This window comes from Micromonospora sonneratiae (genome assembly GCF_042679305.1).
Classification (GTDB): domain Bacteria; phylum Actinomycetota; class Actinomycetes; order Mycobacteriales; family Micromonosporaceae; genus Micromonospora_H; species Micromonospora_H sonneratiae.
Map to the genome: position 1 here is coordinate 57,672 of NZ_JBHTMP010000011.1, position 57,671 is coordinate 115,342.

Annotated in this window: 39 protein-coding genes and 2 pseudogenes (1 of these 41 only partly in view); 30 read left to right on the forward strand and 11 right to left on the reverse strand. The window is 66.5% G+C overall.

Annotated features, from left to right (window positions below; all coding sequences use genetic code 11):
* Positions 1-531: 531 nt before the first annotated feature.
* Positions 532-777: a hypothetical protein gene (locus ACFQ4H_RS09625; RefSeq protein WP_377569358.1), complete on the forward strand. Its 246-nt coding sequence runs from the start codon at positions 532-534 to the stop codon at positions 775-777.
* 75 nt (positions 778-852) lie between these two features.
* Here the strand turns inward: ACFQ4H_RS09625 and ACFQ4H_RS09630 are convergent, their stop codons facing one another.
* Complete coding sequence (locus tag ACFQ4H_RS09630; RefSeq protein WP_377569360.1) at positions 853-4,362, reverse strand: M28 family peptidase; 3,510 nt, start codon at positions 4,360-4,362, stop codon at positions 853-855.
* A 200-nt stretch (positions 4,363-4,562) separates the two neighbouring features.
* Between ACFQ4H_RS09630 and ACFQ4H_RS09635 the strand changes: the two genes are divergently transcribed.
* The 3 genes and pseudogenes from ACFQ4H_RS09635 (at position 4,563) to ACFQ4H_RS09645 (ending at position 9,426) form a co-directional block, all read left to right on the forward strand.
* Complete coding sequence (locus ACFQ4H_RS09635; protein WP_377569361.1) at positions 4,563-7,271, forward strand: helix-turn-helix transcriptional regulator; 2,709 nt, start codon at positions 4,563-4,565, stop codon at positions 7,269-7,271.
* Positions 7,268-8,302 (forward strand): annotated as a pseudogene (locus ACFQ4H_RS09640) (tyrosine-type recombinase/integrase). Before ACFQ4H_RS09635 ends, ACFQ4H_RS09640 begins: the two are co-directional and overlap by 4 nt.
* A 593-nt stretch (positions 8,303-8,895) precedes the next feature.
* Positions 8,896-9,426: an AAA family ATPase gene (locus ACFQ4H_RS09645; protein ID WP_377569363.1), complete on the forward strand. Its 531-nt coding sequence runs from the start codon at positions 8,896-8,898 to the stop codon at positions 9,424-9,426.
* Positions 9,427-10,077: 651 nt separating this feature from the next.
* Here the strand turns inward: ACFQ4H_RS09645 and ACFQ4H_RS09650 are convergent.
* A complete protein-coding gene (locus tag ACFQ4H_RS09650) occupies positions 10,078-10,803 on the reverse strand; it encodes a hypothetical protein (RefSeq protein WP_377569364.1) in 726 nt (241 codons plus the stop codon).
* The gene (locus ACFQ4H_RS09655) at positions 10,782-10,934 is read right to left on the reverse strand and encodes a hypothetical protein (protein ID WP_377569366.1); all 153 of its coding nucleotides are present in this window, start codon (positions 10,932-10,934) and stop codon (positions 10,782-10,784) included. The genes ACFQ4H_RS09650 and ACFQ4H_RS09655 overlap by 22 nt, the downstream gene beginning before the upstream one ends.
* A gap of 225 nt (positions 10,935-11,159) precedes the next feature.
* Between ACFQ4H_RS09655 and ACFQ4H_RS09660 the strand changes: the two genes are divergently transcribed.
* Positions 11,160-11,531, forward strand: a complete 372-nt coding sequence (locus ACFQ4H_RS09660) for a hypothetical protein (RefSeq protein WP_377569368.1) — start codon at positions 11,160-11,162, stop codon at positions 11,529-11,531.
* Positions 11,532-11,536: 5 nt separating this feature from the next.
* Here ACFQ4H_RS09660 and ACFQ4H_RS09665 read toward each other — a convergent pair whose 3' ends face one another.
* Positions 11,537-12,415, reverse strand: a complete 879-nt coding sequence (locus ACFQ4H_RS09665) for an IS5 family transposase (RefSeq protein ID WP_377569370.1) — start codon at positions 12,413-12,415, stop codon at positions 11,537-11,539.
* 151 nt (positions 12,416-12,566) lie between these two features.
* Between ACFQ4H_RS09665 and ACFQ4H_RS09670 the strand changes: the two genes are divergently transcribed.
* The 6 genes and pseudogenes from ACFQ4H_RS09670 to ACFQ4H_RS09695 all read left to right on the forward strand — a co-directional run bounded on the left by ACFQ4H_RS09670 (position 12,567) and on the right by ACFQ4H_RS09695 (position 15,167).
* Positions 12,567-12,752, forward strand: a complete 186-nt coding sequence (locus ACFQ4H_RS09670) for a hypothetical protein (RefSeq protein ID WP_377569371.1) — start codon at positions 12,567-12,569, stop codon at positions 12,750-12,752.
* Positions 12,742-13,017, forward strand: coding sequence for a transposase (locus tag ACFQ4H_RS09675; RefSeq protein WP_377569372.1), 276 nt, complete (start codon positions 12,742-12,744; stop codon positions 13,015-13,017). The genes ACFQ4H_RS09670 and ACFQ4H_RS09675 overlap by 11 nt, the downstream gene beginning before the upstream one ends.
* Positions 13,014-13,199 carry a hypothetical protein gene (locus ACFQ4H_RS09680; RefSeq protein ID WP_377569374.1) on the forward strand — a complete coding sequence of 62 codons (186 nt, stop codon included), beginning with the start codon at positions 13,014-13,016 and terminating at the stop codon, positions 13,197-13,199. The genes ACFQ4H_RS09675 and ACFQ4H_RS09680 overlap by 4 nt, the downstream gene beginning before the upstream one ends.
* 139 nt (positions 13,200-13,338) lie before the next feature.
* On the forward strand, positions 13,339-13,584 hold the full coding sequence (locus tag ACFQ4H_RS09685; protein WP_377569490.1) for a hypothetical protein: 246 nt from the start codon (positions 13,339-13,341) through the stop codon (positions 13,582-13,584).
* A pseudogene (locus tag ACFQ4H_RS09690) lies at positions 13,488-13,715 on the forward strand (IS701 family transposase); the annotation flags it as partial. The gene ACFQ4H_RS09685 and the pseudogene ACFQ4H_RS09690, both read left to right, overlap by 97 nt.
* A gap of 300 nt (positions 13,716-14,015) precedes the next feature.
* Positions 14,016-15,167 carry an alpha/beta hydrolase family protein gene (locus ACFQ4H_RS09695; RefSeq protein ID WP_377569375.1) on the forward strand — a complete coding sequence of 384 codons (1,152 nt, stop codon included), beginning with the start codon at positions 14,016-14,018 and terminating at the stop codon, positions 15,165-15,167.
* A 70-nt stretch (positions 15,168-15,237) separates the two neighbouring features.
* Here the strand turns inward: ACFQ4H_RS09695 and ACFQ4H_RS09700 are convergent, their stop codons facing one another.
* On the reverse strand, positions 15,238-15,354 hold the full coding sequence (locus ACFQ4H_RS09700) for a hypothetical protein (RefSeq protein WP_377569377.1): 117 nt from the start codon (positions 15,352-15,354) through the stop codon (positions 15,238-15,240).
* Positions 15,355-15,822: 468 nt separating this feature from the next.
* Here ACFQ4H_RS09700 and ACFQ4H_RS09705 point away from each other — a divergent pair, with 468 nt between their 5' ends.
* A complete protein-coding gene (locus tag ACFQ4H_RS09705; protein WP_377569378.1) occupies positions 15,823-16,092 on the forward strand; it encodes an integrase core domain-containing protein in 270 nt (89 codons plus the stop codon).
* A gap of 78 nt (positions 16,093-16,170) precedes the next feature.
* Entirely contained in the window at positions 16,171-16,326 is a 156-nt protein-coding gene (locus ACFQ4H_RS09710; RefSeq protein WP_377569380.1) for a hypothetical protein, read from the forward strand.
* A gap of 176 nt (positions 16,327-16,502) precedes the next feature.
* Here ACFQ4H_RS09710 and ACFQ4H_RS09715 read toward each other — a convergent pair whose 3' ends face one another.
* Positions 16,503-16,910: a transposase gene (locus ACFQ4H_RS09715; RefSeq protein WP_377569382.1), complete on the reverse strand. Its 408-nt coding sequence runs from the start codon at positions 16,908-16,910 to the stop codon at positions 16,503-16,505.
* Positions 16,911-17,316: 406 nt separating this feature from the next.
* Here ACFQ4H_RS09715 and ACFQ4H_RS09720 point away from each other — a divergent pair, with 406 nt between their 5' ends.
* Positions 17,317-17,487 carry a hypothetical protein gene (locus ACFQ4H_RS09720; protein ID WP_377569384.1) on the forward strand — a complete coding sequence of 57 codons (171 nt, stop codon included), beginning with the start codon at positions 17,317-17,319 and terminating at the stop codon, positions 17,485-17,487.
* A gap of 309 nt (positions 17,488-17,796) precedes the next feature.
* Here the strand turns inward: ACFQ4H_RS09720 and ACFQ4H_RS09725 are convergent, their stop codons facing one another.
* From ACFQ4H_RS09725 to ACFQ4H_RS09740, 4 genes are all read right to left on the reverse strand, one after another.
* Positions 17,797-18,420 carry a hypothetical protein gene (locus ACFQ4H_RS09725; RefSeq protein WP_377569386.1) on the reverse strand — a complete coding sequence of 208 codons (624 nt, stop codon included), beginning with the start codon at positions 18,418-18,420 and terminating at the stop codon, positions 17,797-17,799.
* 14 nt (positions 18,421-18,434) lie between these two features.
* Positions 18,435-24,740 carry an RHS repeat-associated core domain-containing protein gene (locus ACFQ4H_RS09730; protein ID WP_377569388.1) on the reverse strand — a complete coding sequence of 2,102 codons (6,306 nt, stop codon included), beginning with the start codon at positions 24,738-24,740 and terminating at the stop codon, positions 18,435-18,437.
* Between the two features lie 64 nt (positions 24,741-24,804).
* Positions 24,805-28,512: a LamG-like jellyroll fold domain-containing protein gene (locus ACFQ4H_RS09735; protein WP_377569389.1), complete on the reverse strand. Its 3,708-nt coding sequence runs from the start codon at positions 28,510-28,512 to the stop codon at positions 24,805-24,807.
* Positions 28,513-28,520: 8 nt separating this feature from the next.
* Positions 28,521-31,616, reverse strand: a complete 3,096-nt coding sequence (locus tag ACFQ4H_RS09740; protein WP_377569391.1) for a hypothetical protein — start codon at positions 31,614-31,616, stop codon at positions 28,521-28,523.
* Positions 31,617-33,202: 1,586 nt separating this feature from the next.
* Here ACFQ4H_RS09740 and ACFQ4H_RS09745 point away from each other — a divergent pair.
* From ACFQ4H_RS09745 to ACFQ4H_RS09795, 11 genes are all read left to right on the forward strand, one after another.
* On the forward strand, positions 33,203-33,733 hold the full coding sequence (locus ACFQ4H_RS09745) for an AAA family ATPase (protein ID WP_377569393.1): 531 nt from the start codon (positions 33,203-33,205) through the stop codon (positions 33,731-33,733).
* A gap of 755 nt (positions 33,734-34,488) precedes the next feature.
* A complete protein-coding gene (locus ACFQ4H_RS09750) occupies positions 34,489-37,446 on the forward strand; it encodes an ATP-binding protein (RefSeq protein WP_377569395.1) in 2,958 nt (985 codons plus the stop codon).
* The gene (locus ACFQ4H_RS09755; RefSeq protein WP_377569397.1) at positions 37,443-38,633 is read left to right on the forward strand and encodes a response regulator; all 1,191 of its coding nucleotides are present in this window, start codon (positions 37,443-37,445) and stop codon (positions 38,631-38,633) included. The genes ACFQ4H_RS09750 and ACFQ4H_RS09755 overlap by 4 nt, the downstream gene beginning before the upstream one ends.
* Before the next feature lie 654 nt (positions 38,634-39,287).
* Positions 39,288-39,968 (forward strand): hypothetical protein, encoded by a 681-nt coding sequence (locus ACFQ4H_RS09760; RefSeq protein ID WP_377569399.1) that lies wholly within the window; start codon positions 39,288-39,290, stop codon positions 39,966-39,968.
* Between the two features lie 78 nt (positions 39,969-40,046).
* Positions 40,047-41,021 (forward strand): DUF4268 domain-containing protein, encoded by a 975-nt coding sequence (locus tag ACFQ4H_RS09765; protein WP_377569401.1) that lies wholly within the window; start codon positions 40,047-40,049, stop codon positions 41,019-41,021.
* Positions 41,022-41,062: 41 nt separating this feature from the next.
* Positions 41,063-41,329, forward strand: coding sequence for a hypothetical protein (locus tag ACFQ4H_RS09770; RefSeq protein WP_377569402.1), 267 nt, complete (start codon positions 41,063-41,065; stop codon positions 41,327-41,329).
* A gap of 577 nt (positions 41,330-41,906) precedes the next feature.
* Positions 41,907-42,740: an IS256 family transposase gene (locus tag ACFQ4H_RS09775; RefSeq protein ID WP_377569404.1), complete on the forward strand. Its 834-nt coding sequence runs from the start codon at positions 41,907-41,909 to the stop codon at positions 42,738-42,740.
* A 302-nt stretch (positions 42,741-43,042) separates the two neighbouring features.
* Positions 43,043-43,471 carry a hypothetical protein gene (locus tag ACFQ4H_RS09780; protein ID WP_377569406.1) on the forward strand — a complete coding sequence of 143 codons (429 nt, stop codon included), beginning with the start codon at positions 43,043-43,045 and terminating at the stop codon, positions 43,469-43,471.
* A gap of 68 nt (positions 43,472-43,539) precedes the next feature.
* Positions 43,540-44,184, forward strand: a complete 645-nt coding sequence (locus ACFQ4H_RS09785; protein WP_377569408.1) for a hypothetical protein — start codon at positions 43,540-43,542, stop codon at positions 44,182-44,184.
* A 210-nt stretch (positions 44,185-44,394) separates the two neighbouring features.
* Positions 44,395-44,604, forward strand: a complete 210-nt coding sequence (locus ACFQ4H_RS09790) for a hypothetical protein (protein ID WP_377569409.1) — start codon at positions 44,395-44,397, stop codon at positions 44,602-44,604.
* A gap of 100 nt (positions 44,605-44,704) precedes the next feature.
* A complete protein-coding gene (locus ACFQ4H_RS09795; RefSeq protein WP_377569411.1) occupies positions 44,705-45,625 on the forward strand; it encodes a hypothetical protein in 921 nt (306 codons plus the stop codon).
* A 153-nt stretch (positions 45,626-45,778) separates the two neighbouring features.
* Here ACFQ4H_RS09795 and ACFQ4H_RS09800 read toward each other — a convergent pair whose 3' ends face one another.
* The gene (locus ACFQ4H_RS09800; RefSeq protein ID WP_377569413.1) at positions 45,779-46,129 is read right to left on the reverse strand and encodes an integrase core domain-containing protein; all 351 of its coding nucleotides are present in this window, start codon (positions 46,127-46,129) and stop codon (positions 45,779-45,781) included.
* Positions 46,130-46,604: 475 nt separating this feature from the next.
* Between ACFQ4H_RS09800 and ACFQ4H_RS09805 the strand changes: the two genes are divergently transcribed.
* From ACFQ4H_RS09805 to ltrA, 5 genes are all read left to right on the forward strand, one after another.
* The gene (locus tag ACFQ4H_RS09805) at positions 46,605-48,143 is read left to right on the forward strand and encodes a PD-(D/E)XK nuclease family protein (protein WP_377569415.1); all 1,539 of its coding nucleotides are present in this window, start codon (positions 46,605-46,607) and stop codon (positions 48,141-48,143) included.
* Positions 48,127-49,272, forward strand: a complete 1,146-nt coding sequence (locus ACFQ4H_RS09810; protein WP_377569417.1) for a pPIWI_RE_Y domain-containing protein — start codon at positions 48,127-48,129, stop codon at positions 49,270-49,272. The genes ACFQ4H_RS09805 and ACFQ4H_RS09810 overlap by 17 nt, the downstream gene beginning before the upstream one ends.
* Positions 49,265-52,774, forward strand: coding sequence for a pPIWI_RE_Z domain-containing protein (locus ACFQ4H_RS09815; RefSeq protein ID WP_377569419.1), 3,510 nt, complete (start codon positions 49,265-49,267; stop codon positions 52,772-52,774). The genes ACFQ4H_RS09810 and ACFQ4H_RS09815 overlap by 8 nt, the downstream gene beginning before the upstream one ends.
* Positions 52,775-52,810: 36 nt before the next feature.
* Positions 52,811-55,693, forward strand: coding sequence for a pPIWI_RE module domain-containing protein (locus tag ACFQ4H_RS09820; protein ID WP_377569421.1), 2,883 nt, complete (start codon positions 52,811-52,813; stop codon positions 55,691-55,693).
* 910 nt (positions 55,694-56,603) lie between these two features.
* A protein-coding gene (gene ltrA / locus ACFQ4H_RS09825) for a group II intron reverse transcriptase/maturase (RefSeq protein WP_377569423.1) crosses the window boundary here: on the forward strand, positions 56,604-57,671 show its 5' portion. Its footprint extends 195 nt past the window's final position; the window shows 1,068 of its 1,263 coding nt (coding positions 1-1,068); it begins with the start codon at positions 56,604-56,606; its stop codon lies beyond the right edge, outside the window.

Sequence of the window (57,671 nt, forward strand, 5' to 3'; positions counted from 1 at the left end):
TCCGTGACACCGGTCAGTCTCGGCTACTACGGGACTCCGACTGCCGTCGGCGAAGCGCTGGACTCGAAGTGCACCTGGCTGCAACGACGGCGGATCGGCTACGTCCTCGCCGTGCCCCGCAACCAACGCACCCCACCGGGGCAGGCAACTGGCGCCCCGATCTCCTGGCCACCGCCGCACAGACGAAAAAGGGGGCTCCAGATCCGACGATGGCCTCATCCCTCTCACCCTCGGCGAGGTCCGCCGTCTACTGGCACACCTGACCACCACTATCCGACCCTCCGACCACATTCATCGATGGTCGCAATGGTGACGCCGACACCAGTACCTCGCCAAACAAGCCCACTACCAGCGAAGACACCGAATCAACCAGCTACGACTGGAGTACTGACGCCGCTACCGCCCCACGGTCACGACCAAGACTCACATCCACAGCATCGACCGGTCATGATTCAGCGCGAACCCCAACCAAAGGCCCGCAGCCGGATGTAAGCCATAGATCACCCGAAAGCCTGCGGACCGCCCTCTGACATGAGGAAGCTGACCGACATCGCCTGCCTGCTGTACGCACGGATCATCGAACTGGCCGTCGAGCACCACGACCAGCACATGCGGTCCGCTCCGGCCGACGACACAGCGGCCATCCTGACGATCAAGACGGCGGTCGACGTCGCCAGGGCGAAGTGCGTGCTGCGCGACACCCGGCTGGTCCTGGCCTACCTCGACCTGCTCGCCGTGGCTGGACTGGCCGGGGTCGCGTGGTGGATCCTCACCTGAGGTCAGGTCCGACTGCGGAACAAGGGCACAGGACGGGCGGCAGGGTGGGGCGTTCGCCCCACCCTGCCGTTGAACTCAGCCGACCTGCAGGGTCACGTCGTCCAGCACGAAGCTGGTCTGCAGGTAGGCGTCCTCGGTGCCGGTGAAGGTCAGCGTGACCGTCTGGCCGGCGTACGCGCCGAGGTTGACGGTGCGCTGCGTGTAGCCCGCCGCCGCGTTCACGTTGGACAGGGTCACCAGGGTGGTGCCGCCAGCCTTGATGGTGAACACGTCGTAGGCGACCGCCCCGTACTCGTTCGTGTCGATGTGCAGCCAGTAGGTCAGTACCGCACTGGTGCAGCCCGACGGGATGGTGACGGTCTGGCTGATGGCCTCGGTCGCGGTGTAGCCGTATCCGCCGAGCCACGCGTACCGGGTGCCGCTGCGCGGCACCTGCCCGATAGAGGTACCGATCGCGCCGGTGGAGCCGGTCCACGGCGAGGTGCCGCTCTCGAACCCGCCGTTGAGGACCAGCTGGGCGGCGGTGCAGCCGCCCGGCCCGCCGGGCACGGTCAGCGTGTACGTGGTGCTGTGCGACACCGAACCCGTGCCGGTGATGGTGATGGTGTAGGTGCCGCCGGCCACCGACGAGCCGACCGCGATGGTGGCGGTCGACGAGCTGCCGGAGGTCACCGACGACGGGCTGAACGAGACCGTTACGCCCGTGGGGGCGCCGCTGGCGGTCAGGTTCACCGTCTGGGCGCTGCCCGAGGTGGTGGCGGTGCCGACGGTGGTCGTGGTGCTGGACCCCGCGTTCACGGTGCCCGACGCGGGGCTGGCCGAGATCGAGAAGTCGTTGGTCGGCGTCGAGGTGCCGACCGCCCGGTTCCACAGCGTGTAGGCGATGCCGTCGGCAGCCCGGTTCAGCGCGGTGGCGTCGATGTTGCTGAGAGTGTCGCACGAGGAGTGGTAGCAGGAGTCGTACGCCTGACCGGCGGTGCCGCCCCACTTCGACGCCTGGGCCGAGGTCTTGGTGGCGCTGGCGCCCATCGCGTAACCGGAGGTCGGGATGCCCGCGTTCTGGAACGAGTAGTCGTCGGAGCGACCCTGGCCCTCGACGTTCTCCTCCGGCTGCAGGCTGAGGCTGTCCCAGTACGCCTTCATCGGCTGCGACGCGGTCGAGCTGATGTTGTTGATGAAGTAGCCGCCGTTCTTCGACCCGATCATGTCGAAGTTGTAGTAGGCCTTGATCGCGGTCCGCTGGGTGCTGGTGAGGGAGTTGACGTAGAACTTCGAGCCGTTGAGGCCCTGCTCCTCGTCGGTCCACCAGCCGAAGCGGACCTTGTTCAGCATGGTCGGGTTCTGCGCGGCGAGCGCGAGGGCGACCTCGAGCAGCGCCGCCGAGCCGGAGCCGTTGTCGTTGATGCCGGGACCGGCCGAGACGCTGTCCAGGTGGGCGCCGAACATGTAGACGTTGCTGGCGTTGCCGCCGGGCCACTCGGCGATCAGGTTCGGGCCGGCGCCGCTGGTGCAGCCCGAGGTGCAGGGCTGCTCGGTGACGGTGAAGCCGGCGGTCTGCAGCTTGCCCTTGACGTAGGCCACCGACTGCAGGTAGCCCTGGCCGGTCGAGCGGCGGTTGCCGCCGTTGTTGGTGGCGATGGTGTTGAGCTGGGTCAGGTGCGCCTGCACGTTGGACACGCTGATGTCCGGGGCGGTGCCGCCGGGGGTGCCGCCGTTGACCGTCAGCGTGTACTGGGCCGTGTGGGTGACCGACCCGGTGCCGGTCACGGTGATGGTGTACGTGCCCGCAGCCGCACTGGACGTGGTCGCCACCGTCATCGTGGAGCTGTTGCCCGACGTCACCGACGTCGGGCTGAACGACACGGTGACCCCCGACGGGGCACCCGAGGAGGTCAGCGACACGGTCTGGGCGCTGCCGGAGACGGTCGCGGTGTTGACCGTCGCGGTGACCGAGGAGCCCGCGTTGACGCTGCCCGAGGTGGGGCTGACCGAGACGGAGAAGTCGGTGCTGGAACCGGTGCAGGTCGGGTCACCGGTCTGGGCCGGGACCGCGACCGCGTTCCACGCGTCCTTGGTCCGATTGAACAGGACGCACGAGGAGTCCAGGTTCTTCGCGGCGGTCAGGGTCGCGGTGCGGTACTTCTTGTGGGTCATGCCGGAGGTCTTCAGCAGCATGCCGCCGTAGAAGATCTTTCCGGCGGACTGGATGCCCACGCCGGTGACCGACGACGGGCCGCCCGAGCAGATGGGGCTGTTCGGCTTGCCGCCGCCCGGCGCGCTGCCCTCGGCGAGCAGGTAGAACCAGTGGTTGAGCGGACCTGCGGCCGCGTGTACCTCGGTGTTGGGAATCGACGAGGAGTAGCAGTTCGGGTGGCCATCGACCAGCGAAGGGTTGTACATGTTGCGGATCGGGCCGCTGCCGACGAGGTCGATCTCCTCACCGACCAGGTAGTCGGGTTCGTCGTAGGCGCTGGACTGGTTGGCGTATGCCTCGGTCAGGGCGCCGAAGATGTCGCCGGTGGCTTCGCCGAGGCCGGCTTCGGAGCTGGTGCCGCCGGGGGTGTTCTGGTCGAGGCCGTGGCCGAACTCGTGACCCACCACATCCATCGACGAGATCCAGTTGCCTGCCGAGTTCTTGCCGATCGTGATCGTCGAGCCGTCCCAGTAGGCGTTCTGCTCGTTCAGGCCGACCTTGATCGGCCAGCTGCCACCGTTGCCGTTGTGCCCGTTGCGGCCCAGCCAGGCCGACAGCATGTCCCATTCCTTCTGCGCCGAGTACAGTGCGTCGACGCAGCCGGTCTCCTTGCTGGTGCCCACCCCGTTGCCCCAGCTGTCGTCCGCGCCGGAGAAGACGGTACTGGTGCTGTAGTCCTGGCAGTTCAGGCCGGTGCGCGTGGTGTCGCGCAGGTAGTACGTGCTGCCCGACTGCGACGTGGTGATCGACAACGGGCTGGGCCCGTTCCACTTGCCGGTGCCGGAACCCGCCGCGGCGTCCTCCTGCTTGGCCAGCACCTGGCCGTTACGCGCGTCCACGAAGACATGCAGGTGGCTGGGCGCCGAGGCGGTGCGCCCGGCGACGACGACCTCCCACGCGAGTCGTGCGGTGCTGTCCTTGACGTGCACCACCAGGGTGCGCGACTCGACCCGGTCGACCTTGGTGAGCAGGCTCTTGGCGGTCTGCTCGGCGCGGTCGGCGGCGACCGTCGGCACGACGGAGACGTTGATCTTCGTCTTGGTGGCGGCCGAGATCGCCCGGATGGCGCCCCGGCCGTCGGCGAGCACGGCGGCGTCGCCGCCGACCACCGGCAGGCCCCGGTAGGTGCGCTCGTAGGCGATGGAGAACAGCCCGTCGACCCACGGGATCACCATGCGCCGGTCGTACTGCTCGAAGGGGCCTTTCGCCAGCGCGTCGTGACCGCCGTCGGCAGCGCGGTCGGCTGCAGAGATCGCCAGCGACAGCGGGCTCTGCGCAACCGTGGGTGTAGGGGGCGGGGTGGCTGCGGTCGACTGGGTGGCCACCCCGGTCACGGTGCCCAGGGTAAGCGCAACCGCGACAGCGGCCGCCATGGCAGTTCTTCGATACATCGCAATCCTCCCGCCGAGCTGGGTTGAGGGGTGTGGCAGCAGGGCCCGTGTTGATGGGATCTCCGGCAACCGGTGACAGCTCGGCTTTGGCGATGACACTAGGAACGGCGGAGGCTGGCCGAAATCAGGGCAACCCCTTGCTCTGGTGCGCGAAGGACCGTCGGGCGCACTATGATCCGGTGCCAGATTCTGCGACGGCAGTGAATGCGCATCAGGGGGCCACCGGCACCGTGCTGCCAGTGGTGCCAGCCGACGTGTACGGCGCCCGTCGGGTGGTGCTGTTCGGTCCGCCCGGGATCGGCAAGACCGCTGCGGCCGGTGTACTCGGGCAGCAGCTGGGCATGCCTGTCCTAAGGCTGGCTCCGAGCCCACAGGACGCCCAGGTCCCCTACACCGGACTGCTCGAACTCGCACTGGCCCTCCAACCGCTGCCGGCCGCGCGGGAACTCGCGACCGGAATCGACAAGGCCGTCGGAGTGCCGGGCTCTGCCGATCCCGCCGGGACCGCTCTACGGCTGCGCCGGTTGACCGCCACCCTGCTGCTGGACACCCCGCCTCTGACACTGGTGGTGGACAACGCCCAGTGGCTGGATACGGCCAGCGCGGCCGTCTTGCGTTGGGCACTGCGCCTGGCTCCCGACCTTCCCGTCATAGCCGCAGAGCGAATCTGGCGCCCGGGGAGCGAAGGCCACTGGTGCGGCGAGGACCCCTGTGCGGTACGCATCCCGGCGCTGACACCCGATCAGGTCGCAACCCTGCTGTCGCCGTACCGGCTAACCCCCTACGAGGTCACGCAGACCCACATCCGCAGCGGAGGGAACCCGGCCCTAGCCCTCGCATTCGCCGGGGCCCGCAGCCGCGCCACCGACCTGCCGGCCGCTCAGGGTCTCGTAGACGACCTGGTCCTGCCGCCGGCCGCCCGCCGACTGGTGAACGAATGGCTGGGCACTGTGTCGGCCGAAGTTCAGGAACTGTTGACGGTCGCCGCACTCGACGACCGGCCCGACCGCGAACTGCTGAGCCGCCTCGCCGGCCCGCCCGCCGAAAACCTTCTCGCAGAGGCCGAGGCAGCCGGACTGATCAACATCGGGCAGGTCGACGGGAAGATCCGGTTCGCCGCCGCCGCGATCGGTGCCGAACTCGCGGCCCGACCGCCGGTCGCCACACGCAGGCTCCTGCACGCCCGCCTGGCCGAAGCCAGCCGCGACAGCATCCGCCGCGACCGTCACACCACGCTGGCGGCCGACACCAACGACCCGCAGTCGGCCGACTGCGCCGAACTCGCCGCCGCCCGCGCCCGGCTGCGCGGAGAACCCGCACTAGCGGCCGAGCTCTCCCTGCTCGCCGCCGAACGTACCCCGGAGACCGACGCCGACCTGCTCACCGAACGGGCGCTGACCGCCGTACGCGACGCCGCCCACAACGGCGACCTGCCCCGCGGCCAGGCTGCCGTCCGCCTCGTCCTGAACCACGACAGCAGCCCCGCCAACCGCGTCAACGCCCTCATCGCCCTGATCGACTCAGGCGGACAGCACCTGTACAACGGCGACAAGCTGTTCGCCGACGCACTTCACGAAGCGGCCGGACATCCGGACCTGACCGCGCAGATCCTCGTCCGCCAGGCGATCTGGGCCAACGTCAACGGCGATCCCGACCGGGCGTGCGCCCAGGCTGCCCGGGCCGCCAGCCTCGCCCGGAGCGCTGGCGACACCGCCACCACCGCCATGGCCCTCACGATGCAGGCCCGCATCCAACGCATCCTCGGCCGCCCCCAAGCCGAGACCACGCTCGGCCACGCCCTGTCCCTGCCACGCAGCACTCACATCCCCGTCAACGCCAGGCCCGAACAGCTCTCCGCCCGGCACGCCATCTTCGACGACCGTCTGGACGAAGCCCGCAGCGCACTGCTGCCTCTGCTCGTCGAAGCCGAGCGGACCGGAGACGCCGAAGCCACCGTGGATGTCCTGCGCAGCCTCGCCGAAGTCGAGATCCGCGCCGGACGGTGCGGACTGGCCCTCGACTACGCCGGCCGCGCCCTGTCGCTTACCGACAGAGCCGCCTTGGACCCCGCACCAACGTGCTACACCTCCGCCCTGGTCGAGGGCACCGCCTCGTGCACCGACTCCGCCCTCGCTCACGCACGCCGCGGGGCGGACACCTCCCGCCGGGAGGACAACAAAGTCTTCCTCTCCCGAAACCTCTTCGTCCTCGGACATCTTCTCCTGGTCACCGGGCGTCCGAAAGAAGCCCTGGAGGCGCTGGAAGAGGTCCGTACGCTTGAGAAGCGCCAGCAGGTCCGCGACCCGTCCGTCCTGCGCTGGCACGCCGACCTCGCCCAAGCCCTCATCTCCCTCGGCTACCTCGACCAAGCCCGCAAACTGCTGACCGATACCCGTCGCACCGCGACTGATCTAGATAGAAGCTGCGTCCTCCCCGTGCTCGACCGCTCCCAGGCACTCCTGGAAGCCACCCTGGGCAACTACGATGCGGCCGCCGACCTCCTCACCGCAGCAGCCGACCACCTCCGCCACCTGCCCATCGAACACGGTCGAACCCTCCTGGCCCTCAGCCACACCGAACGACGCGGACGCCGACGCGCCAGCGCCCGCACCGCGGCGCAGAGCGCCGCCGACCTCTTCAGCACGCACCAGGCACACCCCTGGATCGAAGCCGCCACCCGCACCCTCCACCGGCTAGAACCCGTTCCCGCAGGTACGGTCCCGCGCCTGACCTCCGCTGAACAGTTGTGCGCTGAGCTAGCCGCCAGCGGAGCGAGTAACCGCGACATCGCCGCCGCCCTCACCATCAGCGTCAAAACGGTCGAAGCAACCCTCACCCGCGTCTACCGGAAACTCGGCCTCCAGTCACGCATCCAACTCGCGCGCACTGTTGTCCCGGCGCGTAAGTGAACTTCCTTAATACTCCAACGTCAGGCGGTGTCGACCCGCTGGCAGCAACCAAGCGGCTGGCTGAGTACGGCGACAGCGTGATGACGCTGGCACTACGCGGCTTGGAACGAAAGACGCTCGATCCGTACCTGGCTGGATGGCGAAAGCGCGTTGTGCCGAGGCGCGGTCACATCCCCGTCCGCATGATTACCAACGGCGCGGTTGACCGGGCCGTTCACGGATGGATCGCGGACGAACACAGCCGATCAACCGTGAAGAACAGTCTCGCCGTACTGGTCCGGGTCATGGAGCAGGCTGTTAGAGACGGCGTCATCCCGCGAACCCGGCACAGGTCACCGGATGGCAGCGCGAATACCAACAAGCCAAGGACGAATTGGACGGCCCACGCACACTCGCACTGCCCAGTTGGGAGGCTCTGACCACACTCGCCGCCGCACTGGTCGAGCGGTCCGCGAATGGCTTCACCGGATGGGCCGACGTGGTCATATTCACCGCCTGCACGGCCGCACGAATCGGCGAGGTCTCCGGCATCCGAGCCGAGGACATCGGCCGATATACGTGAATGTGGACCGTACGACGACAACCCACACCCGGCCCCGGTGGCCTGATCGACAAGGGCACCAAGGGTAAACGTGCCCGTACGGTGCCACTGATCGAGGAGGTACGGCCGATCGTGGCCCGCCGGCCTGGACGCCATCACCAAACCGGACTCACGGCTGTTCACCGGTCCACGCGGTGGCCGGATCAGTACCGCCGTTCTCCGCGACGCGACCCACTGGGATGAGGTGGTAACCAAGCTCGGCTACGAGCACCTACGCCGGCACGACCTACGGCACACCGGGCTCACCTGGATGGCCGACGCTGGCGTACCCGTGCATGTCCTACGGGAGATCGCCGGACACGGGTCGCTCACCACAACCCAGCGGTACCTACACCCCGACCGGCAGTCGATAACCGACGCCGGAACGGCGCTGAGCGCCCACTTGAAGGCTCGCCGGTCCCCAGGTGGTCCCCAGCTACGCGCGGTCTAGATCGCAGCACCCCTACTGTTCCAACACATGAAGAAGGCCGTTGACCAGGGCATACGCCCCGGTCAACGGCCTTCTTTCGTTCTGTCGGGCTGGCCGGATTTGAACCGACGACCCCTTGTTACCAACCGTAGCCAAATTTAGCTTGTCACTGCTTGCCAATAATGGGCGCTGAGCTGCACAGACATGGTCAGACGCTCGCCACTTCTTGTCACTCTTCGTCAACGCTTCGCCGGGGTTTTCGGGGGGTAAACGGGGGGCTTGTGCACAGAGCGGCGATAGGTCTTACCGCCGGCCGCTTCCCTACGGCCGGAACCAACGCTCCCCAAGAAGAGGATCTGCGCTGGCCGCCACAATCCGGTTTCCTGAGGCAGGAGGCTCGTCCCACACCAGCGCAGCATCAGCGGTACGCCAACACCCCCTGCAGCCGCTCGGAAACAACTTCTCCAAGATCCTCACCGACCGGCCATGACCAGGCTTGTGGGCCCCCTCGCCGGATGACGGACGGACCGCGACGATCGGCAGACCAAGTGGCGCGGGCGTGTATGGGTCGGCGCGGACGCCGTCGGGTTGCTCGCGGGCGTTGAATGGGTTCCGTGATCGTATGGCTCAACGGCACCCACGGCGCAGGCAAGACGACAACCAGCGTGCTCGTACAGCAACTCATCCCGGACTCCCGGGTATTCGACGCCGAAAAGGTCGGCGAGACACTCATGGACATCACCCCGGGACTACCCGCCACAGACAACTTCCAGCACTGGCCACCGTGGCGGCAACTCGTCGTCGAGACCGCCCGCCGCGTCCTCGACTACACCGGCGGCACCCTCGTGGTGCCCATGACTGTCCTGATCGAGCCGTACTGGCGCGAGATCAGCACAGGTCTCGCCCATCACGGCATCCCGGTAAGGCACTTCGTACTCCATGCCGACCAGGACATCCTCCGCGCACGCATAGAGGGGGAACACCCCGTCCCGTCCCCGTTCCGCCTCAAGTACCTCCAGCCCTACGCCGAGGCGGCCCGCACGTGGCTGCACGCCGAAGCCGAGGTCGTCAACACCACACACCTCACACCCACCCAAGCCGCCCTCCAGATCGCCCTCCAAAACTCAGCCAGCGACGGAGGGTAAGAGCCCTCGCCGAGCTGAGCCGTCCGATCGTGACCGCCGAGGTCCATGACCTCCGTCCGACGCACCTCGGAAGTCGCGGCGAGCTACGACTTGCCGCCGGACGTCGCACTGACTGCTGGGATTCGACCCTTTCCGCAACCAAGAAGGGGTCTTCGCACTGCTCCCATTCTGCTCCCAGAGTGCGGGTGCGTCTGGCTCCAGCAGCATCGCAACTCGCCTACTGCCAGCACCCCGACCTGCGACAATGCAAGGCAACGTCACTTGACCAAGGACATCTGGCCTCTTCCGTGTCAACGAACGGTCCGCAGCGCTCTGCCAGCACGAACGTAGCGGGCTGCAGGTCAGGGCGAGACGATAAGAGCAGCTCAACCCGCTTAAGGGCGGTTCAGCGCCGTTGAGAGCAAGCGGCTGCTCCCAACCTGCTCCCACCGCCGACCCTCAGAAGGAACGGTTGCCAGGAAGCTCCGGCTTGGCCCTCCTCCGACATCAAATCCGGCTCGGCCGAAGGGAACCCTTCCGTCACCACCGGAAGCGAGCCGGAGCCGAATGTGAGCCAGAGCCGTTCGGATGACAGACCCGGGCAGGCGGCCAGCTCCGGTGGCTGACCTGAGCGGTCCCCGACCCATGCACCGGAATCGGGGACCGCCACGGTCAACGGCCGGCGAGCGCCTTCGCCGCCACCGCCGCCACCTGGGGCAGCAGCTCCCGCGCGTCGGCCTGCCCCAAGGTACGCACCCGGACCTTCGAGACAATCTCCGCCCGGGCCAGGTACACCGTGCACGCCTGGTCGACCTCGTCGGGCGGACCGCCGAGCCGCTCGCAGAACGCCCACTGCGCGTCCACGCCCGGCAGGGCGGGCAGGACCAGCTCCCCGGTCAACCTCGGCGTACCTTCACGCGAGTTGTACGTCCTGCAGGTGGTCCGTCTCTGCACCTCGGCGACCACCTGGGTCCCCGGGATGACCTGCTCGTCGCGGACGAAGGGCCTCGTGTACTGCGTGACGTAGGTCCACGCGGGCGTGTCCTGGCCCGACTCCCACTCCCGCCAGTAGCCCAGCCCGAGCCACTCGAACAGGGTCTCGGGATCACCGCAGGGAGACAGCCCGTCGGTGGCGGCCGTCTCCTCGCCGACCCGCAGCCCCAGGCCGAGCAGCCCGTCCGGTGCGATGGTCCTCGGCTCCATCCCCTCGGCCGGGCCGCTGTAGGTGTACCCACTGGGCGCGGGCGAGGGGCTGAACGAGGTCTCGGGGCCGGCCGGCGATGCCGCCCGACCCGGCTGCCGGCCGGCGGTGGACTGGCAACCGGCCAACCCGGCCACCAGTGCCGCCGCCACAACGACCAGGTGGATACGCCGGGTCACCGGCACGACGTCGAACATCTGTTGCCCTCACTCTGGGTCCGACCGGATGCCGGCGGCCCCTGCACCGTCGGCGGAGTGGAGTCGCCGAGCGAGAACGTGATCTCGCGGGTGATGCTGCCGCGCAGCGTGTAGCTCTTGGCCAGGCCCACCACCGACAGCCTACCGACAGTGCTCGTCGGGGATACCCATGAAGAAGGCGCCCTTGTTGAAGTTCCACCGGTCCGGAACCCACCCCGCCTCCTCGGAAGCGGTGATCCGCTGGCCCCCATTGCCGGCACGCTTAACCGCGTCACCCGAGGCGGACCCGCCCTACATCCCACAACCCCTGGCCCAGGCCTCAGAACCAGTCCTCCTCCGACTACTCGGCCGGTCTGATGATGTTGACCAGCTATCGTCCCCCCGTGTCTCAGACTGATGCCGCCATCGCGACGGACCTGGCCCTCGCCGGCCTGGAGTTCATCGAGCGAATCACGACAGAAGTCCACTTTCCGCTACCAGCGCCCGACCAAGGACCCGCATCCTGCCGCGTCGAGCATGGACGCTTCGATTCCGCGCCGGACGAAATCGTAGACGTCAACGACCCCGACATGCCGGCAAAGGTCAACGCCGGCTGGTGGCGCATGGCCAACGAGTTTGAGCTCTTCGACGAACGGCGAGAGTTCCTCCTCGGAGTCAACTACAGCGACCCTGACGCTGTCGGCGACGAGTACCGCTGGGTACGGGTTCGACTAAGGCGTGTTTCATAAGCCGGTCAGAGCCACTCGGTGATGATGGTGATGGTCAGGACGGCTTGGAAGCGGACCGCCAGCTTGTCGTATCGAGTGGCGACTCCACGGTGGCGTTTGAGCCTGTTGATGCCGTTCTCGACGGCGTGGCGTAGCCGGTATAGGTCCGTGTCGAACGCGGGTGGGCGGCCGCCCTTGGAGCCTTTGGCCTTGCGGTAGGCGTCCTGGTCCTTCTTACTGGGGATGCAGGCCTTGATCCCGCGTGAGCGCAGATGGCTGCGGTTGCCGCGGCTGGTGTAGGCCTTGTCTGCCAGGACCAGGTCGGGGCAGGTGCGGGGCCGGCCCACGCCCAGACGGGTCACGCGGATACGGCGCAGGACGGGGATGAACTGTGGGCTGTCACCACGATGCCCGGCGGTCACGATCAGGGAAAGGACCTTCTGTCCCTGCTCGCAGGCCAGATGAGTCTTGGTGGTCAGCCCGCCCCTCGATCGACCCAGCGCGTGGTCGGCCGGCTCGTCGTGCACGCCGCCGGGCGGCTCCTTCTGCAGATGCCCGTCCTTGCGGGCGCCTGCGGCGTGCTGGTGGGCGCGACTGGTCATCGAGTCCACGCTCACCGTCCAAGCGATCCGGCCCTGCGCGTCGCCGGCCGCCTGCAACGCGGACAGGATTTTGTCCCAGGTCCCGTCACGCTGCCAACGGCGGAACAGGCCGTAGACGGTGGGCCAGGGCGCGTACTCGGCCGGGACGTCCCGCCATGGGGCACCGATCCGGATCCGCCACCGGATCCCGTCGATGAGCTGTCGTTTCTCCCACTTCGGCGGACGACCTGTCGTCGGCGCGGCAGGCAGCAGAGGAGCCAGAACAGCCCACTGCCTGTCGGTCAGGTCATGCCGTCTCGTCACCGCTACGCTTGGCACGAGGTCTCCGGTATGAAGTTCTTGCTTGGTCGCAGAACCAGATACCGGAGACCTCTTCAGTTGTCGATCATCGCCACGCCGTGACGTCGATCAAACCCACCCACTTTTGAAACACGCCCTAACCGGGAAGTGGGACTTGGCCGGCAGCGGCTCAACTGCACTCCGCAGCCACTTCGCAGCAGTCTTCACCAAGCGCTTCGTCCCCGAGTTCACGATGCTGTCCCTCGACCGACGAATGATCCTCAACACGACGGTCTGGGGCAACGCAACCATCAGCACCATCGTCATCCGCCCGGATCGCCTCACAGGAAATGCCAAGTAGGTCCGGACGAACCGAAGCCCAACCGTCCGCAACTTGTCCGAGCGGACACCGGAAAGCGCGGCTACGAGCGACGGAGAAGTCACGAGCAGTAGAGCAGACGGAGGCGACCTGGCGTCGGTGGGTGGCACAGTACGGCGGGATGAAGGCCGATGACGCCAGACGCTTGAAGGAGTTGGAGCAGGAGAACGCCCGGTTGAAGAAAATCGTCGCCGAGCAGTTCTTGGACATCGACATACTCAAGGAACTGAACAAGGGAAACTGGTGAGCCCCGGCCGTCGCCGTCGTGCCGTTGTGGTGCTGCGGGACCGGTTCGGGGTCTCCGAGCGGCGAGCCTGCCGGCTGGTCGGCCAGCACCGGCCGGCGCAGCGGCGGCAGCCTGCTGAGGCTGATGTGCGGTTGCGGGCCCGGCTGCGTGAGATCTCGGCGCGGTATTCCCGGTGGGGGTGACGTAAAGCGCGTGCAATCGCCGCTCGGGAAGGGCTGGTGGTCAACCGCAAACGCGCCCGCCGGCTGTGGATCGAGCTCGGGCTCAACGGCCACTCCGGACACGGAAGAACAACGCTGCGGCCCGGCCCGCCACCAGCGGATGCGCGCCCGACGACCGGATCAGATGTGGGCCCTGGCCTTCCAGGTCGACGTCACCGTCGACGGCCGGCAGGTCCGCTTCCTCAGCATCATCGACGAATACACCCGCGACGCCCTGGCCACGCGGGCAGCCCGCTCGTTCACCTCCGACGCCACGGTGGCCATGCTCGACGTAGCATCACCACACCGAGCGAGTTGGCCTACTACCTCTGCCACGGCCCTAGCGGCATGCTCGATGAGGAGTTGATCCGGGTCGCGGGCAGCAGGTGGGCAATCGGGGAATGCTTCCAAACCGCCAAGAACGAGGTCGGACTCGACCACTACCAGGTCCGCCACTACGACGCCTGGTACCGGCACATAACCCTGGTTACGGCTTCGCTGGATTCCGGCTGTAGGCTGCGGAACCGGTTGTCGTAGGGTGCCCGCATGCTGCTGCCCAGGTGCTTGGCACTTACCACGATAGTGCTGTTGCTCACCGTCCTGGTCGGCGGTGCGCCGACGGTCGCAGCAGCGGCCGCGAGCGGCGGCGAGGTTGCCTTCGCTGGCCATGGTGGAGCATTGCTGCACGGTACGGTGCTTAGCCCAGCCGGTCCGGCGCCTGCGGGTGGGTTCCCGGCGGTGGTGCTGGTACACGAGTCCGGGCCAGGGCCGCGCGAGCAAGTCCGCCCCTTGGCAAACATGCTGACTGACCTCGGTATCGTGACGCTGATCTACGATAAGCGTGTTGACGCGTACCAGTACGGCGACCAGACGCATTCGGTACTCGCCAGCGACGCCATTGCCGGAGTGCAGCTGCTGCGCAAGCATGCCGGCGTGGACCCCGGGCGGGTCGGGCTGTTCGGGGTGAGCGAGGGCGGCTGGGTGGCACCGCTGGCCGCCTCGCGCTCCAACGCCGTTGCCTTCCTAATCACCGTGGCGGCCAGCGGCGTTTCGCCGGCTCGGCAGGAGCAGTGGCATCGTGCGAACCAGCTCGACCACGCCGGCATACGCGGCTCACTGGCCCGTGTGTACTCAGAGACCTTCTGGCGGCAGCTCGTCGCCGCCGACGCGCTACCGGCCGCCCGCTATGATCCGGTACCCGTGTTGGAGCGGGTCCTGGTGCCGGTTCTGGCGCTGTGGGGCGAGTACGACCGGCGGACCCCGCCAGCGGAGAGCCTGACGATTTTCCGCGAGGCGTTCGAGCGCACCGGTCACAAGCACTACACGCTGCGGGTACTGCCGGGTGCGGATCATGTGCTGCGCCAGACGCCCGACCGTGGCTACACCCGCGGCGCGAAGTGGGTGCCGGGCTACCCAAACCTGGTGCGCGACTGGCTTGACGGGCTGCGTACACCCGACCCGGTGGCTGTCGCCGATGCGCCTCCGATGCAGGATCGGGTCACGATCGATATCAGGCCTCTGGGCTGGTACGAGAGCATCTGGGTCCAAATATCTGCGGCATTACTGGCCCTCGCCGGGTTCGGCTATTACCTGCTGGTCGGGCTGGGCCGCCGGCTAAATCGGCGGCCCAGCCCGATGCCGCCACCTCCCGCGCGTTGGCTGGCCAGCGCCGGCACGCTCGGCTCGATCGGCGTGATCGCCTACTTCGCCTTCCTGACCGCCACCGTCTCCCACCGCCTGGGTCCAGTGCTGGCCGGTCGACCGATACCGTGGCTGCTGTTGCAGGCGCTCGCAATGGTGACGGTTGCCAGTTTGTTGCTCACCGTTTACTCCACCCTACGGCGAGCGGAGCGCCCTGTATCGGGGGAACGTGTCCGCCTCGCGGTGCTTCTTGGTGGAGCTGGGGTGTTTGTGTCGTGGGCGGCGTACTGGGGCCTGCTCCTGCCGTAGCATCACACGGTCGTCTCGGTGCGGGTACTGGAGTGATGTTCCCGGGTCTGGTGGAGTCGTGAGGCTGGTTTCATGCTACGGACAGGGACCTGGGTTGGACTCTTTCGTACTCGACTGGGCTGAGCACGCCCAGCGAGCTGTGGCGGCGTTGCCGGTTGCGAGAAAATTCCAGGTACTCGAGGATCACGTCGGCTAGCTCGATGCGCGGGTGTGCCAGCGATTTCGGTTGAAGAGTTGGTCTGCATGCGGCCCCAAAACGACTCCCTCATGCCGTTGTCGTAGCAGCCGCGGATCGAGCCTATCGACGGCGCGAGTCCGACGCCGTGGACTCGGCGGATAAACACCCGCGAAATGTCCTTTTTGCGCTCCATAGCCGAAAAGGATGATCGTTTCTCTCGCGGGTTGGCGGTTGCTGATGGCCCTGCTCAAGGCATTGGTGACCAGGTTGGCGGTCTGCGTGGCGCAACGGACCAGCCGATAACCTGCGGGAGTAGTTGTCCAGCACGACGGCGCAGTAGACCTTGCCCTCACGGGTCGGGTGTTCGGTAATGGCGGAGAGCCGGCTCGGCTCGGTGCCGGTGGAATCACGGTTGACCAGGTCGCTCGCGGTCGGTGTCTGGTGCTTGAAATGCGCAGCGGCGTACGAATGCCACGCATGAACGCCATCATGGAACGCTGGGTCCGCACCTGCCATTGCGAACTGCTGGATCGCACTCTGATCTGGAACCAGCGGCATCTGCTACACACGCTGCACGAGTTTGAGGTCTCCTACAACGCACATCGGCCGCACCAGGGCCTTACGAACACCCGGCCACCCGCCCCACTGCCCGAACCGATCACCGACCCAGACCAGCTCGACCGTCTGAACATCCACCGACGCGACCGCCTCGGCGGCATCCTGCACGAGTACGAACATGCCACTTGACCTGCCCGTACGTAATTTTCGGCAGGTACAACCATGCCAATGCCCGCAGCTGAGCGACCGTCTGCGAGCTCGGCGACCGTGAAACTCGCCATCGCAACGAAGGCGCTCGCCCAGCTACCTGTCGAGAACACCCAGTTCCGTGCCGACAACGCGCGACTACTCGGTGAACTCATGACCCTGCGCTGCACATCGGTACCGAACAGACCCGACCACTCGAAGAAGCCGGCCCAATGATGCCGATCAACCGTGGTGTTTGATCATTCAGTGATCGAATGGAATTCGGTGCGGGATACGCGAGGCGACTCTGGCGTCGTCGTCGGGAAGCTGCTCGACCGGCTCAGACGCCAGCCTGACATGGCCCTTTGGGAAGAACTCGACGGCCGACTACAGAGGTTGAAAGGCTGAGGTCTTCACGGCCAGCCGGTTTCGGGTTCGAGGGTCATGCCGGTCTGGGCGAGGAAGCCGGCGATGAGGTCGGGTTCCCGTTGGATGTGTCGTAGCCGCTGCTTCACCACCTGGGCGAGGTGGTCGACACCACGGACAGCGAGGTTGCCCAGGCCGCGTTTCAGGTGCGCCCAGGCACCCTCGGTCGGATTCAGATCAGGGGCGTACGCCGGTAGCCGGACCACGGTCAGCCAGTCCCGGGCAGCGATCAACGTGCGCATCGCCGCGCTGACGTGGGTGTTCAAGTTGTCCCAGACCACGATGATCGGGGCCTGTAGCCGGTGGTGGACCTGGTCGAGCAGGGCCGCGGGGGCGGTCTCGGAAAAGCTACTACGCTCGCCCTTACGGCCCCGGTGGGTGATAGCGCGCCACACGAACCTGCCCCGCCGGCCGGGCTTGAGACAGACCAGGCCAGCGATCGACGCTGTCGGCGTCGATCCCATTGGGGGTATCGCCGGATCCACGGTGAACTGCGCATGCTGGTGTAAAGGTAGCGGCCTCCACCGTCTGGGAAATCCTCCAGCAGGCCGGCATCGACCCGGCGCCTCAACACAACAGCACCACCTCGACAACGTTCCTCCGCTCCCAGGCACACGCCAATCAGCGCCACCGACTTCTTCGAAACCACCACACTGACCGACACCAGACTGCACGTCCCTGATTGTCATCGAACACGCCACCCGCCGGGTCCGCATCTCGGCGCCACCGCACCCGACCGCCGCCTGCATCACCCAGGCCGCCCGAAACCTCGTGATAGACCTCGAAGACGCCGGTAATGCGATGGAGCACCTGATCCGGGATCGAGACGGCAAATACCCGGCCCGGTTCGACACGATCCTCACCAACGCCGAGATCACAGCCGTGCACAACGGGATACGGATGCCACGCATAAACTCGATCATGGAACGGTGGATCCAGCCCGCCGCCATGAGCTACTCGACCGAACACTGATCTGGAACCACGCCCACCTGCTACACGCCCCACGCAAGTACAACACCACCACAACCAGCACCGTCCCCACCGCAGCATCGCGAACGCCCGACCCCTACATCCGCTCCCCGAACCGATCACCGACCCCGCAACGCTGACACGCCTGCACGCCCACCGGCGCGACCGACTCGGCGGACTCCTACACGAATACGAGAACGCCGCCTGACCAGCACGGACGGCATTTTCGGCACGCGCAGGACTGCAAAAGCGGACTACTCCCTCGCCTCTTGCCGCCACGACCTCGCATCCACTTGAGGTGTGGTCACGGCACTAATCCGACGCAGGAAAGGCGGAGTCCAGCCAGTCGGCCAGCACGCCAAGTTCGACGTCACCGTCGGCCTGGCGCTTGCGGAAGAACGCCAAAAGCTGGGTGCGATCGGTGGCGGGCATGTCCTCGACGACGCAGAGCAATTGGGCGATCTGAGCGTTTTTGCCAGAAATGCCTGCCCCGGGCAGCTGCCCGCCCGATCGCAGGCGCTGGCGAAGGTTGTCGCGGGACAGCAGCGGCAGCCAGTGATGGGAAAGTTCTACGCGCAGCGCCGACAGCAGTGTGTGCAGCACCTGATCGAGGTCGCCACGCGTCAACTGCCAGCACGGGCCGAAGGTGGGCGGATCCAGCCGGTCCCAGAGCAGCTGCGCGGCGGCGTCGGGCGGCAGCCCCCGCGCTTGAGCGAGGGTGATGCCGTCTATCCAGGCGGCCCAGGCGACGGGGCAGAGCGCGATGTTGACGAAGAAGAGGGTGGTATCCCCGTGGCCGTCGGGAAACTCCTGCAGATGCACCACCAGCCGGTCGCCGCGGTCGCCGGGGATGACAACGGCGTGGGGATAAGGCCTCGCGGCCAGGTCCGCCATCTCGGTGGCGAGCCTGGCCGCGAGAGTGTCGAGCACGATCATGCCGACATACTGCCCTATGCCGCTGCCAGCCTGGCGCCACCCACCACGATCGCCGGGATGGCGATCTCGGGCGCGAGCGCGACGGCGACGCCGAGCACAAGGAATCCGAAGAACATCAGTTCCATCGGGATGCAGCCGATCCCGCCGCCGCACGCGGGCAGCGGCGTGCCGTAAGGGCCCCAAGGGTTGGGCGTGGGCTGCGGCACCACCGGTGTGGTCGCCGGCATCGGCGCCTGCTTGCCGATCGGCACCGGTGTCGGTACGGGTGTCGGTACGGGTGTCGGTACGGGTGTCGGTGCGGGTGTCGGTGCGGGTGTCGGTTTGGGCGGGGTGTAGCGGTGGTAGAGCAGCGTTCCCGGTGATGGTCCGTCGAAGGCCATGACCATCTGGTTGTTGGGGGCACCAGGAACGAAGCCGACCGCGACGCCGCCCATCGGGAAGCCCGGCTCCACGAGCTTTCCGGTCTTACTGGCGATGTGCTGGGCGTAGTGGTCGATGGTCTCCTGGGCTAGCGTGTCGCCCTGCCCGACAGCTTTGACCTCCCAGACAAAGATGGTCGTGTCGGTCTCGTAGATGATGTCAGCTTGGCCATTGTTTCCGGAGTTCTTGTTCTTGAAGGAACCGCCTGGAATGTGGTAGCGGATCCGCACCTTGGTGGGATCGCCGCCACGCCTGATCACCTCAGATTGAATCTTGTAGTAGCAAGCCAGCTGGGCCGTGTCGTGCTCCAGCGTGTACCAGGGCCGCCCGCTGCCGGGACTCTTCAGACTCTTCAGACTCCATGTGCCTTGCGGGTCAGTGAAGGCTAGCGGATTGCTCTTGCCGTAGACGTACCCGTTCCACGTCTGGGGGTCCTCGGCGTCGAACACCGGGTCAATCGACACAAAGCGGCCCAGGGTCGGGTCGTACTCGCGCGCGCCGAGGTGGACCAGGTTGGTCGCGTCGGTTACGCCGCCAAGGAAGCCTCGCTGGTCCGGCCACGCCGCCGGGGCCGCCCCGCGCACCTTGCCGTACGGCGAGGTGCGCCGCCAGGTAATGGCACCGGTTTCGGCGTTGATCGAGCACATCGCCGTGCCGTGCGGGTCGGCTGGCTGGAACGCCACCCCCGAGCTGTTACGAGATGCGATCGTCTTTCCGGCGTACGAGTAGTACCGGGTTGCGGTCACCGCGCGGGTGGTCAGGTCGAGCCGGATCTCCATCGCGCCCAGGTAGAGCGTGGTGGCGTTCTGCTCCTTGCGCACCAGGCGGTTGCCATCAGCGTCGTAGACATAGGTGGATGTAGTCTGGCCGCCCGTCTGCACCGTCGACAGCTTGCCCTCAATGTCCCAGCCCAGTGTCTGCTGGTTATCGGCGGGCCCCCGGCTGACAGTGTTGCCCACCGCGTCGTAGGTGTAGGTGTGCTGCTTCTCGACGCCGTCGGCGGTCTCGGTGATCGAGCGCAGCGTGTGGGGCTGAGCCTGCCCCGCCTGTGGGTAGTGGTAGACCCGCGTGGTTTCCGGACCACCCGTCGTCGAGTAAATCGTCTCGGTCTCGCGCTCGCCGGAGGCCCGGAAGGTGAACTTCTCGTGGTATGCCGCAGGCCCGCCGACACCGCTGGTGGTCACATCGCCGCCGGCACACGGGTCCTCCTGCGTGCTCTCGGTGCTCCACGCCTCAGTCAGGCGGCGCATCCCGTCGTAGGTGAAGCACTGGATGTCGCGCGGCGAGCCGGCCGGGGTGTCAGCGAGAGACAGAATGTTGCCTGCGGCGTCGTACTTGTAACGGGCATCCATGTCGGCGACCGAGACGTGCTGGCGGTCGATTCGCGAGCTGACGAGGCGACCGGTGCCGCGCTCGTAGCTGAACGTCTGCCATACCGTCTTGCCCTCAACGCCGGTCGACAGGGCAAGCTGGAGGACTTGGCCGGTGTCGGAGTATTTGGTGTCGGTGACGTAGCTGGTGTTGCCGGTCAGTGTCAGCGGTCGCTGCACGGCGTCGTAGCCGATGACGATGCTCTCAGCTGGCAGCCCGCCGACTGCGGGCATGCCGACGCCCTGCACCGTACCGTCGATGTTGTAGGACTGGCTGAAGTCGTAGGTTTTGGCCAGCTCGGCCCCGGCATCCGATGGGATGATGTAGCTCGTCTTCAGCACTCGGTACTGGCCGTCACGCTGTGGAAAGGTCACGTAGTAGGTCTTGTCGCCGACGATGCGGCCAGTTCCGGCCAGGTGGCCTTTGTAGTAGCTGTCGTAGGTCCACGTCGCGAGCTTCGTGCCGGTCAACGGCGCGCCCTGCCACGACTCCGTCTTACGGTTGAGCTTGTCGTAGACGTAGGACACGGTGCCGCGCGTGTCGGTGCGCGACGTCTGGTTGCCGTTGTTGTCATAGCCGAAGGTGACCGTGCCAGCGTCGGGGTCCTCGATGGTTTTCTGGCGGCCGTCCTGTCCGTATGTGTAGCGCCACCGGACACCGTCGGGGCCGGTCAGCTCGTGGAGCTTGCCTTCGGGGTCGTAGCGGTACCGGGTGATGTATGCGTCGCCGGCGGGTTCGTCGCCGTGGTATTCGTACAGTGCCGTGCGGTGGCCGCGGGCGTCGGTCAGGGTCATCGTGGCAATGCCGCCCTGCGGCGGGTCAACGATGGTGCGGTCACCGCCGTAAGTGGTGGTGGTGCGCCACTTCTCGTCGCCGGCCACCGCGGTGATCTCGACGATAACCTTATCCGCACCGTTGTAGATGTACTTCCTCTGCCCGTTGACCGAGCCTTCCGGCACGACGATGACCAGGTCGCCGGGAGTGCCGGTGGCGAGGTATGGCTCGTTCTCGACGGCCTTCTGGCCGGTCGGGGTATAGAGGGTGTCGGCCAGCAGCCACCCCCCGCCTGGTCCTTCGACCTGCTTCTGGCGGCTGCGCAGGAAGCCGTCGAACAGTTCGTAGCTGGCGCGGTAGGTGCCGTCGTTGCGAATGTTCTCGACCTTGGTGACGGCCGGTTTGGTGGTGCTGGTTATGTAGCTGTACTTGGTGTCCGGCGCATACTCGAGGTTCTTGGGACGGGCCGGCGACCAAACCTTGACCAGCCGGCCGAGGGAGTCGTATTCCATGTCCGAGCGCAGCAGGTTGGCATCGGTGACCGACGTCTCGACGCCGTAGGCGGGCGAATACTCGGTAGTGACCGCGTGGTTCAACGCGTTGGTGCTCTTCTTACGGACGGTCAACCCGTCGACCTCGGTGTAGAGCGTCGTGCTGAAGTTGCCTCGGCTGTCGGTGACCTTGGTTTCGCGGCCGAAGCCGTCCACGACGGTCTCCACTGACCGGTAGGTGGTGTTGGTGGCGTCGGCTGACTCCATCTTCTCCTGACGGGTGGCCACGCCCTTGGTGGGCACCATCCCGAACGCCAAGCCGTCGTAGGAGATCCGCTCGCTTTCCAGCAGCTGGGTGGCGCGGTTGGGGTTGGTCGCTGCGCAGGAGACGGAAAACTTCTCGACCGTCTTGCGGAAGCTGTAGAGGTGGGCGGTCGCGTTGTCGATGTAGGTGATGCGGGTGCAGCGGTCGTCGTTCGGGTCGGTCAAGTCGCCCACGTCGTCGGACTGGGTTGGGCGTCCCCACGTCGTGTCGTACGACGTGGTGATCTTGTTTTCGCGCCACACAGAGTTGCCCTGTGCATCCGGCGCCAGCGCGGCCATGGCTCGGGTTGTCTCGGGCTTGACCATGGACGCGCGTCGTGTGCCCCACGACTCGGTTTGGATATGGGTGTGCCAGAGCTTGGGCACGACGATCTTCTTGGAGATGGCGTCGGCATCGTCGTAGGTGATGACCTCCAACTCCTGGCCTGCCAGCTCATCACTGTCGGTGTACATCGCGCCGGTGGAGTCGCTGACCTTGACCGTACGGCTGTCGCCGTCGGCGTCCATGTCGCCGTTCAGCCCGCGAAAGAACTTGTGCACGACCTTGGTGGTCAGGGTCTGCATGTCACCGGAGCGGACCGTCACCACGGGGTAGCCGCGCCACTCGGACCAGGTCCGGTACTTGTCCTTGGTGATGCCGTCGGACGGGCTCCGGCGCCAGCCGGCACCGTCGACCGGGTCTTGGTCGCCGGTGCCGGCGCTGTATTCATACTGCGTCACGCCGGGCGGGGCACCGCCGGTGCGGTCCAGTTGGATCACCTGGTGGACGAGGTACTTGTGAAACCAGTCGGTGGTCGGGTTCTCCGGGTCGAAGGGATGCCACTTCACTGGGAAGCAGCGCTTGGTGCTGTTGCCCTCGTTGGGCAGGGCACCGGCCGTGCACTCCGGGGCGGTGTAGTTGATCTGGATCTCGCCGCCGCTGTCCGTGTACACGGTGCTGAGCCGGTAGCGGTTGAGCGGCGCGAGGTTGTCGGTCGGGCTGTCGACGCGGTTAGCCATCTGGGCGCCGACCAGCTTCGTCGGGGGTAGGTCGATGCGCTCGCCGTGTAACCCAGCGTGGCCGATCTCGTCCAGCCACAGCGTCTTCGAGCCGTCGCCGTTGTCCGTGAAGGAGTGCTTGAGCGACCACGTCTCTACTGGCGTCCAGCCGCTGCCGGCACGGATCTCGGTGGTGATGGCGGTCAGCCGCTTACGCGTCCAGAACGTCTCGCTAGCCTGCGTGATCTTGCAGTGCGTGCCGGCCACGCAGTTGCGGTCGAATGGCGTGTCCGGCCAGTGCGCCGCGTTCGCGTCGGTCAGCTGCGCTTCCGCGCAGGTGATGGCGCCGCTGGCAATGCACCGCTCCGCGGTGTCGAACCGGACCCGCGCCGGAGCGTTGGTCGTATAGACCGCGCCATCGGTCTGGCCGTAGTCGACCCGCTTTAGGTAGCCGCCGCGCACGTACTGCTTGCCGTCGACGTCGGTCTTGGCCGCCTGGGCGTAGTGGTTGAGCTCCTTGCCATAGAAGTAGGAGATCACGTTGCCCAGCGGATCCTTGACGTAGTCGAGATTCCATCGCCAGCCCTGGCTACAGAAGGAGTCGATCCATCCCGACGACTGGTGGCACGGCTCGTTGTCGTCGTCACCGGACACCGGTGCTGTCCAGGCCGAGTTGGTCTCCTCCTTATTCGCGCTCCAGCCCGGCAGCCTGTTCAGACCGAAGTAGTAGCGGGTGCCGTTGGGGACCGTCGCCACCCAGTACTCGCCGTCGTTGTCACCGTTGACCGCGCCGGTGTAGCGGCGCACTTCGGTGCCGTCGTCGATGGACATCTTCCACAGGTCGTCGTTGACCTTAACCAGCTCGCCGCCCGTCCCCGACAGCATGATCGAGGCATTGGCGAAGGCCCAGCACTGGTCGCCGTAGCCGGTGTGGCCGTCGTCGGCGCACGGCTTATAGCGGCGCTCGATATAGCCCGGCTCGTAGGTGAACCCCTCACCGATCCAGGAGCCCTGGTTGTTCGTGGCCGCGGTGCGGCCGTCAACGCTCTGCGAGTTGTACGCCAGTGCAACCTGCGGGCCGAACCCGCCCGGTGTGGGGGGAATTCGGATCGGGTAGGTCCACGCCATCGCCCCCGACGCCAGCGACACGTCCCACTTCGAGGACGGCGCGAACTTGGTGGCCTCGTAGCTGCCCTGCGAGGACTTGTCGCCGGCCTCCAGCGCCAGTACCGTAGCCGCCGGACCGGCCGCCTCGACGGTGGCCGAGACCGTACGGGCCTGGGTGTCGTTCTGGACGTCGCCGACCAGCGTGCTGGTGCGGCACTCCGCCTTCTCCGGGGTAGTCAACGCACAGGCCGGCAGCCGGACCAGCCGCAGGCGGGCACCGTAGTCACCGCCGAAGGCGTCGACAAATCCGCCGTATCCCAACTCGAGTCGCAGCGGCCCAGCCGCAGCGACGCCGTCGGCGCGAGTCAGCGCCACGACCGGGCCGGTGGCACCCGTGCGGCCGGAGGCGGCTCGGTCCAGCACCTTCATCCGCACCCTGGCCAGCGGCACGCGGGCTGGCCGGGCATCGGTTTCGGCGGCGACCGCGTCCACGGCTCTGGCGCTGACCGACAGGCCACCGACCGTCGCCGAGACTCGGGTGTGCACCGACGGCAGGGCGAGGTCGGTCTCACCGCCGCCCGGCCAGGTCACCTTAGGCGCAGCCGTCAGCGCGGCGGCGCGGGTCGGGTCGGTGCCCATGGGCCGCACCGCGAGGCCCTTACCAATTGCCGGGGCCTGCTGCTGCACCGCTGGCGCGGCCTTGCGCGGTACGCGTTTGGCGTATGCGGGCTGGGGAGTCAGGCTGGCGACCAACAGCGGGCACAGGCTCAGCGCCAGCGACCGGATCAGCGTGCGGCGCGCGGTCGCGCACCAGGATCCCGTTAACCGGGAGAAGACTTCCATCGGCTTTTCCACCTGCGGTCGTAGGGTGAACAAGAGGCGGGTAGGGGCCGCCAGCCCGGCGGTCCCCTACCCGTGGTCAGATCTCAGGAACGGCGATGTTCGCGTTGAGCTGCTGGATCGTCGTCTGGTCGAGGGCGCCGGTGTAGACGCGGACCTCGTCCACGACACCGGCCAGGTACGAACCCCACACGGAATCGGTCAGCGACCGGCCGACCTGCAGGCCACCGGAGGTGGCCGCCCACGGCAGCGCCACGCCGGAGGCCGAGCCGACCGCGACACCGTCGACATACAGCGTCAGCTTCCCGTACGCCGCGTCGTACGTGACCGTCAGGAACTGCCCGATCGACGCACTCGGGTTCGGGCGAGCGATCGCCTCCGAGCCGGTGACCGTCACCCCCGACGCCGCGTCCTGGTCCGTGCCAGGCACGAACACCTGCCACAGCGCGCTGTCCGGGCCGTCCGGCGCGCAGCCCAGCTTGAACCCGCTGGCGTGCCGGCCGGGCTGGGACAATACGGTCATCGGACCGGTGCTGCAGTCGGTCGCGACCTGCACCCGCGCGGTCACCGTGAAGCTGCCGTCGGTCACCGCGACGGCGTTGGCCGTGGCGGCGTAGCCGGTGGCCCCGTCGAGGACAAGGTGGCCGTCACCGACCAGCGGCACCGGGTCAAACGGGCCGCCACCCTCCTCCTCCGACAGGCGCCGGTAGTGCTCGGCGTCGTGGTAGATGTACATGTCCAGCGCCCGGTCGATCAGGCGCGTTCCGTCCGGCTGCATCTGACCGTACTCGGAGCTGACCGCCACCATCGGTGGCTCGTCGGTGACCATGGTGGCACCGTCGAGGTCCCAGTACGCCGTCCGGTTGATCAACTGTGTGGGCAAGGTAAGGATCTCCGACGGCACCAGCGTGCGGTCCCAGATCCGTACATCGGCGATGTCACCGTTGATGACCTCGCTGTAGACCCCGGTCCGGTTGAACCGGCGGCCGATCTGCAGCCCTCCGTGCGAGGCCCACGCGGCGCGCCAGTTGGCCGATCCCGCCTCGGCCCCGTTGACGTACAACGTGATCTTCTGGCCGACGACGTCGAACGTGGCCGTCAGGTGCGTCCACGCGTTTACCTGTGCCGCCGTCCCATGCGGGCCCCAACTGCCCAGCGCCTGCACGTCGTTGTTGGCGACGTTGACATACCATTTGCCGCTGCCCTGGCTGTAGCCGAGTTGGAACCCCGGCTCACCGGTGCCGTCCTGTGACAGGACCGTCTGGTAGCGCGAGAGGTCGGCCAGGCGCACCCAGGCGCTGACGGTGAAGTTGGCTGCGGTGTCCACAACCGGCCCTTCGGTGCTCAAGCCGCTGGTGGCGGCCCCGTCGAGGTGAACGGCCTTATCCGCCAGGCCGCCGGGACCGGCGACGCCGAACCGTGTCCCCCCCTCGGCCCTGGCCGATAGCTGCGCGACCGCTTCGACGGCGGTCGGCGACCCGGCGGCCTCGTCCAAGCGCCAATCCGCGATCGGGCCGCTGCCCTCCGCGACGCGGAAGATGCAGCTGGAGATGTCCGAGGTCTTGCCTGCCCGGTCAACCGCCAGGACATACAGCGTGTACGGCTTGGAGACCAGCGGCTGCCATTGGATCGTGACCGGCCCGCCGTCGACCGCCGGGAGGATCTTGTTCGCGGAGGTCGGGTTCGTGTCGAAGGCGTACCAGTACTCGCTGACGTCGGTGGCCGCCGAGTCGAAAGTAAATGTGCCGTAACGTCCGACACCGGGCAGCCACGGAGCCTCCAGCTCCGGGTTATTCGGGTCGGCGGTCTCCGGGCACTTTTTCGGGTCGATGTTATCGGCATCATGCGGAAGGTACTCGGGTGAATCGATGTCTGGACCGGCGGGTTTTTCGGTGTCCAGAATGAACTCGCAGGCGTGGCTGCCGTTGTCCGACGACCACGGCCCGGGCACAACCCCGTCGTTGGCGCGTACCTTCCACGACACCACCACGTCTTGCGGCAGGTTCGGCACACCCACGTTTATGTCGGCGAGGTTGTAACTGAACGTCGCGCCGTTGCCCAGTTGACCCGACGTCCACGTCTTGGTCTGTTGCGACCCGTCGGTGGCGGTCCACTTCACCTCGAAGTTCGCGGTCAGCAGCTCAGCGTCCGCCGTGTCGGGATCAGACAGGATCGCCTTCAAGGTGGGCATGGAACTGACATACGGCCGGTTCACACCGGAGACACAGCCACCGCCGACACTCATCGACAGGCCGGACACCGCTGGCTGGTGGGGAGCCCGGTTGTAGGTCACCGACAGCACCGCGTTGGCGCAGTACCGCTTCAGGTGCAGGTAACTGCTCTCGTTGACGGCCCGCAGCATGTACGTAGTCTTCGTCCAGCCGCTGGCCACAGCCTTCTGCACCGACTCGGTGGCGTTGAACCACACATTGCGAGTCGCACCTGTCTGGCAGGCCGTCTCGGCACCGGTGCTGATCGTCTGCTGCAAGGTCAGGCTGTTCGGGCGGTTGTTCCAGTTCGTCGCCGAGCTAATCAGCGCACCGCCGCTATTGGCCCGGTATAGCGACACCTCGTGCGCTGTGCCATTCCATGTGTGCGACTGGGTCACCCCGAAGCTTGCGCTGATAATCGTCTTGCCGGCGTAGTTCGTGCCGAGTACGTAGTAGATCCGCTTGACGCGCGAGGCGTTGCAGACCTGACCCGACACACCGACTGGGCAGTAGCCGACGCGCTCATCGGTGTCGCCGTCGAACTTCCAGTACTCCTCGTTGGGGTAGCCGGAATCGACCATCGCCCACGACTCGTTGTTCGTGGCCGCCGTAAACGGGTCGATGTAAAGCGGAAACCTGGTGTTCGGCGAGTCCATCATCTGCTGGTCGGGCACCAGCGTCAGCGAATCCGGGCCCAAAACGGTGCCCACCCGGGCCACAGCGGCGCCGTCCGGCGCGCTCTTAGTCGGGTCACCTGCACCCACCGGAGCCGACGCGTCCCACATCCGCGGAACGGGCGTGTCGAACACCGGACCGCCGGTCGCCGCGTCAACCATCCGCAGCGCACCCGAGGCTGACTTCTCCACACGCAGCAGCTGCAACTCCAAACCAAACCGGATCTGGCGCACCTGCGGCGACAGCGCCGCCGCCCGGGTCTTCACCACGAACACGTGCGTGAAACCGGTCACCGACGCGTGCGCCACCAGATCGACATCCGGCAGCACCTCGGCATACGTCGCCGTCGAACCAGACAGCTGCGGCGCCGGCAAGATGCCCGGCCAGCGCAAGGCGTATCGCCTGCCCGCCCGTTCCACCGAGGCGAACAGGCCGTCGCCCCCGCCGGACAAGCGCAGGTTCGTCAGCGCGGCCTGCGGGCCCACCGAACCGTCCGCATGCCGCACCAGCGTCGCGTCGGTCGGCACCCACTTGCCATTTTGCACCGTCTGGATCGGCTGCTGGTAGGTCATCGCGGTCATGGTGCCGTCAGGGTTGGCGAACACCTGCCGCGACTCGCCCCGCTCGTCGAGCACCTCCACCTGCTTGCCGGTGACTGCGGCCAAATCCGCGGCCTGAGCCTCCGTACGGCGCGGCCACTCGCCCGCTGGCACACCCGTTGCCGGCAACGCCGCGGTCTGAGGCCCGGGCCGCGACGTAAACGCCCACACCGTGCCCGTCATAAGACCCGTTACCGCAACCAGCGCCAAACCACGCCGCAGCCACGCGCGCCTGCGCCCGTACTCCCCGACCACCGCCATCGTCCCCTTCGTCGCGGCCAGCCACTCGCGAATGTTCGTCATCACTGTCGTCAGCCGACCGCTAGGCCGAAACTGATCGCATCGCTCGGAATTCCGCCCTGCCCGGGCACGTAGGTGACCGCTGGTACGGCGCTGCCGGCCGCCAGGTCCGCCCACGCGAGGGCGTATACCGCCCGGTCGCCGTACGGGCTGGCGACCAGCAGGTTCGAACCGTCAGAGGTCATCCAGGCGCCGATCAGCTCCTGCTTCATGGCTGAGCCCGGCAGCCCGCTGCCACGCTCGACCGTCGTGCCGGACGCGATCGTGTCCACACCGGCCGCGAACACCTGGATCGTGCCGAAGTCCGCAGCACCAGCCACGTTGCGACCTGGCGTACCGACCGCGATCAGGACCGTGGACGCCGACGTCTGCGCCGATGGGTCACGGTTGACCAGCACCACTCGCTCGCCCCACAGGTCACCGGTCTGCTTCGTGCCGCCGATGCCCGAGGAGTCCTGTGCCAGGGCGGCGAGCTGCGTCCCAGACGTCGTCGTAACCAGGAACTGGTGTACCAGTCCGGTGTCGCGGACCGAGCCCAGGTCCTCACCGGGCGCACCGACCGCCAGCAGCGAGTTCGCCACCCCTGCAGGCGCACCCACTGGACGGTAGGCCACCATCGACACGGACTTGCCAAACCAGTCACCGCGCTCGGCGGTGTCCGAGGTGGTGCCGTCGCCCTGTATAAAGCACCGGATCCCGGCGGGGGCACCTGCGCCGCTGTTGTGGTTGAGGACGCACACCGCCCCCGACTGCTCCGTCTGCGGGCCAGCCTTCTCCCCTGGCGCCGCGATGGCCAGATGGTACGGCGAGGCCGCCACGGCGAAGCCCTGCCGGTCATCCTGCTCGATACCCTGCGGGCTCTGGCCGTCGAACTTTACGTTCACACTGCCGCGCAGGTAGTGCGCTGTGCCGGCGTCGTACCCGTTGGACAGGTCCTCACCTGGCGCACCCACCATCAGGAACGGCTCACCGGCAGCAGTCGTGCCGCCGACCAGCGAAAACCCGAACCAGTCCGAGGCCTCCACCGTGTCCGGCACCGTCCCGCGTCCGTTAGGTAGCGCGGCACCCTGTTGTATCGTCAGCGCCGCCGGTCCTTTGCCTAGGCCCAACGGCGAGCCGTAGACCAGGTAGACCGCCCCGGCGTCGGTCGTGGTGCCCACATCCTCGTAAGGTGCCCCGATCGCCAGGTCCGCGCAGCCGTCTCGGTTCGCGTCGAACACCGACAGCGCCCAGCCGAAGCGGTCGTTGGTCTCCGGCGTGTCGGGCATGCCGTCTAGGCCCTGCTGCAGCGTCCGCTGCGCGCCGGTGGCACCGTCCAACAGGTACACCACACCTGCGTTGATGAACGACCCGACGGTTGCCTTCGGATCGGCGATCACTCGGTCGCGCACCCCGTCACCGTTAAAGTCACCGGCGGTCAGCGTCGCCGGGCACCCGGCCGCTGGCGGGTCCAGCAGCATCGTCGTGAACTCGCAGAACGACGACCACGAACCATTCAACGACCCGTCGTTGCCGCGTACCCGCCACTGGTAGCTGCCGCCCTCGGCGAACGCGCCCGCCGGCACTGTCGTGGAGAACGTCGCACCTGAGGCACCGGTCCCCGTGACTGACGACCCGATCTTGGCGGCACCGCCGACGGCCCACCACTCAAACTCCGCCTTGATCACGGCACCCGTATCTACGTCAGCGATCACCGACGACAACTGCGGCGTCAACGTGTTGATCATCGGACGGGCTGGCCCAGTCACGCACGCCGTCACCGGGCTGGTCGAGCGCTCACCCACGGTAGGGTAGGAGTTGTAGTCCACCACGGCGTACGGCACCTGCGTAGCATTGGTGTAGTCGGCCGAACGGAACTGCTTGAAGAACGTCCCATCGCCTTCCGTGGCCGCCGGCACGCGCAGACCCATGTTGGCGCTGGCGTCACCGGCGGTGGCAGCCCGCTGCAGGAAGTTTTTCCCGTCGATGGAGACCTGGCCGTCGCTGCAGCCCGTGCCGCCCAGGGTCGCCGTCGAGGTCGCCTCCAGATAGTTCCAGGACGGCTGGTTGGTCCACAACACGTTGTTGGGGATCGAACCCGTGCTCCACAGCTCCCACAGCTTGCCCGTGCACGCCCCAGACCAGAAGTTCCAGAAGTAAAACGTGGCAGAGGAGATCTGCGTTCCGACGAGCACGGTCGTGTCCCAACGCGCCAGGCCCCGCGTCTTGCCGTCCGGCAGCTGGCCCAGCTGGATGTCATTGTTGCCGCCGTTGTGTGTGGTGTCGTTCTCCTTGACATAGATGTCGTAGGCCGCGTGCATCGGGTTGATCTGCGGATCGATCACCACCGGCCACGCGGTAGCCGCATCGGTCATCCACGCCATATCCGGCGTCAACCGGAAGTCCAGGCCCGGTACCGACGATGAGAGTCCCACCCCCGCCACCTCCTGCCGGCGGCCGGTAACCTCGGAGGCCACCACCGCCACCCGTGCCGGATCCCCGGCCGGCGTCCGGGCCGCGTCCCACATCTCCGGAGCCGGCACCGTCGCCAGCCCCCGCCCTGCACCGTCCGCGATCGTGGTGTTGCCGAATGCATCCCGCTGGAACGCTGCCACGTTGGGCCCCGTGACCGGGAAAACGAGGTCATGGACCTGGTTGGCGGCCGCCGGGCTCTTCACAACCAGGAAGGTCTCCACACCGCCCCGGGACACTTCGACGACCAGATCGACACCGGGCTTGGCCTCGACGTACGTCGCCTTGTTGCCCTCGAGCACCGGCTCCGGAAGCGCGCCGTCCCAGCCGAGCGACAGCCGGTCATCGCCGACACCGATCCCCGCCAGCTCATGCAGGCCCGCCGGCCGGGCCGCTGAAAGTTGCACATTCTGTGTGTCAGCCACCGTACGGACAGCGCCCGTGGCCTGGTCCTTGACCAGTGACACGTCAACCGGCACCCAACCGTCGCCGTGCTTGACCCGCACCGGCCCCAGGCTCAGCGTCGCCTCGAAGCCACCTTCTGGTAGAGCCCACACCTCCGTCGTCTCGTCGGTCATGCTGTCAACCCGCACCCGCTCGCCGGACGTACGCGCCGCCCTGGCTGCCTGGGCCTGGGCAGCTGCCCGATCGGTCACGCCGTCAACGTCAACCGCCCCCCCTAACGGCTGCCCGGCCGCCTTGACCAGCTCTGCAGCCGAAGCCGGTACGACCAATAGCCCGACGGCGGTCACCATCGTCGCGACTACTGCGACGAGCGACCGACCCGTACCTCGCTGCCCGGTGGTGACACCCCGCATAACCAACCTCCAAGAAACCACTCGGAGCGGCACGCTAGATCAAAGCGTCGCAACGTGTGGTACCCCCGTTCGGCGGGGCAACACGAGAAGCATCGACATCAATAGATGCTTTCACCAAACGACCACGGGCGATTACCTTGGGTAATCAAAATTGAGGTCGCCAAGCCAAGCCGCAGCAGCGCTATGAGATAACTCACACACAGTCCGCCACGACGGGGAGATCCCGATCTGAGTCGACCCGGATGACAACACAGCGGCCTGTAAAGACCCTCGGCCGCGCTCGCCGCCGACGGCCGCCCGGTCGGCACCGTCCGCGACTCAGACGCCGTCCCCGTCCGCGCAGTTATTACTGTCGCGCACAGCAGGCTGCCCCACGAAAGCGCAGCTCGCTGGCGCTCTGCCGGATGATGTCGAGGTCGCGGGGTGATCCGGCGGAGTCAGGTGCACCGAGGACGGCGCGGCGGCTGGAGTCGACATCGTGGACCTATCCGGCACGCGATCGACGGCGAACTCGCAATCAACGCCGAGGTACGCCTGTTCCGCTGCGGCGGGCGCCGCTGGATGGCGGCTGACCGGTCGGGTGCGTGCGACTCCGGCGAGGCGGATCGTCCGGTTCGCCTGCCTCATCTCCTGAGCGGCAATGGGGCGGGGCCACCTGCGGATACAGGGCGGCATAGCAGCCCAGCGAGTGCGGTAATCTCGATGCCGAGTTTGGGCAGCGACACCGGCCGTCGGTGCGAGTGTTCAGCGAACCGGCGGCAACGCGTAGCCATCGGTCAACGATCTGGCCCGCCGTTGCGACCAGGTCCGCCGTGCCACACTTTCTGCGGCACGAGCATGTACTGCCCAGTTCAGCACCAAGCGCTCGCGGGAACGAGGCGATTTGAACCTAGGGCAACCTCTTGTCGAGCCTCCTCGGGACTTGTCATTGCTCGCCAAAACCCCTTGTTACCAACCGTAGTCAAACTTAGCTTGTCATTGCTTGCCAATAATGGGCACTGAGCTGCACAGACGCAACCAGACGCTCGCCACTTCTTGTCACTCTTCGTCAACGCATCGCCGGGGTTTTCGGGGGGTAAACGGGGGGCCTTGTGCACAGAACGGCAATAGGTCTCACCGCCGCCCGCTCCCCTATGGCCGGAACCAACGGTCCCCAAAAAGAGGATCCGCGCTGGCCGCCACAATCCGGTTTGCTGAGGCAGGAGGGCTGGTCCCACACCAGCGCAGCATCCAGCGGTACACCCACACTCCTGCAGCCGCTCGAAGGCAACTCCCCCAAGATCCTCCCCGACCGACCAGGACCAGGGTTGCGGCCCTCTTCGCCGGGAGGTGGGCAGGCCGCGACAGTCGGCAGACCAAGTGGCGAGGGCGCGCATGCGGCGACGCGGACGCCGTCCGGTTGCTCGCGAGGTTGAATGGGTCCCGTGATCGTATGGCTCAACGGCACCCACGGCGCAGGCAAAACGACGACCAGCGTGCTCGTACAGCAACTGATCCCGGACTCCCGAGTGTTCGACGCCGAGAAAATCGGTGAAACACTCATGGACATCACCCCAGGGCTACCCGCCACAGACAACTTCCAACACTGGCCACCGTGGCGGCAACTCGTCGTCGAAACCGCCCGCCGCGTCCTCGACTACACCGGCGGCACCCTCGTGGTGCCCATGACTGTCCTGATCGAACCGTACTGGCGCGAGATCAACAAAGGCCTCGCCCACCACGGCATCCCGATCAAACACTTCGTACTCCACGCCGACCAGGACACCCTCCGCGCACGCATAGAAGGCGAACACCCCATCCCCTCCCCGTTCCGCCTCAAATACCTCCAGCCCTACGCCGAGGCGGCTCGCACCTGGCTACATGCCGAGGCCGAGGTCATCGACACCACACACCTCACACCCACCCAAGCCGCCCTCCAGATCGCCCTCCGACACTCAGCCAGCGACGGAAGGTGAAAGCCCTCGCTAAGCTGACTCGTCCGATCGTGACCGCCGAGGTCCATGACTTCCGGCCGGCCAGCCTCGAAAGTCGCGGCAAGCTACGACTTGCCGACGAACCCCGCGCTGGCTGCTGAGATTCGACCCCTTCCGCAACCAAGAAGGGGTCTTCGCGCTGCTCCCAATCTGCTCCCAAAACACGGTGCATCTGGCTCCAGCAGCCTCGCAACTCGCCTACTGTCGGCACCCCGACCCGCGGCAATGCAAGGCAACGTCACTTGGCCAGGAACATGTGACCTCTTCCGTGTCAACGAACGGTCCGCAACGGCCTGACCAGCACGAACATGCTAGACCGCAGGTCAGGGCGAGACGATACGAGCAGCTCAGCCCCGTTGAGAGCCATTCAGCGCCGTTCGGAGCAGCCGGCCGCTCCCAACCTGCTCCCACCGCCGACCAAAAGGAACGGTTGCCAGGAAGCTCCGGATTGGCCCTCCTCCTACATCAAATCCGGCTCGGCCAAAGGGCACCCTCCGTCACCACCGAAAGCGAGACAGAGCCGAATGTGAGACAGAGCCATTGGCGAGACGGACCCGCCCCGAGCATCAACTGCACCTCCACCTTCACCCACCCTCGTCAACAATGGCAGACCGGCGACCGCCGCTAGGACATGACGCCCGGACGGTGCCGGGGAGGAGGCCGGCGACGGCGAGGGAGCGCCGGGGCCGTCGCGCGGGTGGTTTCCCCGCCGGATCCAAGCTTGTAGCGTCCGTCCAGTGAGCACTCCATACGACCTCTGGCCGGATATCGCAGCATCCCGGAGGCGGTTCCCAATCGACCCCGCGCTGGAGGCGCTGCGGCAATGCGGCGCACCTGTCGGGGACAACGGCTTTGTCGATGCGCTCGGGGTCGCTCTGATCCACACATCGTACTTCTACGAAAACGCCCGCCATCTGCCCGGCGTCACGCGCGGCGTCCTCGACGCGCTCGCACGCCTCGGCGGCACCTTCCTACAGCGGCACGCGGCGGTCAAGACGCTGGCTTGGGTGTCCGGCAACAAGCCCGGCCCGTTGAGTTGGGAGATCGCGCACATTGCTTCGGCACTGCCGGCGTGGGCGGCCCGGCAGTCGTGGATCGCTGAGTCGACCGCTGTCGGGCGCGGCCTCGTTGGCGAGCCGCTGCCGAACCGTGTGGTCGCCGACCTCTTCCGGCGCATCGTCGGCCTGCTGTGTGTCCTCGACCGGTACGACTGTGCCAAGCGCCTGGCTGACGGTCTGCTCGCCGACGCCCGCCGGGTAGATGCTGTGCTCAACCCTGTCACCGCGTTGCAGGCGGCCGCGAAGGCCGCGCCGGTGACGTACACGTATAAGCGCGAGGGCCTGGACCACCAAGCGACATACCACGTCGTCGCGACCGATACCCGGGGACGAAGCACCATCGGCGCCGGCCGTAGCAAGAAGGCAGCGGCCCACGAGGCCGCGCGCAAGTTTCTCCAGCGGTACTACCCGGCCGCAATCGCCACGATGACGGCGGTACAACCTGCCACGCTGGCCCGCGAGATGCGCGGCTACCGCGACCACACCTGGACGGTCGACCGGATCCAGCGGGCCTTCGCACTCCCGCCGGCCGCCCGGCCGCTCCTGTCCCAGGCGCTGATCCACTCCTCCTGGACGTACGAGCACCAGTTTGAGACCACCCGAGCCGGCCAGCGCAGCAACCAGGTGCTCGGTCTGGTCGGCTCACATGTGCTGGAGCACGAGTACACCCTCGCGGTGGTCCGCCGGGCGGTCGTCGAGCGCCCAGACACTCTCCTCGTGGTCACTTTGCCTAACGACGCGTACGAGCGGGCCTGCCAGTGGGCCGACCTGACCAACGGCCTGCTGCTCGGAGCCGGCCAGAGTGTCATGGGCACCTCGCCCGAGATTGCGGCGAACCTGTTCCAGGCTGTTATGGCCGCCGTTTACCTCGGCAAGCGGTGCCCGGCCACACTCGCGTCGGACTGGCCTCCCGCGTGGCGGCCGGCCTGGCAGATGATCGCGCCGGGCCGCGCCCGAAACCTCGATAACACTACCCGCCTACAGCGAGCCGCCAGCGGGTTGCGGCTGGAGATTGCGTACGAGTTCGAGTCGTCCGGGCCGGACCACCAGGCCGTCTTCGTCGCCACCGCGCTCCTTACCAGTCCGCTGCTCGGCGACTCGGTAGCCATCACCGGCGAGGGCGCCTCAGGCAAGACCGCCGCGAAACACAAGGTCTCCCGGCACGTGCTGGATATCCTCGCCAGCTCCGGAAGCGGGACCCCGGACGAGGGCAGCCACGCGCTCAACCGGCTGGTTCTGGCGCAGCAGGCGTCGATCCTCGCCTCCGACAACCCGCCGGTCTCCGCGTGGACGGCGTCCGGGCAGTTCGGCCTGGATCTCATCCAGAGCCCGGACGAGCTGCTGGACTGGGCCGGCCGGACGGACCGGCATCTCCGGGAGCGGTCCAGTCCACAGCTGGTGGCTGGCCTGACTAACTCGTTCCGGCGGGCCCGGAACCTGGGCGACACGCGGGAGCAGGCGATCGACGCGGAGCTGCTGGACACACTAAATGCGATCAGGGCCATCGGCGAGCCGGCCGAACTGAACCGGACGCTCGCCGACCGGATCGTCCGCCTCTGCCAGCTCTTCCGTTGCATGGGCGCGGACGAGCCGGACACCGACCTGGCGCACCTGGCCGGCGAGTGGAACATCTTCCACCGGGACCAGTTGGCGCTCACCGGGCCAGTGCCGGCCGTAACACTGGCCGCACGCGAGCGCGCCGTCCTTGACGCGGCGGCCAACATGATTATGCTCCGCTCCGGAGCCCTCGCGACCGCCACGGTGGTCGGCGAGCGCCCGCTACGCGTGCGCTTCACCGGCCCAACGGAGCCGGACATCGCACACGCCTGCGCGCTGTGGTCCGCCGTCACCTGGTCGGCCGTCGTGCGCCCGGCTCCCGGCGGAGTCGAGGTCGACATCGCCAGACCGGCGCTCCCGCTGAACCCCGGGCCGGTCAGCCGGGCCGCGTTCGCCGCGCTGCACCCTCGCCCGGACCCGTTCCGCCGACGGGTGGCCGACGTGCTACACGACATGAAGAACCACGCGAGCGCGTCCCGCCAGGCCGCCAGTACGGTGGTGGCCACCCCGGCCGGCCACCACGAGCAGCAGGCGGACGCATACCGGCACCTGGAACGGATGCAGCGGCTGGCGCTCAGCCTGACCGCGGTGACTTCGGTTCCGGACGCCGCGGCCCGCTGCGACGTGGATCTCGGGCCGTTCCTCCGCCAGTACGCCCGCGACCTGCTGACCCGCCTGCCAGACCGGGTCGGGCTGGACACGCCGGCGACGGGCACCACCGCCCGAGCCGCCATCGACGAACGTTCGCTCGGGCTCATCCTGGACAACCTGACCGCGAATGCGGTGGAGGCCATGGCCGGCGGCGGCCACATCCGGATAGCATGGAACGTTGACGAGGAGAGCGCGATCGTCGAGGTCGCCGACGACGGCCCAGGCATCGGCGCAGATGTCGTCACCGCGCTGGACTCCGGCGCCCGGATCCGCACCACGAAACAGGGCGGTAGCGGCATCGGCCTGCTGTCGGTCCAGTCGCTCCTGCAGCGAGTCGGCGGGCAGCTTGTATGGATGCCGTCGCCGGCCGGAACCAAGTGGCACGTCCGGCTTCCGCTGACCGCCGCCACCGAGGGGACGGACGAATGACCCCACCGCTCGCCGACGTACATGTGCTGGTCGCCGACGACCAGCCGGACGTCGCCCGCACGCTCTGCCGGCCGGTCGAGCGGGCCGGCGCGCGCCTACAGTTCGTCAACAGCGGGACCGCCGCGCTAACGGCAGCCACCGGCAGGCCGTTCGACCTGATGATCGTGGACCTGAAAATGCCGCCGGACGACTGGGGTGGCCTGTGGCTCCTCGAACGCCTGCAGGCGGAGGGCCTGCGCACCCCAGCGCTGGTGCTGTCCGGCGAGGGCTCGAAGAAGCAGAGTATCCGCGCCATACGCCTCGGCGCCGCCGACTGGGTCGACAAAGACGACGCCGGCACCGAGTTGCTCGACCGCTGCGCCGAAGTGCATGGCAAATGGCAGGCTCAGGCCCTAGAGGAGGCGATCGGACGGCTCCCTGCACCCCTGGCAGCTCACTTTGATCGGTACAGGCGGGCCAACGACGTGGACCGGCAGGTCAATGCCGGCCTCGCGGCGCTTGAGGCGGTGCTGCGCTTCGCAGCCGTGGTTGGGCTCGCCACCACGCCGCCGGCGCCCTTGCCAGGAGTGTCCGCGCTTCAGCTCGCCCGACCCAGCATGGGCACTTGGCTGACGGTGTGCACTCGGCTGCGGACCCTGGCCGGTGCGGGTGGCGACTTCAGCCGCCTGCTCACCTGCCTCATCCCGGGCAGCGCCGCCCAGCCCGTGCAGGATCTAGTCAACCTGCGCAACAGCATCGCGCATGGCCGTACGACGCCCACCGCCGCCCACGCCGACCAGCTCGACGGGCTGCTCCGCCGGTTCGCGGCCCGGGCCGCCGCGTTCTGGCGCGCCGACATCGGGGTGGCGACCACAATGACATACGACGGCATGGTGTTCCACGCGGAGTTCGACCGGCTCCGCGGAACAAGCGGCCCGTTCGCACACACCGTGGTAACGGCCGGCCCCCCCGTTACCCGTCAAGTATTCCTGCTGCCATACGCCGGGGCGCCGGTGACGCTGTCCCCATGGCTCGTCGCCGAGCGCGGGCCCGAGTCCGGTAAGTACCACTGCTTCCAGTTCGACGGCTCGGACGCCCGCCCCACTACCGTCTCACCACTACGGTACGCCAACGCGGGCGATCCGGCCGGCCCGACCCCGCCTCCGTCCACTGCCACCTGGCAGGCGGCCGAACCATGGGTGCGGTAAGTGGTTGGATCTTGTCGGATGCGGCCACCACGCGCGGACGACCATCTCGCGAACTCTGAGATGATCTTCTTCGCGAACAGGCCGATGCCGTCGTAGCCGTACGCCGCATCCAAATCAATACATAAATCGCCTACGTCAGGCCCGGTAACGCAGGCCGACTAGTTTTCCGGACAGCTCCGTACCGGACATGGCCGTTCCTTCGTCAGATGTCCAGCACGCGGGCGATCAGCTGGACGCTCGACAGTGAGCAGTCGTGGATGGACCTGAGTTCCTCAGCCATCCAGGTACGCCCGGTTTGCCTCGACCGCGGCGGAGTAGTACCCGCTGTCGCTCAGCCGCTCGAACTGGTTCTTGCCGTTGGCCATACGCTTCGTCGACTCCTCGTCCCGGCCTCGAGGCCGACGACCCGAGCTTCCCCAAGTGGGCGATAAGGAATGGTGATGCTAATAAATGCGCTGGGCGGGCACGCTGCCATCGGCGAAAGCCGAGGCCAGAACGGGACCAACAGCCGACATGGAACGACCCGCTCGGATGGCTGACGTCACCCGAGCGCTCCTCTCGGTGGCCGCCAGGGAGGTTGTCACGGTTTGTTGAACGGAAGCAGGCTGGGAACCGGCGGAGACTCTGCCGAGCGATCAGAAAGCAGGTGCCGCAGTGAGCCCGATCGAGGTCGCCGGTCGACCGGTGAACGACCCGCTCGGCGTCTTTGTCGACTACTGCCAGCGGCATGCCCGCACGGTCCGCGCCTACGACTGGCCGGCCGGCACACACCCCGTGCTGACACCGGAGCTCATCAAGGTAACTCGGGCACCGTACATGGGCAGCAGAATTAGTCGGGAGCAGGAGCGCCACCTGCTCCGGTTGAGCGAGACCGCGCCCTGGGACGACGTGCCGCTCGACGCCCACCTCCGCGACGCCGACCCGATGCTCGACGACGGTCACTACGACTGTGCGCTCCGGTTGTACCAGCACTTCTTCCAAGATCGTCCGCGAGGGCTCGGGCACGCGAAGGTGAGCAAGGCCTTACATCTGGTGCGGCCTGGCCTGTTCCTCATCCTCGACAGCGCGCTGCTGCGGCGCTACCGGCGGGCTGCCAGGGTCGCGGCGCGTGAACTGCAGCAGGCAGGCAGCCGGCACGCACCACCGCAGCGGGCCTACTGGGCGGCATACCGCACGGACCTGTTGCGGGCCGCCGAGGGCCTCGCGTTGTTGCGGGGCGCCGCGCGCGACCACGACGATCGGCTGGTCGCCGAGGCGGCGGATCGCCTGTCGGACGTTCGCCTGCTGGGCATCCTCGCCTGGATGCCGAACCGAGGGGCTTCAGCGGCCTCGTGACGGTCAACCTTGCAACGCCAGCACCGAGAGGTGGCCATGGGACATTAGGACTGGCCTCAGACCGATACGGTCGGCGATATGACCTCTGTGGACGCCGGCAAGGGACTGCCCACGCTCGGCAAGCTTGAGCTACTCGACGTGCGGCAAGTCTGGAAACACGAGGCGCACACCTTCACGCCGTGGTTACTGGCGAACGCGGACGTGCTCGGTGAGCTGCTCGGCATGGACTTGGTGCTGTCGTCAGCGGAACACCCGGTGGGCGGATTCTCTCTGGACCTGATCGGCGTCGATGAGGCGACGAATGAAACGGTGATCATCGAAAACCAGCTGACGAGGACGGACCACGGCCACCTGGGTCAGTTGCTGACCTACGCCGGTGGGACGGATCCCGTCAACGTGGTGTGGATCGCGACCGAGTTTCGCGAGGAGCATCGGGCCGCGTTGGACTGGCTCAACACCCGTACGGACGAGGACACGCGGTTCTTCGGTATTGAGATCAGTGCGGTACGCATCGGCGAGTCGGTGCCGGCGCCCCTCATGCGCTTGGTCGTGCAGCCGAACGACTGGGGCAAGAAGGTCAAGGCGATCGCCAAGGGCGACACCGCGGCAAGCGACCGAGCGATGGCCTACCAGGAGTTTTGGACCAGGTTCCTGGAGGCGGTCCATGACCGCCAACTCGGGTGGACGACGTCGACCAAGGGCTCGCCGCAAAACTGGCAGTCCCTGCCCGCCGGTATGAACGGCATTTCGTACACATGCACGTTCGGCCGGTCGGGCCTGTCGAGCGAGATCTTCTTTCAGGACCCCGATCCTGCGGTCAACGACGCGCGTTTCGCCGCCGCCCGCGCCAGGCTGGAGCCAGCTCTCGGAGACATCCTGTCGTACGAACCGTTGCAGGGCAGGAAGGGTTGCCGCATCGCGCAGTACCGGGAAGGAAACGTCGGAAACAGTGCGGACTGGGCCGAGTACGTGACCTGGTTCATCGAGGCTCAGACGCGACTTCGCACGGCGATAACCGACGCTGGTGGCCTGGCCTCGCTCAGCAGTCCATAGCGATGCACCCCGTCTGGCGAAGCAATCGGCGAGGAGGCGGCGTGCCACTGTACGAGATCAACGGCGAACACCTGCGACGGCACGACGCGGCCCGGTCCGCCGCCCTCGGGCTCTACGAGCGCAAGGACCTGCAACGACTCCTCCGGAACGACATCGCCGTGCTCAGCCCCGATCTTCTGGTCGTGGCCGAGGAGTTCGGCAACTGGGAAGACTCCCGGCACCGGGTCGACCTGCTCGCCATCGGACCTCATCGTCAGCGCATCCACCCAGATGAACGGCTAGTACCCGCTGTCGAGAGTGCCGACTGAGAACGCCTCAGCTCCTTAAGTCCGATCGCCCAGCGGCATGCTCGACGACGTTTGCTTAGGTCGCCTACAGCACAAACCGGCCGAGTGAAAGAGTCATGGGCCGCGTCCACAATCGGAACGGCCGGGATCCGGACGTCGGACCGGGGCCGCCGAAAGACCTGGCTGTACCGCGCCAGAACCTGGCGCACAGGCTGTAAGCGGGGAGTTCTTGGCTCGGGCTGACCATCGTCGGTATGGTCGTACGGCTGCTGTACTTGGGGATAATCCACCTATTCACCGGACTGGGGCTACTAATCCCAGCGACAGAGCGCTGATGGGTCGAGGTCCTCGCACTGCGGCACGAAATAGCGATACTGCGCCGCCACGTTCACGGCCGGCCGCGGCTGTCCTGGCCGGACCGGGCGATCCTGTCCGCCCTCGCCCGCCTACTGCCCCGCCGGATACGGGCACACCCGATCGTCACTCCGGCCACGTTGCTGAACTGGCACCGACGGCTGGTACGACGCCACTGGACCCACCCGAACAAGCCAGGCCGACCACCCATCAGCAACGAAATCTGGAACCTGGTGCTGCGGATGTGTACGACGCCGAGGTGTCCCGGGAGTTGATCAGCAAGGTCACCGAAAGCGTCCTGGCCGAGATGGAGGCCTGGCGGCAACGCCCCCTCGACCGGGTCTATCCGGTGGTGTTCATCGACGCCATCGCCATGAAGATCCGGCAGGGGCAGGTCGTGAACCGGCCCGTCTATGTGGTGGTCGGCATCGGCCTGGACGGGGAACGTGACGTACTCGGCATGTGGGCCGGCACCGGCGGGGAAGGCGCCAAGCAGTGGGCCGGCTACCTCACCGAACTACGCAACCGAGGTGTCGAGGACGTGTTCATGGTCTGCTCCGACGGCCTCAAGGGCATAACGGACGCGATCGAGCAGGTGTGGCCGCAGGCGGTGCACCAGCAGTGCGTCGTCCACCTCGTACGGGCCAGCCTGCGCTACACCAACCGCAAGGACTGGCAAAAGATTACCCCCGCGTTGCGGGAGATTTACACCGCCCCTACGGTGGCCGCCGCCGAGGCACGCTTCGAGGCCTTCGCCGCCGAGTTCGGCGACCAGTACTCGGCTGTCATCCGGCTCTGGCGGACCTCCTGGCCGCAGTTCGTACCGTTCCTCGACTACGACCACGAGGTCCGGAAAGTCCTCTACACCACCAACATCATCGAGAGTTTGAACGCCCGGTTCCGGCAGGCCGCCCGGCGGCGTGGGCACTTCCCGACGGAGCAGGCCGCGATGAAGGTGCTCTACCTCGTTGTCCAGCAGAAACGTAAGGGCGGCGGGAGTATCACCGGCCGGGTCTACGGTTGGGCCAAGGCCCTCAACGCCCTGATCCTCGCCTACGGCGACCGGATCACCATCTAACAACCTCGATCACACCACAGGCCCGAACACGGAAATCAACACATGCCCCTCGCTCACACCGGTCTGACTCTCGAACCCGACTCAACCTAGCCTTTCAAGATCTGTAGCGGGTCGGTGCCGCTCGCGCGGGTCGTCCGGTCGATGAGGTCAGCGGTCGTGTGCATCATTTCGTTGGGTTGGCTCTGCCGGTCGGGCCACAATGAATGAAGCGACCATGCCGCCGACGGATCAACTTGACCGGCGGCGCCTGCCGACGCCGTGGCGCTTCCTTGGTTTGGCCGCCCATCGCCGTCCTTTCTAGGATGGATGCGCATCGCGGGGCGGAGGAGCTGTTGACCATCGGCGCAGTTGAACGGCATGTCCTGGCTGCGAACGAGGAGTACACGCCGCTGGACGGTGACGGCTTCCTCGATCTCGGCGCGCCGGCCAGCATCACGTCGGCCGGGGATCTCGCCGGGCGGCCGGGAAGCTTCGTCCTGCTCGCGCCAGGCGGCGTGGGGAAGTCAGTTGTCCTCGACGGCCTGCGGCGGCGGGAGGACGGCTTCGAGGTCGACCTCGTCGGGCTTCGAGGCGCCGACTCGGGAACCTCCTCGACCTCGCTCCGACCGAGGCGAAGGCCGAAATTCGCACCGCGGTACGGATCGCACTCGAAAACCGCGCCGAATGGCGGCGCACACCGCTCTACGAGTACTTCGCCCGAGACCTGGCGCCCGATCTGGCCGCCATCCTGACGAAGCGCCGCTACCCCGACGACCAGAACGCCGACGTTCTCGCCTTCCTGATCGAGCATGGCCCGCACATGGCCGTTGTCGCGGCCCGATCGGTGGCAGATGGCGACGACTCGCAACTGTCCCGCGCCGCGAACCGGCACCTCGCCCGCGTCGATAGCCTCGACGCGATCAACCGCCTGGTGGGCGGGTCGGCGCCGCCCGGCGCATTCCTCGAGCTCCTTGAGGGCCTGCCGCTGGAAACGGTCGACGACGGCCGGCTGGTCGACCTCGCCCGCCTTCTGCTTGGTCGGCTCCCACTTGCCGACGCTCCGCCGGAAACGGAGGACTCACTCGACAGCCCAGCGCGGCGGGAGTTCCGCATCTGCAACCACGCGGTCGCGATGCTGGCCACGCGCGGCCTCGCCACGGAACTCAAGGTGCTGGCCGAAGGGCAGTCGCCGCAAGCGCAGGCGCTCGTCCGCCACCACCTGCGCCAGGCCCGACAGGTCGCGGCCGACAGTGCCCAGGCATACCCCGGCCCGACCGGCCTGCTTGACCTGCTCGGCCGCTCGGACCCACGGCTGATCCGCAACTCCGGCGACCTGATCGGTGTTCTACTGGAGCACCTCGACGACCTGCAGCACGAACTCTCGCACAACAACGGCTTCCGCGACCTGTGGTCACCGGACGGCCAGAAGCTTGGCGCCGAGGACGACATCACAGACTGGTTGTGACGCCGCCTGACGGACCATCTCGGTCGGGACCGCGTCATCCTCGCCCGGGAGCCCCAGGTCGAACGCATCGCAGTCAAGGGCTCTGGCACGCGCATCGACCTGACCGCAGGCACCCCGACCAACACCGCGCCGATCGCAGTCGCCGAAGCGATCATCGAGGCGAAGCTGGTCAACAACGACGAAGTGCCCACCGCACTGCGGGATCAGCTCGTGCAGCGATACCTCGCGGCGACCAACCAACGGCACGGCATCTACCTCGTGTACTGGCTTCCGCCCGAGCAACGGACCTCCAGCTCGCGGAAGTACGCCGACAAGCAGGAGCTCCTCGATGACATGCGGCGCTGGGCAACGGAGGTGGCACCTCAGTTCGACGTGAGCATCTACGTGCTCGACGTCAGCTGGCCGAAGCGTCAGAGATAACGAGGCGCGGCGGACATAAGCTTGACCGCCTGGGGATCGGTCTAGCTGCTAGAGGTTCCCACCGTCCGCACCGGTACATCGAACCGCGTTGGAGGCGCGCGTGAGCTACGAAATGCCACCGAGACCGGAGTATGAGTTCTACGAGACGTTACAGCCTCCGGAAATATCGTGGCGCCGCGCCCAGCGCGCGCTTGCCGCAGCAACAAGCACACAGCAATTCCTGACGATTCCGGGATGGCGGGCGCACTTCAAGAAGCATGAGGGAGGATGGGAGGAGCCCGAGATTGAAGCGCGGCCCCTTATGGGGGAGCACCATAACGAGCGACGTGTACGGAGATTGCGTTCGACGCGCCCGCATGGAGTGGACGGAGAGGGTGCGCCCTGGTACGTCGGAGTGCTGTATCCAGCTCCGAGGGATCCCATCTACGGGTACGACGACCTTGTGGGCATTGTGACTTGGGTGGGTCATGTTGCCTGTCTACTACCCGGTGACGGGCAACTGATGCGCCCCATCGTTGAGCGGCTCGCGCAACGCTCTCGCCATTATCTCGTACCCGTGTTGGCCGACAACCCGGACGAGCTTTATGTCTTCCTACCCACCCGAAGAAGTATGCGGAAGCAGCGAAGCGAACTCGGTATACCGGAGCCGGAAGCCAGCCCTCGCGTCCTCGATGAATATCCAAACGGCGACCGCCTCATCGGTGTACCGATCCCACGCGCGGCAGACCTTTATGATGCCGGCACACCACCCGTCCATGGCTTGGCAGCTAAGCCGGCTCCCTCCGCTCGCATCGCCCACGTCGAACTCGGCAGTCAGTTGCGCGTGAAAAGGGTCGGCATCCGCTGGACGGTCAATGACGATCAAGGGCCACTCGGCTATCTCCGCTGGAGAGGAGGAAATCTGCCGGCCGAGGGCACTCTTCACGTCCGAAAAGTCGTCGTTGACAGGCGCGGCAGGGTGAAGGATATCCGCGGCTTTGTAGAGCCCGTCGACGGCGAACCAAGCCCGGCGCAAGGCTGATCATCGCGTGCACAAAAGATCGTTAGGTGAGCTCGAGGATCCCAGGCACTGGTGCAGAACTCGACCGTGTGTAACCCATGAACATGACGAGGCCGCTCGTGCGGAGTTAACACTCCGCCGGCTGTACGGTGCCGAAAATGCTGTCCGTGCTGGTCAGGCGGCGTTCTCGTATTCGTGGATGAGTCCGCCGAGTCGGTCGTGTCGGTGGGTGTGCAGGCGTGTCAGCGTTGCGGGATCGGTGATCGGTTCGGGGAGCGGGCGTAGTGGTCGGGCGTTGGAGATGCCGCGGTGGGGACGGTGCTGGTTGTGGTGGTATTCGTACTCGCGGAGTACGTGAGGCAGGTGGGCGTGGTTCCAGATCAGTGTCCGGTCGAGCAGTTCGTGGCGGCAGGCTTGGATCCAGCGTTCCATGATCGAGTTCATTCGTGGCATTCGGACGCCGCTGCGCACGACCGTGATCCCGGCGTCGGCGAGGATGGCGTCGAATAGGGCGTGTAGGGGCATACGACCCACACCAACCCGAAGGTCAGCGGCAATCATGAATATTGCTTGGTAGAATTTGCGTGCCCGAAGGGACTCGAACCCCTAACCTTCTGATCCGTAGGTCGGCCACGAGCCGCTCGCTTCGAGATCTGCCGAGTTGAGTGCACCTGATCATGCTGATACGGACGCACCACGTCAGCATTGCCGCTCAGTTAACCCGGTCTGCTAGCGTTCCAACGCGCCGTTATCAATAAGTCACGTCTTGCGATCAAGTTTCAAGGTGCTGTGCGGACACCCTCGTCATGGGAGCACGATGTCAGACAGGAAGCCGTTACCCCTGGAACAACGCGACCCCCTTCCCCTCGTTCCCGGTCAAAGAGCACCCGAGGACGCACCGCCTGCAGGAACCTGGACCGCGCCGCCTGAACTCGTCGGCAGCACGTCGCCCATCCGTGTGGCATTGAGCGTCTTGGCTGGGGGCGACCATAGGTGCGCGATGCACCTTGCGGTGAAGTCGAGGCCAGGGCTTAAGCCCGCCGCCTGGCCGCGTCGGGATAAGCCGCCGGTGCCGGTCCGGCTGTTCATGGACGCATTGGACGCTGTGGAGTTCGACCGCCGGCCGGTTGACGAGGCGCTGAACTCGGTGCTGGCGAAGCAGCCGCTTCACGAAGGTCTCGCAGCCTTCATCAAGCATGCCACACGCAGCTACCTGTCGGTTTGTGAGGCAGAACCATCGATGCTGCCGGTCGCCCGCTGGTGGGTGGTCCAGCATGTCGAACAAGGTGTACGCGAGCTATGGGCTTGGGGTCGGCGCTACCGCTCGGCCGATGGTGCGGTGCGTGAACTACGGCTGATTCGCCTCGCGAACATGCTAGAGCGACAGCGCAGCGAGGCTGAGGTGGCGGTCGCGGCCTATACGGCCGCATATGGCCGTCCCGCGCCGTGGCCGGATGAATGGGAAAAGAAGTTTCTTGTCCGGGCACGCGAAGAGGTGTCTCGCGTAGTGGTCGCCGACGTCGATCTCACCGAAGGCTTGAGAAGAGTCTTGTTCGACGGAGCCATCGAGGATGCCGCCGCTCTTTACGAGAAGGATGGACGACGCGCAGCGATTCAGGTCGTTCATGGTCAGACGCGCCGCCCCGGCGGCGATTGTCTCAAATGCCGCCTCGTCCTGGCCTGCGACGAGGTGACGCGAGCGCCGGGACTACTGGGACTGCGGTCGTACCGGCGAGCGAAGCTACGCCAGGTGTCGATCAGCGACCTACGCTATTACGACAATTGCCCTGCCCAACATCACCTGCAGACGTTGCATCTGCCGAAGATCAACGAGTACGCCACTCCGGCCCGGATCGGCCAGGCAGTCCATCGCTATTTGGAGACGTTGCACGCGGAAGCAAGCGGACCGTGCCAGCACGCGGACATGCCAGCTGATACCAGCTGGCCTGACCCGCAGTGGGAGCTCGACGCTGATGCAGCCGAGGTCGGCATGCGGATGCTCACGTATCACCCGTCCGTGTGTCCCCTCCAAGAGAACACCTCAGACCTCAGGATCGAAAAGACCTTCGTCTTTCATGACACCGCTGCCCAGGCGCTGGTGATCGCCAAACCCGACCTCGTCTACCGCGACGACGGCGCCTGGGTGTGGCGCGAAACCAAGACCACCCGGCGCCGCCAGCGTGGTGGCGAGGATGTCGTCACAGAGTTCCCGCAGGTCGCACTCGCGACGGCCATCCTCGGGCGAGGCCTGCTCGGCGGACCCGTCGACAGTTCCCGAGTGGAGCTGGAGATTCTCCGGCCGGGCGGAGCGGATCTCATCATGGTCGACCCGTCAGATCCGCAGGAGCTCGATAAGGCGTACGCAGTCCTGCGGAAAATGGCGCAGCCGTGGCGCGAGGACAACACCTTCGCCGCGGCGCCTGGGGATAACTGTCGTACCTGTCCGGTAAGTAGGTGGTGTCCCAGCGCGGCGGAAACGGACCCGCCGCCGTCCTTTCAGGAGACCGCTCGTGGTGCTGACCGTGAACAGCCCGCTTGATCTGTCCACTTTTACCGGGGTGACGCTGCTGCGCATGGTCGCGACCGCTCTGGTCGACCTGTCGCGTCACGACAGGGCCCCGGACCCGATCTACTCGGACAAGGTGCAGAAGGCCTACAACCACCTGGTCCTGCAGTGCCTGCTGCGCGAGATGGAGCCGCCGGCCAGCGTCGCAGACATGGCGCAGTGGGCGGCGACCAGGCCGATCGGACAATGGCCGTTTGACCTGCCGGCGGAAGCCGAGAACCTGGACGAGTTCCTGGTCGACGCACAGACCGGGGTTCCCACCCAGCGATGCTACGAGTGGGAGGTCTCAGCTCCCGATGCCGCAGCCGAGCTCTTCGAAAACGAGATCATCCGTACGGTCTTCGCACAGTGCGAGGCGGCACGATCGCCGCAGTCCTACACCGCGTTCCGGTACCTTTTGGTCGACAAGCCGGTCCTGACCGGTATCGACAAGGCGACGCTGATCGGTGAGCATCCCGAGCTGGGCACCGTTTTGGAAACGGTGAACCGGTGCTACGAGCCGGCCCCGGCCGCCTACCGAGGCACCGACGGACGCTTCGCTACGTGCGCACGCTGCCACTGCCTACTCAAACCCGATGGGCGGTCCTGGCGGTGCGAGCTGGACCGCTGCCGCCGGGAAGCTCACGCCACCCCGAAAGAGTTCATCGACGATCGCTCGACCGGCGGGCTGTACTTACTGCGAGCGCCGCTGCGCATGTTCATCACTGGCCCAGGGCTGGCCGAGGTCGAGCTCGAACAGAAGCTCATCGGCAAGGGCCTCGTCCCCGAGATGTGGCCGGGCTGCGACGCCTACGACCTGAGGATCACGCTACCGAACCGGCAGGTTTGGGCCGTCGACGTGAAAGACCGCGCTAACCCGGCCCTGCTCGGGCACAGCACCACCCGGTTCCGGCCGGAGCCGCCGTACAACCGGGCCTTCCTGGTGGTGCCGCAGTACCGGTTCGACGACCGCGAGGACTACAAGATCGTCTTCGAGCACTTCTGCCCGCCGGAGGTCAAGGAGCAAGTGACCCTGCTCAGCGACAAGGCGTTTCTCCGCATGCTGACAACCACCTTGACCCGGCTGCGTAAGAACGGCACTGCGGGAGGCGACGATGCGTGATCGCAGTGGCTGGCACGGCGACCTTGCCGGCGACTTCCGTGGCGCGTGGAAGGCACCTGCCGGGTTCGGCATCGGTGACCTGCTCGACGTCGAGCTGGCGATCTACCTCGGCACGCGGGTCATGCCGACCCGGCCGGTGCGCGACGTCTGGACGCTGCTCAGCGGCTACCCATATGAGGAAGCGTTCGGTGACGTACGCACCAGCGAAGCGCGGCTGATGATCCGGCGGGCCCGGCATTTCCTGTGGGACCGCAGCCGCCGCTACACCTGGCACAACTCGCTGCACATGTATCTCGACGTCGATATCACGCTGCGCGGCTACACATTCGCGACCATCGACGATCTGCCCAAAGCGCTCGAGCCCACGCGCGCGTACGACCGCAGGGAGGTCTACGAACGGTTGTTGACCCAGCCGCCTCCTCTGGAGCAGCGTGAGCTGTCCATCGCCGGTGCCGGAGACCAGCTGTTCTACGTCCGCGACCAGCGCCACTCCGTGAACATCCCCGTCGAGCTGATCGGCCTCAAGCCCTGGATCGGGCATGACATCGGGGCGGTGCCGGCAGGAAAAGGCGAACCGATCATCGTCACCATGACCGAACTGGAAGCCGCAGCTGATGCTATGGACGCCCTGGAGGTCGCCGCCAACGCTGCGGATCTAGCGGAGAACCGCATGCCGGGCAAGTCCAACGATTGGAAGAAGCGTCTACGGCGGGTCGAGTTACTACTGCGCGACGAAGCCGCAGGGGCGTTCCAGACCCATCCCCGGCTACGCATTGACAGGCTAATGAACCTGGTCGGCATGGTCGGTGCCGGCAAGTCCACGATTCGCGACATTCTTGCCTTCCAACTCGCCACTCGCGAGCACCCGGCCGACCGACGCCGGACCACGATCGTCGTCGGTGACGTCGCCGAAGTGCTGACCATCACCGAGCAGTTCCGCCGCCTCGGTGTGCACGCCGCGCCGATCCTGGGAAAGTCCACCCTCGAACGCAACATTCAGCGGTTGCACCGGCGCAGCGAGTCTGTCACACGCACCATGCTGGATCATGACAACCCTGGCTTCGCGCACCTGTCGAGCGCCTGCCCGCTCGACGCCTTACGGGGGTTCGAGGCACGCCGGGCGCTGGCAATCACCGCCGCGCCATGCACCGGCTTGTACAACGCTGACGATGTCGAGAAGGCCGAGACCGAGCACGACGATCCCGACCCCGCCAGCACGGGTTTTCGGCGCCGCCGTAAGCCAGCCAGGCCGAAACGTCACGGATGCCCGTTGTGGACAGCGTGCCCGCGGCACAGTGCAGCCCGCGACCTGGTCGACGCGCAGATCTGGGTCGCCACGCCGGCATCGCTGGTGCACAGCCGTGTGCCCGACCATCTCAACGACGAGAACATGCGCTACCTGGAGCTGGCCTGCCGCCGCAGCGATCTCATCATCGTCGACGAGGCCGACCGGGTACAGATGCAGCTCGACACCGCGTTCGCGCCGGCGGCGACGCTGGTGGCCCGTGGTGCGGAGTCGTGGCTCGACGAGGTCGGCAAGCACAAGCTCACCGAGTTGGCCGCGCAGGGTCGGCTGCAGTTGTCGAGTGACGAGACCGATGATTGGAACAACGCGCTGAACACGGTCATCACGGCTACCGACCGGATCTACTCCATGCTGATCAACGACGAACCACTGCGGCGATGGATCACGCAGGACTACTTCAGCGCGATGACCTTGCACCAGTGGCTGATTAATGAGTGGTTTCCCGAGCTGCGCAACCGCGACGATGACGAGAATGCTGTAGCCCCCGACGAGGACAAGCTTGCTTCCCAGCGGGCCGAGCTCCAGCGGGTCGACACCGTTCTCGGCAGTTTCCGTGACTCGCCGCTGACCCCGTTGCGCGGGCGTGGTCCCGAGGATACGACCACGGACCTGGTCAACGCGCTCGTGGCGATGGCGACCGAGTTGCTGCACGCGCCCCGCGGGGTATTCGTTCGCGAGTTCAGCCGTGAGCGGCTCAAAAAATTGCTGCGCCAGCTGGTCCCGAACAACGCCTCCGTCGCCGGTGACCTTGACGCCAACCTGCACCGCTTCGAATTCACCCTCGTCCTGGCGGTCCTGCACGATCGTCTTGACCGCATGACCATTCTGTGGCCTCGCGTCGAAGCTGCCCTCAACCTGGACTCGACCTCCAACGTGCTGTCACGCCGGCCGCCTAAGGACTACATGCCGGTGGTCCCCGAATCCCCCATGGGTAACGTGTTGGGCTTTCAGTTCCAGGCCGGCGACCGCAACGAGGACGGTGACCAAAGCGGTGAGCTGCGGTTCTTTCGCTGCAACGGCGTCGGCCGCGAGCTGCTGCTGGAGCTCACCAACATCCCTGCCGTGGACAACCGCCCCGGCCCGCACGTGCTGCTGATGTCGGCCACCAGCTGGGCCGGCACCTCCAGCCGCTACCACCTGCACGCCCAGGTCGACGCCGTGCTGCGGCCCCACGAACACGAGGTCGCCGCCATCAAGAAGAGCACCTTCCGCAAGCTCTTCCTCTACCCACCCGGCGTCACCACCGCCCTGAGACTATCCGGCACCGACCCCCGGAAGCGTCCCGCCCAGCTCGAGCAGATGCTGCACCAACTGGCCGTTCCTGACCGCAGCCTGACCGGCGCAACCTCGCTGCTGCAGCAGGAACTGGACGACATCGACGACCCACAACGCCGCAGAATCCTGCTGCTGGTCGGCAGCTACGCCGAGGCACACCGTGCCGGGCACTACCTCAACAACCTGCCGGAATGGACCGGCAACGTCACGGTCCTGGTATCCGACGACACCGACCTTGACCACTCCTGGAGCAACCTGCCCGCCGACACCCGCCAGCTGCACCTTCGCCGCGGCGAGCTGACCAAGTTTCCCGACATCGGCGGGCAGCTGCTGATCGCGCCGCTGCTGTCAGTCGAGCGCGGGCACAACATCGTGGTTCCCGGCGGTAAAGCCGCCATCGGCAGCGTGTACTTCCTCGCCCGCCCGCATCACCGCCCCGACGACATCACCCTGGCCACCCAGGCGATCAACGACTGGGCGGTCCGCCAAGTCCGAGGCCCAGGCCGCCGCTTCACCCAGACCGCTCTGGCCGCCGGCAGCCCGGACGACGCCGGACTGCGCTTCCGGGCCGAAGCCGCCCGCAAATGGCACCGCTTCCTCACCCGCCGCCTGTCCTGGACCAGCCTGCCTCCCGACGAAAAGTCGGCCTTCACCTGGGACCAACTTGTGGTCATCTGGCAGGTCATCGGACGACTCGTGCGCGGCGGCGTCGCCGCCCGCGTCTACTTCGTCGACGGAGCCTTCTCACCCCGCGAGGCCGGCTTCACCGGAGACGACACCCCAGCGACCAGCCTGCTCGCCAGCATGCTGCACGAACTCGCTCCCTACTTCGACTCCGAGTCGGCACAAACGGCGATCGACCGATCGCTGGTTCAAGCCCTCTACGACCCGCTCTACCGCGCCCTGCGCGACATGAACTGATCTTTCCCCGCACGGACCGGTCCAGAAAGGCCCTCGATGCGCTACGACCACACCCAGACCGCAGCCTTCGTAGCAAGCCGCAAACTCGAAATTCGGCTGCACACACTTACCTTCCCCGCCTCCTGGCGCCGCCCCATCCTCGACCTGCGCACCGCCGGTTGGCGCGAGGAATCACGCGCACGCGCCCAGCAGGTGCCGATCGGGCGCCTCAACGCACTGATGCGCACCGTCGCCCCCGATCTGGTCTCCACCGCTACCTGGGCAACCCTCGATCAAGGCAACCCCTGGCTGTTCGCAGCAAAGCCGTTCCCGCCGGCGATCATGCGGACCTTTATCAATGCCTGGCTTTATGACCTTCCCACCACCGACGACGGCAAAGCGCTCGTGATGCCGACAATCAGGAAGCTCGACTCGGGCTCCCTGCAATGGACGCAGAAGACCGTCGACCTTCTCGCCCACGAACTCTCCGATGGCAACACCGCCGTCCCGCAGCCTCACCTGTTCAGCCTGCTGCCGGACTACGCCGCAGCTAAAATCGCCGGCGAGTCCTACCAGCACGGCAGCAAATTCGTACGATTCCGGCAGGTCGCGGCCAACCCCGCCAACGGCTACGCCGAACTCGTCTCCTGGCCGCCGCTGGAACACCACACCGGCAAAGGCAGCAACACCCGGACCTGGTACTACAGCGCCACGATCAAAATCGCGCTGCGTACAAAGGCGTTCGACCCCACCCTGCGGCTGCACGTCGACACCGGCATCCGGCGTTGGACCAGCGGCGAGCTACACACCAAGGGCCGCTGGGGAGCCTCCACCCTCCTGCAGTCGACCAGCCCGTTCGTCACCGATGCACCGGCATCGCAGAAGTTCGCGGTCGCCCACCTGATCTGGGACCGAGACACCCGGGAGATGGGCTGGCGCAACGGCGGCACCGAACAGATCCTCAACCGGATCGGCGCCTTGGAAAATCTCCCGGCAGCCGAGCAACTCGCCGGCAAGTCGGACGCCTGGATCTTCGGCCGGGATGGCGTCACTGCGGCCGTCACCTACCACACCACCATGCGCGGCCCCGACCATCAGGTCGGCACCGGTATTATGCCAGCCGAACGCAGCCGCCTCATCCACTGGATCGGCCAGTGTCTGCAGCCCGACTTCGACCTCGACCAGCCCCTGGCCCGCGTGCTCATCGGCGGCAAGGCGAGCCGAAGCCTCAGCAAGCTCGAAAGCATCCCCAAGGACAAGAAGGACCAGACCGACGCCGAGCGTATCCAGCTCGTCGAAAGGCAGGAAGCCGCCCACGCCGCAAACGCTGAAATCTCGAAGGCGAACGCGCTCATCCGACGCCAGCAACTGGCCGCCGCAGTGGACGGCCGGCTCTCCGTCGCCTTGCTCTACCAGGGAGACGGCAAGGGAATGCGCGACCGCCTGCTCGCTACCGTCGAACGACTACTCGATCTGCCCCATCAGCAACCCGCCAGCAACGACACCTGGACATGGAAGGTTGGAGACCTCACCCTCACGATCTACGCCCGTCCCCTCGGCAGGCTCGGCGCAGCGCTCGGCGAGGGCTCCGTTCCCCGGCGTGGCCGGAAGCACGACGAAGCCGTCGCCGCACACCGAAAGCTGGTCGCTTCCGCCATGACAGATCTGGCCGAAGAAGTCGGTGACACCCTGCAACTCGCCCTCATCGAGCTCGACGGCGCGAAAGCCTTCACCGCACGAACCACCGACCCGAAGTTTGCGATCCGCATGGGCTGCGCCGACGCCGGCATGGTCAACCAGTTCATCCGCCCCGACGAGTTTCCCGGCAAGGACCTCGACAAGGAAGAGGCCAGCAACCAGCACCGGGCCGAAGCCGCCTGGGACGACTGCCTACGTCAGCTCGGCATCCGTTTCGTCCCGCAACATCGCCTCAAGAGCGCCATCCCCGACGACCTCGAGCAGCTCGCATTCTGGGTCGTCAAAAGACGCAACGACGACACCAACACTCACCAGATCTTCATCCCGATAGCCATCCTGATCCGGCCCGGCCAAAAGCACATCATGGGCAAAGCCGAAGGCATGGCCGACTGGGTGCCCTACCCGACCCTGCTCAAGACCCTGGCCGGCACGAACTACCACGCCAGCCCCGCCAAGGAAGACGAACAGAAGGAGCGGCTCGCTGCCTTCATCCGAAGCACCCTAACCCGGTTCCGGAACACGCAGACCCTTATCGTGACTGAAGCCCACAACATCCGGTATCGGCTCACCGCGGTACAGAACGCCCATATGCTGCCCGAACACCTCCAGCTCGGCGAATTGCGACCCCAGAAAATCAGCCTCTTCGGCAAGAAGATGAGGCTGGTACGGATCTGCGGCAACGATCGCCTCGAAACCCCCGAGTCATGGGCCTTCGAGGGCGACAACGTCGGCATCTCCGACGGGCTGTGGCGACACGACGACGGAACCGGAAACACCAAGCAGACGCGCGTCTACTACAGCACGGTCGACAAGCCGGCTACCCACAGCTCCACCGTCATCGACTTAGCCAAACTTACACCTCATTACAAGGAGAACCCGGCAAAGGGCGATGCTCCAGATCCCTCAGAGGACCGTTCTCCCGACGACGGAAAGCTAGAAGGCGCGAGGAACTATCTCGACCCTTCTAAAAACGCCTGGAACGCCGAACTACTCGAGTTCGCCGTCGCCGCTCACCCCGAGGGTGAAGACCCTGCAAACTGGGCCGGGTTTCTGCACCAGCAACGCCACTGCTTTGACGACTACCGGGCAGCCCTCAGCAGACCCCTGATCATGCACGTCGCACGACTCACCAACCAATACGCGCTACCCGCCGACGACACCCTCGAAGACGACAGCGACAACATCGATAATCAACCCGAACCCGAAGGCGATATTCAACTAGCGTTCGACTTTGAGTTCTGAAGCCCTCAGAAACAAAAGGACACACGGCTGGGCACTCACTCCGCACGAGGTGCCCAGCCTGGCCAAGGCACCGCGCGCCCCGGAACTATCGCTAGTACACCATCGAGTGACGCGCTGTTTTGACTACCCCACGTACGAATCAGTAACGCTTCCCGGTTCGAGATCACTCGGTATTGCAGGCCGACCATCGGGCATCTACCTACACTGCCCTGGGCTCTGTGGGGCTGTCTCGGGGCTGTCTCACATTCGGTGGTGACGGAGGGTGGTGGTTAGCCGAGCAGGATGCGGTGTCGTAGGAGGGGAAAGCCGGCGCGTCCGTACATCTGCCGCTTGGTGTGTCCTGAACGTGGAGGAGGTCGGTAGGTCGAGTTTCCGAAGCGATGCTGCACGGAAGATGAAGGATGTTGGCCCTTCGGAGTCGCCCGGCGGTGGGAGGCTCCAAACCGCCTCATGCTGCGTTGGCTGAAGACCGTCGTGGTGAGCGATGAGGAAAAGGCGCCGTGAGGTGTCAGGTAGGGACCAGGAAGACGAACGCGAGTGAATCGTTGCTGACGTGTCGAAACAGATACAGACGACATCGAAACCGGGGTGTCAAACGGATCCCGGGACAAGCCTGGCGGGTGTTCCGCTTTCTGGCCAGGTGGTGTCCGGCATGTAGACGACGTGAGCCTGGTCTGCGGCTTCCGTGTGGAACAGGAGAAGGCGTGCCCGGATACGCCCTGCTCGTGCGAGCAGGGGAGAGGGAGTGTCCCAAGCGGCGACACCGTGAGGGATTGAGTACCGTCGCCGGGCACGCTGGCGGACCGGTTCGTAGTAGCAATGAAGGTCCTGTAACGGGGCTGGAGCGAAGGGGCCGGGTTGTCCGTGGCTGGTCTGTCCGATCAACCGGATGTTGTCCGGGAGGAGTCGCGTGGGCGAGCTGAAAGCAGCAGACAAGCCGTTTCAGATTTCGAAGCGGGCAGTCTGGGAGGCGTGGGAGAAAGTCAAGGCGAACAAGGGTGCGCCCGGAGTGGACGGGCAGACGATCGCGCAGTTCGAAACGGATCTGAAGAATAACCTGTACAAGATCTGGAATCGGATGTCCTCGGGGTCGTACTTCCCGCCGCCGGTGCGTGCGGTGGAGATCGAGAAGGCTCATGGTGGCGGTACGAGGATCCTTGGTGTGCCGGCCGTGGCCGATCGGATCGCGCAGACGGTCGTGGCCATGGAACTGGAACGGAAGGTCGAACCGGTCTTCCATCCGGATTCCTATGGCTACCGGCCGGGGCGCTCCGCGCTCGACGCAGTAGCTGCCTGCCGCTCACGGTGCTGGAAGACGGACTGGGTGATCGATCTGGACATCCGGAAGTTCTTCGACAGCGTGCCGTGGGACCTGGTGGTCAAAGCGGTCGAGGCGAACACCGACCTGCCGTGGGTGGTTCTGTATGTCCGGCGGTGGCTGCAAGCGCCGCTGATGCTGCCCGACGGTTCGTTGCAGGCCAGGGACCGGGGAACCCCGCAGGGCTCTGCGGTCTCGCCCGTGCTCGCGAATCTGTTCCTGCACTACGCGTTCGACCAGTGGATGGCGCGGGAGTTCCCCGATGTCGCCTTCGAACGGTATGTGGATGACGCGGTAGTGCACTGCGTCAGCCAGGCTCAGGCACACCAGGTGCTGGCGGCACTGCAGGAGCGGATGGGTGAGGTCGGCCTGGAGCTGCATCCGGATAAGACCAGGATCGTGTACTGCAAGGACAGCAACCGGCGTGGCAGCTACGAGCACACCGGGTTCACGTTCCTGGGGTACACGTTCCGGGGCCGGGAAGTACGCCCCAGGACCGGCAAACGGTTCACCGGGTTCAACCCGGCGATCAGCAGCGACGCCTTGAAGAAGATCAGCCGTCAGGTGCGGTCATGGCGGCTGCATCGGCACACTCAGATCTCTGAAGCGGACCTTGCAGCCTGGGTCAATCCCCGGGTGCGAGGCTGGATGCAGTACTAC

Coding starts and splice junctions, on each gene's coding strand:
- ACFQ4H_RS09785 (WP_377569408.1), top strand. CDS start 43,540: ATGGCCGTTGTCGCGGCCCGATCGGTGGCAGATGGCGACGACTCGCAA.
- ACFQ4H_RS09705 (WP_377569378.1), top strand. CDS start 15,823: ATGAACGCCATCATGGAACGCTGGGTCCGCACCTGCCATTGCGAACTG.
- ACFQ4H_RS09780 (WP_377569406.1), top strand. CDS start 43,043: ATGGATGCGCATCGCGGGGCGGAGGAGCTGTTGACCATCGGCGCAGTT.
- ACFQ4H_RS09820 (WP_377569421.1), top strand. CDS start 52,811: ATGCGCTACGACCACACCCAGACCGCAGCCTTCGTAGCAAGCCGCAAA.
- ACFQ4H_RS09685 (WP_377569490.1), top strand. CDS start 13,339: ATGCGCGCCCGACGACCGGATCAGATGTGGGCCCTGGCCTTCCAGGTC.
- ACFQ4H_RS09650 (WP_377569364.1), bottom strand. CDS start 10,803: ATGTTCGACGTCGTGCCGGTGACCCGGCGTATCCACCTGGTCGTTGTG.
- ACFQ4H_RS09805 (WP_377569415.1), top strand. CDS start 46,605: ATGCACCTTGCGGTGAAGTCGAGGCCAGGGCTTAAGCCCGCCGCCTGG.
- ACFQ4H_RS09660 (WP_377569368.1), top strand. CDS start 11,160: ATGATGTTGACCAGCTATCGTCCCCCCGTGTCTCAGACTGATGCCGCC.
- ACFQ4H_RS09675 (WP_377569372.1), top strand. CDS start 12,742: ATGCCAAGTAGGTCCGGACGAACCGAAGCCCAACCGTCCGCAACTTGT.
- ACFQ4H_RS09755 (WP_377569397.1), top strand. CDS start 37,443: ATGACCCCACCGCTCGCCGACGTACATGTGCTGGTCGCCGACGACCAG.
- ACFQ4H_RS09735 (WP_377569389.1), bottom strand. CDS start 28,512: ATGACGAACATTCGCGAGTGGCTGGCCGCGACGAAGGGGACGATGGCG.
- ACFQ4H_RS09695 (WP_377569375.1), top strand. CDS start 14,016: ATGCTGACTGACCTCGGTATCGTGACGCTGATCTACGATAAGCGTGTT.
- ACFQ4H_RS09625 (WP_377569358.1), top strand. CDS start 532: ATGAGGAAGCTGACCGACATCGCCTGCCTGCTGTACGCACGGATCATC.
- ACFQ4H_RS09800 (WP_377569413.1), bottom strand. CDS start 46,129: ATGCCCCTACACGCCCTATTCGACGCCATCCTCGCCGACGCCGGGATC.
- ACFQ4H_RS09815 (WP_377569419.1), top strand. CDS start 49,265: ATGCGTGATCGCAGTGGCTGGCACGGCGACCTTGCCGGCGACTTCCGT.
- ACFQ4H_RS09720 (WP_377569384.1), top strand. CDS start 17,317: ATGGAGCACCTGATCCGGGATCGAGACGGCAAATACCCGGCCCGGTTC.
- ACFQ4H_RS09630 (WP_377569360.1), bottom strand. CDS start 4,362: ATGTATCGAAGAACTGCCATGGCGGCCGCTGTCGCGGTTGCGCTTACC.
- ACFQ4H_RS09765 (WP_377569401.1), top strand. CDS start 40,047: ATGACCTCTGTGGACGCCGGCAAGGGACTGCCCACGCTCGGCAAGCTT.
- ACFQ4H_RS09725 (WP_377569386.1), bottom strand. CDS start 18,420: ATGATCGTGCTCGACACTCTCGCGGCCAGGCTCGCCACCGAGATGGCG.